Here is a 56,119-nt window from a genome sequence, read left to right as displayed (position 1 = left end):
CCCGCGGTCAGCGGGGCGAGCAGAACCACTCTCATCAGCTTGACCAGGACGGCCTCGCGCAGGGCGAGCGGACCGGCGGTCTGCGCGGTGGCCACCACCTGGCCGACATCGTGGACGCTGGCCCCCGCCCAGCGGCCGAACTGCACGGTGTCCATGCCGAGGGCGGTGTGCAGCACGGGCAGGACCGCGATCGCGAGCGTGCCGCAGAGCGTGACCAGTGCGACCGCGCCGGCGACGTCGTCCTCCTTGCTCCTGGTCACCTGGCCGACCGCGCCGATTGCGGAGGCGCCGCAGATCGCGTAACCAGCGGCCACGAGCAGCGGGACGTCGCCGGGCAGGTTCAACCGCCGGCCGAGCCAGTACGTGCCGGCGAAGGTGGCGAGGACGACGCAGAACACCATTCCCGCCGTGGCCAGGCCGAGCTCCGCCACGTCGGCAAGGTTGAGCTGGAGGCCGAGCAGGACCACGCCGACCCGCATCAGCCGCTTCGCCGCCATGGCCAGTCCAGCCCTCGCCGACTTCCGGACGAACACCCGGATTCCGGGCAGGTGAGCGGCTGCGACACCGAGCAGAACCGCGGCGGTGAGCGTGGGTACGGCGGGCAGCGCCTCGTGCAGCGCGGTCGCCAGCAGCACGCCGACCGCTGCCAGCGCCAGACCGGGCACGACGCGATGCCGGGACCACGACCTGAGCACGAGGGGAATGAGCGATCCGTCGTGGACTCTGTTCACGGCGTCAGTCACGCTCGCCGTCAGGGCGCTCGTACACGCGTCGCACACTGCTGCCCAGACGCACCACGTCGGCGCCGTAGACGTGAAGGGAGATCGCGGTGCCGGCCCCGGAGTTGCGCACCTCATGGATGTCGCCGGGCGGGGCGAAGCCGCAGACGGAGCCCACCGGGTTGGTCACCACCTCCGTGGCGACCAGGCGGGCGGGTTTGCCCTCGGGCACGAGGCGGTAGCGGTGTTCGGTCTCCGTCCCCTGGTGGACACCCGTCACGCACCAGGAGACGTGGTCGTGGACCGGGGTGCGCTGACCGGGCAGCCAGACGAGCGCCACCACCGAGAAGCTGCCGTCCGGTTCGGCGTGCAGCACATGTTGTGTGTAGCGCTCGCGTGAGCCAACGCACTGTTCGGCGGTGAGCAGTTCGGGATCCGCGAGGTAGCCACGCAGCGCCTCCGCGGCCAGGTCGGCGGAGCGTGCGGGGCTCAGGCCACGCGCCACTACGGCCCGGATGTCCGATGTCAGGGCTGCCGTTGTTCTGGTGATGTGCGCACTGTCGGACCCATGTGCGGTGGTTGCTCTCATGTGCAGCAGCTTCCGTGCCGGCAGACGCAGGCGTCCAAGCAGTGTTTCTTCGCTGCTCCCTACCGCTGCTTATGCAAGCCAGAGGAAGGCGGCGGGTGTCGCAGTGGGTCAGCAGCCGTTCCGGCTGGCGGCCGCCGAGCGTATGTGCTCCAGCACCAACTCGGTGGCCGACAGGTGCAAGTGCTCGCGCAGCGCGTAGGCGCTGACCCGGCGGACGACCCTCGGCTCGATCACCCGGCCGGTCACCTGACGGTGGTTGAGGAAGGAGAGCACCAATGAGGGGGCCACCGCGATGCCCACCCCGGCAGCCACCAGGCTCTGCAGCGCGAGATTGTCGTCGGTGGTGAAGACGACGTCCGGCTCGAACCCGTCCTCGGCACAGATCTGCAGCAGGTTCGCCCGGCACCGGGAGCAACCTGCCACCCAGCGTGCCTGGGCCAGCTCGGCGAGGCGCACGGCACGTCGGCGGACCAGTTGGTTGCCGGCCGGCAGCAGGACCACCAGCTGGTCCTCCAGGAGGTCGATCTCCGCCAGTTCGGGCGGAACCTCGGCGCGCAGCCCCGGGTAGCTGAAGGACAGTGCGATATCGCATTCGCCGGCCAGCAACCTGTGCAGGGACTCGGGTGGTTCGGCCTCCTGCAGTTCCACCCGTACGGCGGGGTGTTCCGCCAGCAGTGCGGCCACCGCATCCGGGATCAGCGTGGCGTTGGCGCTGGGGAAGGCGCAGACACGGACCCGGCCGGCACGCAGTCGCGCCAGCGCCTGGAGCTGCTGCTGGGCGTCACGCAGTTTGCCCAGGATCACCTCGGCGTGACGGGCCAGCATCTGCCCCGCCTCAGTGACGCACATCCGCCGGCCCTTGCGGGTGAAGAGGGGCACGCCCGCCTCCCGCTCGAGCGCCCGGATCTGCTGCGTGACAGCGGGCTGGGTGTAGCCGAGGGAGCGTGCGGCCGCGGTGAACGAACCGGTGGTGATCACCTCGTGGAAGGTGCGGAGGTGTCGGGACTCCAACATGTGCCGATCATAAGCAGAAGTATGAGAGCCGCGGGCATGGCCGAACCGGGGCCCCGGGACTCGTGTGAGCACACGCGCGTTGTCACACTTCGACCGAGACGGAAGGTGTTTTCCGGCGGCGCCTTCGCACTCTCCGTTCGTTCGAGTGAAATGTTTGCCGAATCGGTGCGGCACCGGCTGGTGGCGACCCGCCACTCCCGGCCGCGGTGGAGGACGCTGCGGTGCCGGGTGACGCCGTTGGGTCGACCGCTGCGGAGGAGGCCCACGTCGCCGCTCCGGCAGGGCCTCGAAGCGCGGTGTGCCGGGGACGCCTTGATCCTCCGGGGGCCGCCGGTGGAACAAAGCGGCCGCTGCCCGCGAAACAGTCGGCGCGGCTCCCGTCGGGCACGGCACAGAGGAGATCACCGTGCCGGGGGACCGATACACGTACAGCACGGGCCTGGCCCCGCTCCGGCGGTTGGGCGGAGCGGGGCGGACCGCGGCCCACCGGGTCAGTCGACCTGAGCGGTGGCCTGGTCGACGAGGCGCTGCGCGATCTCGCCCAGCCGGGCGGGGTCGCGTTGCAGTGCCCTGACACTCAGGAAGTCGATGAGGTCGAGGAACGTGTCGTCGCTCTCGATCTTCAGGTCCAGCAGCATCGCCAGGGATCCGGGCTCGTCGTACGGAAGTGTGCGGGCGAGTTGTCCCTTGGCGGCCGTCGGCGGGGTGCCGTCGGAGGGGGCGGTGGCCGTGCGCGGTTCGGCGATCGGCCGGGCGGGCTTCGGCGGCACCGTGGGTGACACGGTGGGGGATGCCTTGGGCGGTGCCGCTTCCCGGACCGCGTCCGCGGTGTCCGCCTGGGACGACTGCGCCTGGGGCGGCTGTGCCTGGATCGGTACCGTCGGAGGTTCGTTCCGCACCGTCGGCGCCGCGGCCCCGGTGGCCTGTTCGGCACCGGACCCGGCCGCCTCGCCGTCCTCGGCCGGGCCGGGGTCGGCCGCCGCCCGTTCGGGTTGGCGAGCGGCCTTGCGGGCCGCCTTCTCCGCCTCCTTGCGGGCGCGTTCGGCCTTGAGCGCTTCGAGTGCCGCCTGCTGTGTGTCGGCCGGCTTGTTGCCGACGGCCCGCAGCAGGTCGATGGGCTCCTGGCCGATCTGCGCCTGGAGTTCGGGGGTGAGTGTGAGCAGCGCCAGGCGCTGCGAGACCCAACCCTGGGAGCGGTGCAGCCGCTTGGCCAGGGCCGTCTGGCTGCCGTGGATGGCGAGCAGTCGTTGCAGGGCGCGGGCCTCGTCGAGTTCTTCGAGGTCCTGGCGGTGGATATTGGCGACCAGAGCGGATTCGAGCAGTTCCTCCGACGTGCTGCCCTGTTCGTCGCTGACCATGACCTTGACGGTGGTCAGGCCGGCTTCGCGGGCGGCGGCGAGGCGGCTGCTGCCGTCGATGACGACGTGGGTGGTGTTCGGCTCGAGGTCGCCCGCGCGATCCGGGTTGGCCGCGAGATAGGCATCGCGGTTCATGACCGTGATGGCCTGCTTCTGGCCGTGGGTCTGCAGGCTTCCCGCGAGGTCGGTGAGATTGCCCAGCTGCGAGCGGGGGTTGTCGGGGTTGGGGCTGATCTGGTCGACGGGCAGTTCGCTGGGCGGAGCCACGCCCTCGGTCGGCACGCCGGTCGCGGCGGCCACGGCCTGCCGGCGTGCGCTGACGGGCCGGGCGCCGCCGAAACGTCCCGCGCCCAGCTGGTCGGCCTTGCTCATGAGATCTCCCGGGCCAGTGCGCGCATTCCGATGGCCTGCTGCGACTTGGGTGCATAGGACAGCAAGGGCTGTTTCATGCGGACCGCTTCCTTCTGTTCCTTGAGGTCGCCGATCAGTCCCACCACCCTCGGATCCTTTATGTCGACCCAGCCCTGGAGCGAGGAGGTGGCGATGTAACCGCGGCGCGAGTCGTAGAGGTTGACGACGATACCGAGGTAGTCGATGTCGATCTGGAGGTCTTCGCGCAGGTCGTCGATCTGCGTGGTGAGCAGTTCGTAGGCGTCGGCCGAACTGTCCTCGGCCTGCACGACGATGAGCGCACCGGACTGACCGGGCTTCTCGCCGTCGCGGCGCCTGCCGTAGTAGGCGGCGGCGTCCATGCTGAGGCCGAGGCTGGGCGGGCAGTCGACGATGATGACGTCGTAGTCCGCCTCGAGCGGGGCGAGCGCCCGCTCCAGCGCGGCTTCGCGGGCCCGTACGGCGGACAGCCGCACATCGAGGAGGAAGGCGTCGTTGCAGGCGGGCAGCAGATGCAGACGGTCGCCGAAGGTCTCCTCGTCGATGGGCACGACGAGGTCGCGCAGGTCCCCCTTGGGGTCGCCCGCCATGTGGTTGGTGAGGCTGTCACCGTTCATCGGCAGGGGAGCGGCGCCGAGCTGGTTGGTGAGGTGGCACTGGGGGTCGAAGTCCACGAGCAGGACGCGCATGCCCAGGCCGGGCAGGTTCTCGATCTCCAGGGGCTCGTCCTCGGCCTCCTCGGTGTCGCCGTGGTCGTCGCTCGCACGCAGGGCCTTGGCGAGCGCCTTCGACACGCGGACGGCGTGCAGGGTGTTGGGGGACTCGGCGAGCGCCTCGCCGGCACCGGCCGTGATCGCGGTCTTGCCCACACCGCCCTTCTGGTTGCAGACGATGACGCGGCGGGTGACGGTGGGACGCTCGACGTCGGGCGCGGGGTTCGAGTCGAGCCACAACTTGACGGACTGGGCGAGTCCCTGGATGAGGGAGACGCTGCGGTCCGCCGAGACCTTCCGGAAGGTTTCCCACTGCCCGGGCGGGAGGAAGGTGGAGAAGGAGTCGGCGCCTGCGGTGTCGACGGGTTCGGTGGCCGAGGCGAGCGCACACCAGTCCCTGATGCCCTGTTCGACGGCAGCCTGGATCTCGATGCCGTGCTGGGCGGCTCTGACCTTCAGATCCTGCCGGAGCTGGCCCGGCAGCTTGGAGACGACCTTGTCGCGGTCGCCGGAGGTGGCTGGAGAACTCATGGGGGTACCTTACTAACGCTCGTGATCGTTTGTGGCATTGACGCGTTAGTTACGCCGACTGACGTGTCGTGATGCGCGTGACCAGCGTGGGGCGCGCGACTGTCGTGGACGGCCGGCGGCGCCCTCCGGCGCACCGGCGTTCCCCGCTCGGAGCTGATGGGCGAGGGTGTGTCCCAGCCGGTGCATGTCCACGGTGAGCACGGTCCAGGGATTGCGCTGACCGAGTCGTCCTCGGGCGGACCCGTGAAGGAACCGTCGGGGGAGGGGACTCGTACAAGTCGAGCGAATGGTTGTGCAGTTTCCTGGCGAATGGTGCAAAGCTGTACCTAGTGGAGGAGGGAGGGAAGGGCGGCGGTGGGCCGTGGATCTGAAGAACGTCGTCGAGGAGCTGTACACGCTGCATCCGACCCAGTTCGTCGGGGCACGCACCGCACGCGTGGACGAGGCCCTAGCCGCCGGAAGAGCCACCCTGGCCGCCCAGATCGCCGCGCTGCGCCGCCCCGCGCTGTCGGCCTGGGCCAGCAACCTGCTGGTCCACTCCGAGCCCGAACAGGTCGCCCGCCTGCTCCGCCTCGGCGAAGGCCTCCGACAGGCTCACCGGAAACTTGCCCGCACCCAGCTGAGACGTCTCGGCCAGCAGCAGCGCACCCTCGTCGGCGCCCTCTCCCAGCAGGCCCGCACCCTGGCAGCCGAGGCCGGACATCCCCTCGGGGAAGGCGCGCAGCGCAAGGTCGAACAGACCCTGCATGCGGCTCTGGCAGATCCGGCGGCAGCGGAGAAATGGGCCTCCGGCCGGCTCGTCAGAGCCCTCGTTCCTCCCGTCGGCTTCACCGCGGACGCCGAGAGACCTGTCCGCCCGGTCGCCGCATCTCACCGGACGCACGAAGGCACACCACCGCCGAAACCAGAACACCCCGCCGCCACCCCCGCCACCCCGGCCAAGTCCGCCCGCAGGCAACGCCGCGCGGCGCAAGCGGACAGAAAACCGGCACAGGCCCGGCGCAAGGCGGAAGCGGCCGAGCAGCGGGCCCGGCACTGCGAGAAGGAGCACGACCAGGCGCAGGCGAAGGCCGAGCAGGCCGAAGCCGCACTGCGTGAACTCGAAGAGCGCGCTACCGAACTGGCCCAGCAGCTCCACGCCACCGTGGAACTACGGCGCCGGATGCGAGACGACCTGGACCGCGCACGCGACCAGGCCGCACAGAAAGACCGCGCTGCACGGCAGGCACGCCATGCCGCTGAGACGGCGCGAGCCCATGCCGAGCACTTGACGACGTGACCGTTCCTGGAGACTGAGCGGGAGCGACGCCCGAGTCGGTGACACGGCGGCGGACCTGGGCTCCGAACGGGGGCAGTACGAGTACGTCACCGACGTCGGATCCCGCAGCCGGACAGCAACTGTGGGACCTCCAAGCCGAGTTCCGGTCACGCTGCTCCGCGCGCGGTTCTCAGATCCAGGTGTCGAGCCACATCCTGGCCTGCCAGTCGGCGTACGGAATCGTCTGCGCGGTGTAGACCGGGAAAAGGTAGATGAAGTTCCAGGCGATGAGCAGGACCAGCACGCCGGCGGCCACCGCACCTCGTATGCGGCGCTTGTCGTCCGCTCCCGGCGGACCCAGCAGGGCTCCCAGCATCATCGTCACGGCCAGGCACAGGTACGGCACGAAGACGACCGCGTAGAAGGAGAAGATCGTGCGGTCCTGGTACAGGAACCAGGGCAGATAACCGGCACCCACCGCACACAGGACGGCGCCGGCGCGCCAGTCGCGGCGCAGCGCCCATCGGTAGAGCAGGTACACGAGTGCGCAGCATGCCGACCACCACAGAAGCGGTGTTCCCAGGGCGAGGATCGTCTGTGAACAACCGCCCGCCGTGTGGCAGCCTTCCTGCCCCGGTTTCGGCGACTCATAGGCGAACAGCACAGGGCGGCCGAGGACCAGCCAGCTCCAGGGGTTCGACTCATACGTGTGGGGAGCGTGCAGCCCCACATTGAACCGGTACACCCCGTACTCGTAGTGCCACAGGCTGCGCAGCGGGGCCGGAATCCACGACCAGGTGCCGCCGCGGCCGTCCGCCCAGTGGCGTCCGTAGCCGTTGTCGGACCGGAACCAGCCTGTCCACGTCGCCAGATACGTCACGACAGCGACTGGAACGAGGGACAGCACCGACCAGCCGAGGTCCTTGCGCAGCACCGCGCGGTAGGGGCGGAACGCCCCGGCCACGCGGCGGGAGCCGACGTCCCACAACAGAGTGAGGATCACGAAGAAGGCGAGGAAGTACAGGCCGTTCCATTTGGTCGACGCCGCCAGTCCCAGGAAGAGGCCGGCTGCGAGCCGCCAGGGACGCACTCCCGTCCCGGCACGGTCGCCGGTGTGTCCGTCGGGGCGTACCCGGCCGTCCTCGTCGACCGGCAGGGCTGCCGCGAGCCGGGCCCGTGCGTTGTCCCGGTCGATGAGCAGGCATCCGAACGCCGCCAGTACGAAGAACATGACGACGATGTCGAGCAGAGCGGCGCGGCTCATCACGAAGTGCAGACCGTCCACCGCCATCAGCGCTCCGGCCAGGCAGCCCAGCAGAGTCGAACGGAACAGGCGGCGTCCTGTTCGGCACAGCATCAGCACCGACAGCGTGCCGAGGACCGCCGTCATGAAGCGCCAGCCGAACGGGTTGAGGCCGAACATCCACTCGCCGAGGGCGATCACCCACTTGCCCGCCGGTGGATGGGCGAGGAAGGCGCCGGTGTCGGAGAGCGGGATCACCTGGGGGTGGGCGAGTATCTGCGGGTCGGAGATCTTACGGTCCGGCCAGGTGCCCTCGTAGCCGAACTGCAGCAAGGACCAGGCGTCCTTGGCGTAGTACGTCTCGTCGAACACGACCGCCCGCGGGCTGCCCAGACGCCAAAAGCGCGGCAGCCCGGCAAGGAGCGCCACCAGCAGCGGCCCGCCCCATCCCGACCAGCGCGCCAGCCGGCCCGCCGCCGCCGGGGACAGCCCGAGCATGCGCCACGGCCGGGAACCGGGTTCGGGAAACGGCACGACCAGGCGGTCGCGTACGGACATGCGCGGGCGCTCGACGTGCCCGAAGCGGCGCAGCCGCTGCTCCCAGGAGGTCGGCCGACGACTCGCCAGCACCTCCGGCTGGTCGACAGACGCGGGCGCGTTCTCATGGATCACGTGGTGAGGTTCCAGTCGTGGAGAGTTGGACCAGCGGGGATGACGAGTGGGGATGACCAGCAGGGCAGCTGTGCGGCGGTCGGTGGCAGTTAACGCCGGCTCAGTCGGCGGGCCTCACTGATCGGGACCGCTTGAACCCGGCCAGGTCGCTACCCGGGCGGTCGAGGTCCGCGGCGGCAGCGGCGCCCCCTGGGCAGTGGAGCCGGGGCGGGCCGTCGACGGCGTCGGGACCGACTCGGCAGAGGTGACGGGGCGGGGCTGAGGACCAGTGGGCCCGCCCTGAGCGAAAGAGCTCGCCAGGACCACCAGTCCGACTCCGAGTCCGGCAATGGTCAGCACGGATCCGGTGGCCATCCAGGCCTTCCGGGCCCGCTGCCGGGCGCGAACGCCGGCTTGCAGACGGTATTGGTGCCGGTCCTCGTAGGGCGTGTCCTCTTGGCTGTCCCGCATCATGCGGGCCAGCTCTTGCTCGAAGTGATCCATGGCTCCTTCTTCACTCGACCGGCTTGACTGCGTCGGCCAGAAGCTGCCGCAACCGTGCGACGCCGCGAGCCGTGAGTGAACGGGCGGTACCCACCGGACACCCCAGCACTTCCGCGACGTGCTGCTCGGGCAGGTCCTGGTAGTAGCGCAGCACCACCGCGGCCCGCTGTCGCGCCGGCAGCAACGCCAGCGTGGCCTCCAACCGGGTCCGTTCGTCCACGACGGCCGTCTCGTCTCCCACCTCGGGCGGGTCGGGCAGCTGGTCCACGGGATGCTCGCCCCACCAGCGACGCCGTGCCGAGCGAGCCGCGGCGCGGGCCAGGACCTTGCGCACATATGCCTCGGGTGCCTGCTCGGCCACCTTCGGCCAGGCGAACCACAGCTTCACGAGCGCCTCCTGCAGCAGATCCTCGGCCCGGTGCCGGTCTCCACCCGTGAGCAACCGCGCCAGGTGAAGCAACGCAGACCACCGAGCCGCCACGAACCGGTCGAACTCATCGGCCCGCAACTGCCCCATCAGCGTCGACCCCTTGCCTCCCTGCCGAGCACGCCGGCCTCCACCGCAGCCTCATGGGGTCGCAGGGCAACGCACGTGTCATCGACCACGCACGCCGCCGCACGACCGCGGACACGTCCCTACGCCTTAATAAAGACACTGGCCCCTACCCCGCTATGCACCCACGCCATGTGGTGTGGATCACACATGCCACCCTGGGGGTCATCGCGACCAACCCCCGCCCCGTCGTCTTCCACTGCACCGCGGGCAAGGGCCGGGACCGCACCGGTGGGACCAACACCGTACTGCTCACCCTGCTGGGTGTGCCGCGGGCTGCCGCCGTCGAGGCCGCCTTCCTGGCCGGCAAACCTGCACCGGCGACCCCTGGGTGAGATGTCGACGCCGATGACACCCCTTGATGGGCACTCACAGCTGGTACCTCGATGGGCTGCTATGACGCGATCTCCTGCCGTTGCCAGGCCAAGTGGTACGCGCGCCGGCTCCCCTCGGTCGACAGCAACCCCATCGCCGTGTTGATGCGTAATACGCATGCCGTATGCTGTTTGATTGGTAGCATCTGCGTCATGGGCATGAATCTCGAAGAGCGAGTCCGGTCCGCCGTGGCCGCACTTCTGTACGCGACCGGCGAGTCGCAGACCGAGCTCGCCCTTGCCCTGGGGGTGAGCCAGGCCCAGGTGAGCCGTCGTCAGGCCGGCAGCGCTGCCTGGAGCCTGGCCGACTGCGACGCGGTTGCCGCGCACTACGGCATCGACGCGATCGACCTCCTCACGGGCCCCACCCGGGCCACCGAGTCACTGCCCACAGAACGCCGCCGAGCTCCCGGCCGGCGCGCCGACACCGCGCGCTCCGCCGCAACGGTGCAGGACGGGGAAACCCGATGACGGACTTCGACGCGATCGATGCCCTGCTCGCCGGAGCCAAGCAGGAGGCTCCGCTGCCACGGGCCGAGGAGCGGCGCGCGCTGCGCGAAGATCTGAACCTCTCGCGCGCACAGCTCGCACGGGCCCTGAACGTCAGCCCCTCCACCGTCGGGGGCTGGGAGTCCGGCCGGGACCCGAGCGGCGAAGTGCGGGAGAAGTACGCGTACTTCCTCGAGGGAGCACGGACCAGGCTGGCCGCCTCCGCGACTGAGAGCGCACCGGCCGAGGAGCCCGTGGACGACGGCCCGCCAGAAGCCGAACAGAACCTCGGCCCGGACGACGTCGAAGTCCTCGCCTCCGCTCGGCCCTGTGTGCTGTGCGGGCAGCCGGCCCGTCACCAGGTCGCAGGATTTCCGCAACACCTGGACCCCGCCGAATGCGCGACAACCGAGCACCCACGGATGGCGGAACCCGCCCGGCCGGAGCAGCCTGCCCAGCAGAGGGAACCCCGCCCGCCGGCCTCCGCCGGCCGGCCGGGCCAGGCGGCCCACGGGGTCAAGGTCGTGCCCGTCGGCCGCCGTATGCAGACCGCCGACACCCCGGACCTGATCGCCGCCGCCGTCACAGCCGCCCTCGCCCAGCACTCCGGCGATGTCGAAGCGGCAACCAACGCACTGGTGAAGCGGGCGATCCCGGACGCGATGGCACTGCTGGACGAGAGCCGCAAGGGCGGACGGTACGACGTCGTCGCCCATCCGTGGCTGCCCGACATCCTGCGCAAGCAGACAGCGCGCGGCGCCGACCAGATCTGGGAAGCCCGCCCCAAGTGGAGCAGGACCGAACTGCCGCCCGGCGTCCACGAGGTGACCGCGCTCGACGTCAACGGCGCCTACCTGTCCGCGCTCAAGACGCACCTGCCGCTCGGCCAGCTGGAGCACTCCACCGGCAACGACCATGACCGGCGCCGCTCCGGCGTCCACCTCATCACCCCGCCGCACTGGGAACACGACGCCTACCTGCCCAACCCACTGGGCAACCGGGACGAGCCGGGCCCGCTCTGGGTGACCGAGCCGACCCTGCGCCTGCTGCTGCGTCTCGCCGGCCCGAAGTACGGACTGTGCGACCCGCCGCAGATCCACGAGTCCTGGACGTCCGGCGCCACCGAGGGCCTGCTGGAGAAGTTCCGCGTCGCTCTGAAGGACGCCAGGGACCGGGCGATCGCCGAGGACGACGACGTGACACTGGAATACGTCAAGGCGATGTACTCGAAGTTCGTCTCCACGCTGGGGGAGTCGAACTACAACCGGGAGCTGTACCGCACCGACTGGATGCACCTGATCCGCGCCCAGGCGTTCGCGAACCTGTGGTGGAAGGCGCACCGGGCCTACGACGAGGGCCTGATGGTCGTCCGGGCGATGGGCACCGACGAACTGCACGTCATCGGCGACTGGCGGGCGGTGTTCGCCGAAGGCCGTGGCGTCACCGAGGTCAAGGTCAAGGACGTCTACTCGGTCGGCGCCGAGCCGGAGCCCGCCTCCGGTGACGAACACGACGACTGAGCGAGAAGGGACAAGGCGACCGAACGTGCCGCCCGCGGACAACTCCGCTCGCGACCAGGAGCGCTCCCGCACTTGAGGTACCGTCAAGCAGGGGCAAGTGGAGGAGACGAAGGTGCCGGAGAGGAACATCGAGTTCGGCAAGTACGGGGCTCGCGGCATCAAGGGACATGAAGCCGTCGCCCGCCAGCTCGACGCGCTCGCCGGCTTCGTCACCACCCCGATCACGGCACGGCGTGGTCTGCTCGCACGACTCCACTACCTCACGCGTACCGATCACGCCCGCCAGGCGGCACGCGAGGCCGGCCTCACGGTCACGGACGACACCATCAACAAGTGGCTGCAGGGCAGGCGCAACCCGTCGAAGAGGAGCCTCCAGCAGATCGAGAGGGCCTACCGCACGGTGCGCCGCCACAACGTCGCCCGCTACCTGCTGGCGCGCCTCAACCGCGAAGGCCGCGGAACCCGCGTCGAGTTCCACCCGCTCAACCAGTCCCAGGTCAACCGGCCCCGCCAGCGTGCCGTCGAGTACCGCACCCTCAACGTCCGCCACTGGGACCGCATCATCGAGGCATGGGCCGCCGACGACTACGAAGCCCTCGACGACGCCTGGATCAGTGACGCGGTCGTCGACCTCGGCTCCCAGTGGGGCCAATACGAGTTCGTCACCAACATCGGATTCGCGGCCTGAGGCCATCGACTCATCCTGGGTATCGAGTGAAGCCCCCTTCCTCAGCCCTGGCCCCAGCAGATACCCGGTTCGGATCACCAATGCGCCTATCCGGGTGCCTTCCGGACATCCCGTGAGCGAGAGTCGTGCGGTGGGTGGTATGTCGTTTCGCGAGGTGACCTTGGGATCCGTGAGGAGATCAGCTATGTACGCAGTATTTCGTCGGTACGAAGGGGTCACGGATCCTGCCGAGGCGGGACGACGAGTGGACGAGGGATTCGTGCCCATCCTCCGCCAAGTCCCCGGATTCGTGGCCTACTACTGGGTTGACGCCGGGAATGGAGTGATGGTCTCCACCAGCGTCTTCGAAGACCAGGCCGGGGCCGAAGAGTCGATCACGAGGGCGGCTGACTTCGTACGGGACAGCCTCGCGTCCCTGCTCCCCAACCCTGCTCAGGTCACGGCCGGCCAAGTGGTGGCTGCTGGTTGACTTGCTCTCCCTCCTGAAGGGAGGGAGATTCTGGCCTGCTCGCCCGATGCCTGTACCGCTACGCGGCACAGGCATCGGGCAGGTTTCCTGGGCCGCAGTCTGTTCAACATCAAGACCTGCGCCCCTTCCGCGGCCCGGACGCCACCGAGGACGACGTCGAGGACCACGAGGACCGACGGCCGGCGCACACAGCCGTTGTGCCGTTCGCCGTACCCGGTGCAGGCCGGGCTTCGCATCGGCCTCGCATCGGCGCCCCGGAGGGCGACGCGGGAACGCGAGCATGAGCACGATCGACCCGGACGAGCTGAACGCCGAACTGAACGCCGTTCCGGGTAGGCGCCGGGGCTGAGCTGCGGTGTCGGTCAGGTATCGGAAGGCCGTCGGTCGGGTGTCGGCGGCTCGTCGGCGGGGTCGGGCACCTTTCCAGAAACGGCCGACCGGGCCCACCGGGCGGCCCGATCTCGAGGAGCCATCATGCACACCCCAGTCACGATCATCGGCGCCGGACTCGGCGGACTCACACTGGCCCGTGTCCTGCACGTCAACGGCATCCCGGCCACGGTCTACGAGGCCGATCCCTCCCCGTCGGCGCGCACGCAGGGCGGGATGCTCGACATTCACGACTACAACGGGCAGCTCGCCCTCGAGGCGGCCGGCCTGATGGACGAATTCCACGCCATAGTCCTGGAGGGCCGCCAGGCGATGCGGGTCCTCGACCTGGACGGGACCGTCATGTTCGAAGAGGCCGACGACGGCACGGGCGGTCGCCCCGAAGCGCTACGCGGCGACCTGCGACGGATCCTGCTCGACTCGCTCCCGGCCGGCACCGTCCGGTGGGGCCACAAGGTCAGCAGCACCCGTGCCCTCGGCGAGGGTCGCTACGAGGTGACGTTCGACGACGGCGGCACCGTCGTCGCCGACCTGCTGGTCGGCGCGGACGGCGCGTGGTCACGGGTGCGGCCGCTGCTCTCCACCGCCATACCTGAGTACGCCGGCACGTCGTTCGTCGAGACCTACCTGTTCGACGCCGACACCCGGCACCCCGCCGCCGCCAAAGCGGTCGGTGGCGGGTCGATGATGGCGCCCTCGCCCGGCAAGGAGATCTTCGCCCACCGGGAGAGCGGCGACACCCTGCACACCTACGTGGCGCTCACCAAGCCGCTGGACTGGTTCGCCGCCATCGATTTCACCGATGCTGCGGCGGCGACCGCGCGGATCGCGGCAGAGTTCGACGGCTGGGCACCGGAGCTCACCTCGCTGATCACCGACGGCGACACCGCGCCGGTCCTGCGCACTCACTACGCCCTGCCGACCGGGCACCGGTGGGACCGGGTACCAGGGGTGACCCTGCTCGGCGACGCCGCCCACCTCGCGGCCCCGAACGGCGAAGGCGCCAACCTGGCCATGCTCGACGGCGCCGAACTCGGCAAGGCCCTGGCCGCGCACCCCGACGACATCGAGGCCGCCCTCACCGAGTACGAGCAGGCCATGTTCCCCCGCAGCGCCGAGGTCGCCACTTTTGAAGGTGTCGAGGTCCACCGGATCGACTCCGACGACAACACAGCCCACGGCCTGATCAACATGTTCACCGAGAAGGGCCGATGAGCCACTCAAGCCCCGAACCGGGGCTCTCCTTACCACCCTTGCTCAACTCCCACCTCCCAGGCGCTTTCGCTCCGCCGGCCGCGGAAACCATCCGCGTCACCCTCCGGGCCGCCGCCCGCGCCGCCTGAGCGCCTGAGCGCCTGCCAGATCTTCAAAATCTTCGTTTTTCTGAAGATCGCCCTGCGGGGCCGCCCGGACCTCATGCGGTGAGCCCACGCCCGAGGGCCTGACGGCTGGGGCCTCCCAGCACGGCCGTCAAGCCGGAGGGCGTGTCATCACATACGTGTTCCCGATATCGGGATCCCCGTAGAAGAAGAACAGCTCCAACGCTTCACGCGGATCGCGGCGAACGTAAAAGTGCCATGTGTATGTCGCGGGCGGCGGGGCGGAAGCCGAAGCGTCGGCCGCGGTGGCGGCGTCGCGCGTCTCGAATCCGGTCCGGGTCGTCATGGCGAGGCGGATGTCCTGCCCGTCGGAGTCGTCGGTCAGTTCCCAGGTCCCGGTGCCGGAGACGCGCCAGCCGTCGTCGAAGTCGAAGTCCTGGCCGTCGAGCCGCTGAAAGAGGGCCGTACCGTCCGGGCGGAGTGTCAGCCGCGTGTCCTCGACGTTTTCCCAGCTCCCTGCGGCCTCGGTCATCGTGGCGTCGTGCAGCCCGGTGCCCGCGAAGTACTGGTATGGGTTGGCGCACGCACTCAGCACGGTCAGCCCCGTCACCACGCTCCCAACCCATCCCCCCGGTCTGCCCTTCCTCATTGCCGCCCCCCTGAACACAGCCTGATCGGACCCGCCGCCCGACACTGCTGTCGGGACATGACGAGTACACGCTGTCAGAATAATTGAACACGTTCAGCTCGGGGACGGGCTGTGCCCGTCAGGCCTGGCCACCATTGGGGCCGGCCCCGACGACGGCGGTGCGGGGCGCGCGAAGCCGACGTCGGTGGCCGGGCCGCTGACGTACTCGGGATGCCGCGCCGCCACCTCCACGGCGACCGCCCCACCGAGGAAGGCCCCGGCCACCACGAGTTGCGCAGCGCCGGCGCCCGGGCCGCGGCCACGATCCGGTCGGCGACCGGCGCCGGACTGCCGGTCCGCCGTGCCCTCAGCCCTCCGCGTGAGGTCGGGCCCGGGCGGGCAGGAGCGGCAGGTCCAGGCGGCCCGCGAGGTCGTCGATGGTGGTGCCGAAGGTCTCCCGCACCGTGATGCCCTGCGAGGTGATGTCGAAGACGGCGAGGTCGGTGTAGACACGGTCGACGCAGCCCGGTCCGGTCAGCGGGTAGGTGCACTGCGGTACGAGCTTCGGCACACCGGTCTTGCTGAACAGCGTCATCATGACGAAGACCTTCTTGGCTCCGATCGCCAGGTCCATGGCTCCGCCGACGGCGGGGATGGCGTCCGGGGCGCCGGTGTGCCAGTTGGCGAGGTCACCTCCCGCGGAGACCTGGAAGGCTCCCAGGACGCAGATGTCCAGGTGTCCGCCGCGCATCATGGCGAAGGAGTCGGCGTGGTGGAAGTACGCCGCTCCGGGCAGCTCGGTCACGGGGATCTTGCCGGCGTTGGTGAGATCGGGGTCGATCGCGTCGCCGTGTGCGGCCGGGCCCATGTTGAGCATGCCGTTCTCGGTGTGGAGCACCACACCGGAATCGGCGGGCAGGTGGTCGGCGACGAGTGTCGGCTGGCCGATACCGAGGTTGACGAAGGACCCGTGGGGGATGTCCTGGGCTATGAGAGCGGCGATGTCGTGCTTGCCCAGGGGGCCGCGCTCGGCGCCCATGGAGGGTCGGTCTGGGTTCATGCGTTGGCCTCCTGCACCACACGGTCGACATAGACGCTCGGCGTCACCACGGATTCCGGGTCGATCACTCCGGTGTCGACGACTTCGCGGACCTGCGCGATCACGGTCGTGGCCGCGGTGGCCATGACGGGCCCGAAGTTGCGGGCGGTCTTGCGGTAGACGAGGTTGCCCATGCGGTCGGCCCGGTGGGCGCCGATCAACGCGACATCGCCCTTGATCGGGTACTCCAGCACGTAGGTGCGGCCGTCGATGACACGGGTCTCCTTGCCCTCGGCCAGCAGGGTCCCGGCTCCGGTGGGGCAGAAGAACGCTCCGATCCCGGCTCCCGCCGCCCGCATCCGTTCGGCGAGGTTGCCCTGCGGCACGACTTCCAGCTCGACCTTGCCGGCCCGGTACAGCTCGTCGAAGACGTAGGAGTCGGCCTGTCGGGGGAAGGAACAGACGACCTTGCGGACCCGTCCCTTGGCCAGCAGCGCGGCAAGGCCGGTGTCGCCGTTGCCGGCGTTGTTGGACACGACGGTCAGGTCCGTGGCGCCCTGGCGGATGAGCGCGTCGATCAGGTCGACGGGCATACCGGCCATCCCGAACCCGCCGACGAGCACGGTGGAGCCGTCCTGGATGCCGGCAACGGCCTCGTCGGCATGGGCACACAGCTTCATGGTCATCGCCTCGTCTCCATGACGTTCCCCGTGACGTTCTCCAGGACCACGGCCAGCGCCTGGCCGACTCCGATGCAGATCGCGGCGAGGCCCCAGCGCTCGCCGGACTCCCGCAGCCGGTGGGCCAGCGTGCCCAGCAGCCTGCCGCCCGATGCGCCCAGCGGGTGGCCGAGCGCGATCGCGCCGCCCTTGGCGTTGACGATCGACGGGTCGATCTTCCAGGCGTCCACACAGGCCAGGGCCTGCACGGCGAACGCCTCGTTGAGTTCGACCGCGGAGACGTCCGACCAGGCGATGCCCGCGTTCTTCAGCGCCCGGTTCGCCGCCTCCACCGGCGCGAAGCCGAACAGCTGCGGATCCAGCGCGAACACCCCGCGCCCGGCTATGCGGGACAGCGGGTCCGTCCCGATGCGTGCCGCAGCGGCCTGTGAGCCCAGGAGCACGGCCGAGGCGCCGTCGCTCAGCGGCGAGGCATTGCCTGCCGTGATCACACCGCCGGGGCGGAACGACGGCTTGAGCGCGGCGAGTCTGTCGACCGTGGAGTCCGGCCTGATGCCCTCGTCCCGCGTGAGCGTGGTCCCCTTGCCGTCCACCGCGACCGGCACCACCAGGTCGTCGTAGAAGCCGGCCGTCCAGGCCGCGTCCGCCAGGGTGTGGGACCGGACGGCGAACTCGTCCTGCCGCTCCCGCGGGACGGGGAACCGCTCAGCGAGCTGCTCATTGGCCTCTCCCAGGGAGACCGTCCACTCCTGCGGCATCCGCTCGTTGACCAGCCGCCACCCCAGCGTGGTGGAGACAGCGGTCATGTCCTTGGCGGGATAGGCCCGGTCGGGCTTGGGCAGCACCCACGGGGCTCGGCTCATCGACTCCACACCACCGGTCAGCACGATGTCCGCGTCGCCGGTCTCGATGGCCCGGGAGGCGATGATCGCCGCGTCCAGGGAAGACCCGCACAGCCGGTTCACGGTCGTGGCGGGAACCGAGGTGGGCAGTCCGGCCAGGAGGACGGCCATCCGGCCGACGTTGCGGTTGTCCTCGCCGGCACCGTTGGCGTTCCCCCAGACAACGTCGCCGATCTCGCCCGGGTCGAGCGCCGGCGTCTTCGCCAGGACGCCGCGCACGGCGAGCGCCGCGAGGTCGTCCGGCCGGATGCCGGCGAGGGCTCCGGAGAACCGCCCGAAGGGTGTTCTTGCTGCTGCATACACGTAACTGTCGGTCACGGCTTCACCGTAAGAGCGCACACCTCATCACGTCCAAGACTTAGTTCCGCACTATTAATAAGACCGTTTTATAAAATGGGGCCATGGAGCTCCGTCAGGTCCGTTACTTCCTCACGCTCGCGGAAGAGTGCCACTTCGGGCGCGCCGCCGCCCGGCTGAACGTCGCCCAACCCGCCCTGTCCCAGCAGATCAAACAGCTGGAGCGGGAGCTGGGGACTCCTCTGTTCGACCGGTCCACCCGGCACGTCGAGCTCACCGAGGCGGGCCGGCATCTGATCGGTTACGCCCGCACGCTGCTGTCCGAGGCGGAACGCGCACGGGTTCACATGACAGAGCTCGCCACCGGCCGCGCGGGCCATGTCTCCGTCGGTTTCATCGGCACCGCCACCTACGACGTCCTTCCACGCGTCGCCCGGACCGTGCGCGCCCGGCTGCCCCGCATCACCCTCGACCTGCGGGGCGAGCTGCTCACCCCGCAGCTCACGGACGGCCTGCTCGACGGCACCTACGACCTGGCGGTCTTCCGTTCCGGTGCCGACACTGAGGGAGTGAGCAGCACACCGCTGCGTACCGAGCCCCTGGTGGCCGTGCTGCCGGCCCACCATCCGCTGGCCTCCGCCGGGCAGATCTCGCTGGGTTCGCTGGCGGGCGAACCCTTCGTCATCCATCCCGCCCAGGCGCGGTCCGCCATGTACGACCGCGTCCTGTCCGCCTGCCGCCGGGCGGGCTTCCGGCCCCCGTCCCTCGTCGAAGTCAGTGAGACCGCCACCCTCGTCGTTCTCGTGGCCGCCGGACACGGCGTGGCGCTCGTGCCGGAGTCGGTGCAGAGCCTGCGGCTCGACGGCGCCACCTACGTGCCGCTCGCCGAGACGGAGACCATCGACCTGGTCCTGGGCCGCCGGGCACTTCGCAATTCACCCTCTGTCCAGCAGGTGGCCTCGGTCATCGAAGAATGTGTGAACGCTTACGTATCTCCGTCCCGCCACACATCGGATGGCGCTGGGGCGGTCGCGTTTCGCCCGCCCGTGGGGCACTCCCGTACGCCTCCGTGAGCCGTACCGGCGATCGAGCTGTGGCCTGGGCGGATGATTTATCGGTACCCGCAATCGCATTGGCCGTGGCGCTGCGCTGCTCGTGCCCAGGCGCGGGTATCCCTGTCAGGGAGAGATCTGCTGCGTAGGAGTTGCCATGACGGGAGACGGCATCACTTCCGAGGAGCTGCCCGCTGATCGTCCTTTCGAGGCGGCGGACATCGTCACGGCCACGACCGATGAGCAGGGCATGGTGACCGGCTGGAGCGAGGGGGCCCGGCGTCTGCTCGGTTACCGGGCTGAGGATGTCGTAGGGCGGCCGGTTGCCGAGCTTCTGGCTGAGGATGTCCAGGATGTCGAGGAGTCCCTCGTCGGGCGGCAGAGCTGGAGCGGACGGGTGGCGGTGCGGCACCGGGACGGTCGCCGTGTGGAGGGTGAGCTGCTCGCGCATCGTCGGGTGACGCAGCACGGGTGCGACTGGCTCCTGGTGTGGGGCACGGCCCGGGGGGCGCGCCTGCCGGGGGACGACATCCCGGTGCAGTGGTGCTTCGACCAGTCGCCGTGCATTTTGGCGATCTTCGACACGGATCTGCGGTACGTGCGGACGAACGCCGACGAGGAGCGCGCGGTCGCCCTCACCGGGGAACAGCTGCGCGGGATGCGCATGCCGGAGGCGGTACCGCACCCGGAGTGCGAGAGGATCGAGCACGCCATGCGCCGCGTGGTGGTAACGGGGGAGCGGCAGTTCCTGGAGGTCTACCTGCGCGTTGCGGGCGAGAGCCGTCAGCATGCGTGGGCGATCCACCTCGCCCCGCTGAACGACCCGGCCGGCCGCTTGTGCGGGGTGTCCTTCGCGGCGCAGGACACCACCGAGCAGTACGAGGCCCAGCAGCGGCTGTTGCTCCTCAACGAGGCGGGTAGCCGCATCGGCACCAGCCTGGACATGACCGTCTGTGCGCAGCAGCTGGCCGACCTGGTCGTTCCCCGGCTTGCGGATTTCGCCAGTGTCGATCTGCTGACCAGTATCGACGCCGGCGGCGAGCCGCCGCCTGGCCCGGTGACGGGCCCGGTCACCATGCGCCGTACGGCCCGGCAGTCCATCCTTCAGGGCGTGCCTGAGTCCGCGGTCGGGCTGGGAGAGACCATCACCCATGCCGCGTCCTCCCCTGTTGCCGAGTGGTTGGCTGCCCGGCCGGCGGTGTACCGGATGACCGATCCCGCCCTCGTTCGATGGGCCGATCACGAACCGGTCCAGGCCGCCCGGCTCCGCGACGTGGGGACCCATTCGGTGATGGTGGTGCCAGTGCGGGCCCGCGGTGCCACCCTGGGAACGGCCGTCTTCCTCCGCCACCGACGCCCGGAGCCCTTCGAACAGGACGACCTGCTGCTCGCGGAGGAGATCACCGCCCGAACCGCTGTCTGCATTGACAACGCCCGCCGCTACACCCGCGAGCGCACGACCGCCGTGACCCTCCAACAGAGCCTGTTGCCCCAGCGGCTGGCCGAGCAGACAGCACTCGAGGTCGCCTCCCGTTACCTGCCCGCCAGCGCTCACGCAGGGGTGGGCGGCGACTGGTTCGACCTCATCCCACTCTCCGGCGCCCGGGTCGCCCTGGTCATCGGGGACGTCGTCGGCCACGGCATCCAGGCGTCGGCCGCCATGGGCCGACTGCGCGCTGCGGTGCGCACCCTGTCCGACATCGATCTCCCACCCGACGAACTGCTCACCCACCTGGACGACCTCGTCATCCGCCTGTCCGCGGAAGCCCCCACCGACTCGGGTTCCCAGACCGACGGCGACGTCGGTGCCACCTGCCTCTACGCGGTCTACGATCCGGTCTCCCGCCGCTGCACCCTCGCCCGCGCCGGACATTTCCCACCCGCGGTGTCCGGCCCGGACGGCACCGTGGACTTCCTCGACCTCCCCGCCGGCCCGCCGCTCGGCTTGGGCGGCCTCCCCTTCGAAGCAGCCGAGGTCGAACTGCCCGAAGGCAGCACCCTGGCCCTCTTCACCAATGGTCTGATCGAGGGGCGCGACCGCGATGCCGGGGAAGGGCTCGACACCCTGCGCCACGTCCTCGCCCAGCCCGCCGCCTCTCTCCAGGCCACTTGCGACGCCATTCTCGACGCCGCCAAGATCCCCGGTCGCCGGGACGACGACATCGCACTGCTCCTGGCCCGCACCCGGGCCCTGCCGGCCGATCAGGTCGCCACCTGGGAGGTGCTGAGCGAGCCGGCGGCCGTCGCCCAGGTTCGCACGAACGCCCTCGACCAGCTGACCGCATGGGGGTTGGACGAACTCTCATTCGTCACCGAACTCGTGGTCAGCGAACTGGTCACCAACGCGATCCGCTACGGCCAGCCGCCCATCCAGCTGCGGTTGATCTACGACCGCAGCCTCATCTGCGAGGTCCGCGACCACAGCAGCACCGCGCCGCACCTCAGGCGCGCCCGGGAGTTCGACGAGGGCGGACGCGGCCTGCTCCTGGTCGCCCAGCTCACCCAGCGCTGGGGAACCCGGTACACCCGGCCCGGCAAGACCATCTGGGCCGAACAGGACCTTCCCGCCGGGCTCTGACAGAAGGCCGGATGGTTCTCTGACCCGGCGGCCGGACACACCACCTCACCCTGGACGGCACGGTGGTCCATACCGACACGCGTGGCGGGCGGCCGCCGGCCCTGGCGGCGCGGGCCTGCGGTGGTCCGGGGAACTACGGGTTCGTGCTCATCGCGGAGCGCGCAGCACGAACGCCTCGCACGGCCGGCACCTACTAGGTACCATCGGGTGCATGCCATCCCTGAACGTGTCGTTCACCGACGAGGAACTCGAAGGCGTTCGCGCGGCCGCGGCCGCCGAGGGCAAGAGTCTCAAGCAGTACCTGCACGACCTCGGTGTCCGCGAGATGCAGCGCAAGCAGTTCATCACGGGTGCGAGCGCCTGGGCCGACCGGCTGCGCGAGGAGTTCGACGACGCCTTCCCCGACGAAGTGCCCCCCTCCGAGCGCCCCGGCGGGGCCGCGGCCGCCTGATGCACCTGCACATCGACGTCTCCTGGCTCCTCGACGTTCAGGAAGCCGCCCTCGGCCACAACGAGGACATGTCGGTCGCGGACTACTCCGCCCTGGTCGCCGCGGTAGCCCGGCACAAGACCAAGCTGCCCACCCTTGAGGCCGCCGACCCGGACACCGCATGGCGTGCGGCCGCGCTCATGCACACCATCGTGCGTCTTGAGCCGCTTCCGTACCGCAACGGCCTGTATGCCGCGTTCGTCGCGGCCCAGTACATGGACCAGTCCGGCGAGGGCATCGATCCACCTTACGGTGCCCTGTCCGATCTCGTACGGAAGATCCGCGATACGCGCCTGCGCGTCCCCGAGGTCGCAGACCAACTGCGCTCCTGGAAGGTCTGACCGGTACACACACGCCGAGCCTTCATCGGCCCTGGTGGGCGGCTGACGGGGTGTCGGTTCCTGGACCGGTCTGAAGTCTTCCCACGGACAACACCCCAATATCTGCGTCAGGTTGATCCGTCACCTGCGGTGACGTTGTCCGGCAGCACCGCTGAGCCCGCGTTCCTCAATCCTTCTCGGTGGCAACGGCGGAGGCGGACACAAGCGTCGCAGCGGCAAGGCTGCCCCAGAGTGCGGCCGAGCCGCGGGAGGCGAGAGCGGTGATGACCGCCGGGGAGACGGCGAGGCCGAAGCCCGTGGAGAGCTGGAAGCGGGCGAGGGCGCGCCCCAGGACATGGGCCGGGGCGAGGGCGGTGACGAGCGCGGTGGTGCTGCCGGCATAGATGATCTCGCCGATGGTGCAGACCACGGACACCATGGCGACGGCCGGGGCACTCCAGCCGTGTCCCAGTGAGGTGGCCGCGAGGAACCCGAGGTAGGACGCGGCGAGTACCACGCCGGCCAGAGCCAGCACGGTCCGCCGGGGGAGGCGGGACATCAGAACGGTGACGGGCACCTGCAGGGTGACCACCAGCACGGTGTTGGCCACGAAGATGGCTGCCGACCACACCGGGGACGCGTGCAACTGCGTCACCAGGACCAGAGGGAGCGCGATTTCGGGGACGTTGAGGCAGAAGACGTAGACCACGTTGGCGGCCAGCAGCGCGCGCATCCGAGGTGCGGGCCCGTCGGCCCTGCCCTTGACCGGAGCGGCGGCCGGATGCGTGTGCAGGTGGACCGACCATGCCAAGGCTGCCGCCGCGAGATGGGCGAGCCCGGTGACGGCTGCCAGCGCCTGCAATGCGGCGGTGCCGCCCGCCAGGCATGCGGTGGCGAGGAGGGCGCCCGCGCCCAGGCCGGCGTTGCGCAGGGCGCGGCCTCCCGCGAGAGCGGCGTCGCGTTCGCGGCCGTGGGCGACCGTGGCCACGAGGGCCGCATGGGCGGCCGGCCATGCCTGGTTGCCGATGCCGAGGAAGAGCGCCGCCGTCGCGAACAGCCCGACGTGCCCTGCCGGGGTGGCCAGCAGCAGCGCCACGCCCAGCACCCGTACCAGCATCGACGCCGCCACGACCGTGCTGCGTGCTCCCCGGTCCAGCCATCGGCCGACCGCGGGCATGCACACCAGACCCACGACGACACCGACCGTCATGGCGATGCCGGTGGCCGACGCGGACAGCCTCAGCACCGTCACCCCGTAGAGCAGCAGAAAGGGCCGCAGCAAGCCGGTGCCGAGCGCGTCCACGGCCAGGGCGACGGCATAGCGGGGGCCTCCGGAGGCACGGACGAGGGCGCGCGGCTGGATCTTGGTGGTGGTTGCCATGGCGTCAACGGTGCGTTCGACCGCCGGGCCGACTACGTCGGTTGACGAACACAGTCAATCGACGCGGTCGTCGGCCATCCGACCAGCGATGATGAGGGGATGACGTTGAGGATCGACATCGGCGGCCTGCCGTCCGGTCGACTGCGGTTCGCTGCCTCCCCGCTGGCCGAACTGACCGCGATGCTGCACGTGCTGGCCGAACCCGGGCATCACCCGCAGCTCGCCGGCTGGGCCGCGGACGTCTGGGCCGGGCTGCGGCCGGAGCTGGCCGAGCGGCTCAGGGAGGCGGAGTTCCTCTGGCGTTCCTCACGAGCCGACTTCCTGGTCCCCGCCCGTCCCCGGTCCACCCTCGCCGAGGAGTTGGACGATGTGGACCGGATCGACGATGAAACCTATGTGACCGCCGCGCTCATCACCACGTGCGGCAGCAACCGGGTCCACTTCGCCGCGCCGTCGCCGCTCGTCGACGCGACGGCGCGCGAGCGGGCCCTGGACCTGGCCCAGGCCCGCGGCGCGCTCCAAGAGGCCTTCGCGGAACGGCTGCTCGCGGACCCGGCCGCCGTACGGGCGCGGGTGCGGGACACCCTCGAACAGTGCGCCGAGGCCTTCTTCGACGCCGCCTGGACGGGCGTCGCCGTGCAACTCGCCACCGACCTGCGCCTGAAGAACGACCTGCTGAAGCGCCAGGGCATCGGGGCGGCACTCGCATCGGTCTCCGGCGCCGTGACCCTGGCGCCGGACGGCGACTGCATCATCGTGGACAAGCTGCAGGACAACGCGACCGCCGCCCACGGCACCGGGGTCACCTTCCTCCCCAGCGTCTTCGGCCGCCCGCACCTGGTGGCGGTCTATGCGCCCGGGTGGCAGCCGGTGGTGCAGTACCCCGTGGCCGAGGCGAGTCCATCAGAGCCGGTATCGCTGGAAACGGTCACGCTACGGCTGGAGGCACTCGCGCATCCGGTACGGCTGCGGCTGCTGCGCACCCTGGCCCGCGGCCCGCACACCACCGGTGAGCTGGCCCACGCCTGGGAACTCTCGCCCCCGGAGGTTTCCCGCCACCTCGCTGTCCTGCGCCGCGCGGGCCTGCTCACGGCCCGGCGGCAGGGGCGTTACGTCCGTTACACCGTCAATCTGCCCGATCTCACGGCGCTGGGGACCGACCTGCTGGCGGCCGTACTGCGCTGAGTAGCTTCGGTCCGCCGGAACACGGGCGCCCGCCGCCTTCGCGGCATCGTCCGACTCGGCAGGCCGCCGAGCAGTACCAGGTGCCAGAGGCGTCCCCCTTGCTCGCGGGCCAGTAGGAGCGGGAGCTCGGCGTGCATCCCGAGGCCCTGCGTGGCTGGATCCGGCAGGCCGAGGCCGATGCCGATGCCGGCGAGCGTGACGACGATTGACCACCGACGAACGCGCCGAGCTCGCCACGCCGCGCAAGGAGAACGCACGACGGCTTCGGGGTGGCCGCGGCGTTTGACGATGCGCCGGTAGCGCACGCCGAGAAACGGGTGTTCTTCCTCGGCGCTCACGACGACCCCTGGTTTTCGGATCGCCGGCCCGGCTCGTTTGCGGCTGCCGTCACAGGGTCAGCAGCAGGTCCCGGACGACGGCGGGCCGGGACAGGAACGGGTGGTGGCCTGCGTCGAGTTCTACGACGCTGCCGGCCCGGCGGGCGAACTCGCGCTGCAGGCGCGGCGGGGTGCCGCGGTCCTGGGCGCAGATGAGGTACGTCGAGGGCACCTGCTGCCATGCGGCCGCTCCGACCGGCTGCCCGGTCACCCGCACGCTCTGCCGGGCGAGATGGTCCGCCGCCTGCGCTTGGACTTCGGGGTCGCAGTCCTGCAGGAATGTGTTTACGAGCAGCTCGGGGCGAACCCCGAAGGTGCCGGCGTCGGGGTCGACGTCGAGGAACGGGGCGGGGCTGCCGTCCCCGAACTCTGACAGGCTCTGACCGACCTCGGGCAGGTAGCTGGAGACCAGCACCAGATGGCGTACCGACCTGACGCCCGCGGCGGCTTCCGCGGTGATGATGCCGCCGTAGCTGTGGGCGACCACCACGGTCGGCTCGTCGCTGTCCAGCAGTGCCTGCCGCACCGCCGCGACGTCCTCGGACAGCCCCGGACCGCTGCCGCCTCCGGGCACGCCCGCCTCGCCGCAACTCGGCAGCGCCGGGGCCACGCTCAGCACCCCTCGCTCCTGCAGCAGCTCGGCGGTGCGGTGCCACCACCACGACCCGTCCCGCACGCACGCCCCGTGCACGAACACGACCCTCATCGCTACCTCCGCGTCTGCCTGACCGCCTTCACCCCGCACTCGCGCATCAACGCCCGGTGCGACATGCCCGAGCGGGCATCACGGCGTATCGCCGCATCCAGAACCACCTGGACTTCGGCGCCACCATCGCCCCCTCACCACACAGAGCACTCCGATGCTCCCACCGCAAGCCGTCAACTACCCGGGAGCGCTTCCGGTCGGCATGGACCGGGTGGCCGCAGCGGGGTGCGTTGCCGCGCGGGGTCAGCTGTCGAGGCGGCGCTTGCTGAGCCAGGCGACCATCTCGGGGTCGTGGTGGTCGAAGAACAGCGTCTCGTCGGTGTCCAGGGCGGCGATCCGGTCCATCTGGTCGTCGGTGAGCTGGAAGTCGAAGACGTCGATGTTCTGCGCCATACGCTCCGGGCGCACGCTCTTGGGGATGGTGACGATGTCGCGCTGGATGAGCCAGCGCAGCACGACCTGGGCCGCGGACTTGTCGTAGGCCTTGCCGATCTCGGTGAGGACGGGGTGGGTGAACAGGCCGTTCTTGCCTTCGGCGAAGCCGCCCCAGGACTGGTGCCGGACACCGTGCTCGCGCATGAGGTCGTGGTCGGCGGTGCGCTGGAAGAAGGGGTGAGTCTCGATCTGGTTGACCGCCGGGGTGATCTCGTTGTTGAGGATCAGGTCCAGGAGGCGGTCGGGGTAGAAGTTGGCCACACCGATCGCCCTGGCCAGGCCCTCGCGGTTGGCGGCCTCCATGGCGCGCCACTGGCCGTAGACGTCGCCGTAGGGCTGGTGCATCAGATAGAGGTCGACGTGGTCGAGGCCGAGCTTGGTCAGCGAGGTCTCCAGGGCGCGCCGGGTGTTGTCCTGGGCGGGGGCGTCCTGGACCCAGAGCTTGGTGGTGACGAACAGGTCCTCGCGGGGGAGAGCGCTGCTCTTGATGGCGCGGCCTACGGCTTCCTCGTTGCCGTAGGCGGCGGCGGTGTCCAGGAGTCGGTAGCCGGCCGCGAGGGCGTCGGTGACGGCCTGCTCGGTGTTCTCGGGCGGGATCTGGTAGACGCCGAAGCCGAGGATGGGCATCTTGACGCCGTTGTTGAGGGTGACGTTCTGCACGGATGGCTCCTCAAGGGGAAGGGTTTGGTGCCGCGCGGCGGGGTGGCCTGCGGTCAGTTGCCGGGCTCGTTGACGGTGGCCAGGACGGTGTGGGTGTTCATCGCGGCGGGCCGGCCCGCGCAGAACGCCAGGTGGGTGATCGCCTCGGCGAGTTCCTGGGCGGTCAGCCCGTTGTCGAGGGCGCGGCGCAGCTGGCCGGTCAGTTGGGCTTCGCGGCCGAGGGAGGCCAGGGCGGCGACGGGGACCGGGCTGCGGTCGCGGGGCGGCAGCTCTGGCCGCTGCCAGTTGTCGGCGAACAGGACGTCGTCGGTGAGGTCGGCGAGTTTGGGGACGTGGCGACGGATGAGATCCGGGGCGACGCGCGGGTTGTTCCCGGTCATGGGAGGACCCTTCCTTGCTCGGGCTGGATGGGCGACCGGTCGGCGTCAGCGCTCCATCATGCGCATCTGGGCTTCCAGGTGGGTGTCCCCGGCGGCCGGGGGCAGGCTGCTCAGCCGTGCCAGCTGTTCCTTGCTCAGGTGGACGGCGTCGGCGCCGGTGTTCTCCTCGACGCGGGCGACCCGGCGGGTGCCGGGGATGGGCGCGATGTCGTCGCCCTGGGCGAGCAGCCATGCGAGGGCGACCTGGGCCGGGGTGGCGCCGATCTCGGTGGCGATGGCGGCGACCTGGTCGGCCAGGCGGAGGTTGTGCGCGAAGTTCTCACCGCTGAAGCGGGGGTTGTCGGCGCGGAAGTCGGTCGCGTCGAACTGCTCGGTGGAGCGGATCTGGCCGGTCAGGAAGCCGCGCCCCAGGGGGGAGAACGGCACGAAGCCGATGTTCAGCTCTCGCAGCACCGGCAGCACGCGTGCTTCGGGATCGCGGGTGAACAGCGAGTACTCGGACTGCACCGCTGTGACCGGGTGGACGGCGTGGGCGCGGCGGATGGTGTCCGGGCCTGCCTCCGACAGGCCGATGTGCCGGATCTTGCCCTCGGCGACCAGCTCGGCGAGGGTGCCGACGGTGTCCTCGACGGGGGTGCCGGGGTCGACGCGGTGCTGGTAGTACAGGTCGATGCGGTCGGTGCCCAGGCGCTTGAGGGAGCCTTCGACGGCGGCGCGGATGTTGGCCGGGCTGCTGTCGGTGGGCCCGGGGCGGCCGGTGTGGGAGATGAGGCCGAACTTGCTGGCCAGCACCACCTGGTCCCGGCGGCCCTTGAGGGCGCGGCCGACGAGTTCCTCGTTGGTGTAGGGGCCGTAGACCTCGGCGGTGTCGAGGAAGGTGACGCCCAGTTCCAGGGCGCGGTGGATGGTGCGGATCGACTCGTCGTCGTCGGTGCCGGCGCCGGTGTAGCCGTGGGACATGCCCATGGCTCCCAGGCCGATGCGGGAGACGTCCAGGTCGCGCAGAGTGATGTGCTTCACGAGGTGTCCCGTTCGTTCGAGGTGTGTTTCGGCGCGCACGGCACGGGCGTCGGGCCCGCGAAGGGAGAGGGGTGCCGCAGCGCACGGTAGAAGAGTCGGGCGGCGGTGGCGGGCAGACCCGCCGGGCCGGTCAGGGGCGGACGGCGACCTTGAGGGCTTCGCGGTCGTTCATGAGCCGGTAGCCCTCCGCGACGTCTTCCAGCGGCACGGTGCGGTCGAAGACGCGGCCGGGGTGGATGGCGCCGCTGAGGATGTGCGGCATGAGGTCCTCGATGTAGGCGCGGGCCGGGGCGACGCCCCCGGTCAGGGTGACGTTGCGCAGGAACTCGGGAAAGCCGAGGGGAACCTCCGCGTACTGCGGGGCGCCGACCCGGCTGATGACGCCGCCGTCGCGGACGACGCCCGCGGACTGCACCAGCGCCTCCTTCAGGCCCACGCACTCCAGGACCCGAGCGGTACCGTGGCCGCCGGTCAGGTCCCGGACCGCGGCGATGCCTTCCTCGCCGCGCGCGGCGACGACATCGGTCGCGCCGAAGTCGCGGCCGAGGTCGGTGCGAGCGGTGTGCCGGCCCATCAGGATGATCTGCTCTGCCCCCAGCAGCTTCGCGGCGATGACGGCCGACAGGCCGACGGCTCCGTCGCCGATCACGGTGACGCGGTCCCCCGCCGCCACGCCGGCCGTGCGGGCGGCGTGGTAGCCGGTGCACAGAACGTCGGACAGCGTCAGCAGATCCGGCAGCAGCTCGGAGTTCTCGCCGACCGGGAGAACGACGAGCGTGCCGTCCGCGTGCGGCACGCGGGTGGCCTGTCCCTGGCCGCCGTCGACGCCGTTCACACCCCACTGACCGCCGTGCACACAGGACGTGTGCAGCCCCTCGCGGCAGAACTCGCACGTGCCGTCGCTGTAGGTGAACGGAGCGACGACCAGGTCCCCTGCCTTGACGGAGGTCACCTGGCTGCCGGTCTCCTCGACCACGCCGATGAACTCGTGTCCCATCTGGCGAGGCTGGTCGGTCAGCGGCTGGGCCTTGTAAGGCCACAGGTCACTGCCGCAGATGCACCCGATCACGATGCGCACGACGGCGTCCGTGGGCTGCTGGACCTTCGGTTCGGGCACGTCCTCGACACGGACGTCGCCTGCCTGGTGGAGGAGGGTTGCGCGCACGGTAGCGCCTTCCTTGCGATGGGGCATGGGGGACAGCGGGCTGGACGAACCGGTCACCTCACGGCATCGCCGAGCAGGCGGTCCGCGCCCGCTTCCACCACACTCCTCCACACTGACGACGCGCGGCAGGGCGAGATACTCCGGGGAATGCCAAGGGGGGTGTAGCAGGGCTCCCCTCGCTACCCGCGCCCGGTCATCCGGCGCTGGCAGACTGGACGACATGCCAGAGCAGCAGCCAGGCGGCGGAACGGAACTCGGACACTTCCTGCGGGCCCGGCGCACCCACATCACCCCCGCCGACGTCGGCCTCACCCCGGGAGCCGGAGTGCGCCGCACCCCGGGACTGCGCCGCGAAGAAGTCGCCGCCCTGGCCGGAGTGAGCATCGACTACTACACCCGCCTCGAACGCGGCAAGGAAACCCGGCCCAGTCTCGCGGTCGTCGAGGCCCTGGGCCGTGCCCTGAAACTCGACGAGGACGAACTCGGTCACCTCCACGACCTGGTCGTCCGCGCTGCCCGCCACGCGCCCGAGCCCCCGACCGCCCCCAGTCGGACCGTCAGCCCCCAGGTCAAGCAGATCCTGGAGAACCTACGGCCCAGCCCCGCCTACGTCACCAGCCGCACCCTCGATCTGCTCGCCCACAACACCGGCGCACTCAACTTGTACGCCGGCATCGAGGACTGGCCCGCCAAGCAGCGCAACCTCGCCCGTTTCCTCTTCCTCCACCCCGCGGCGCGTGACCTCTACGTCGACTGGGACACCCAGATCGCCGGATGCGTCGCCCGCCTGCGTGCCCTGGCCGGCACCGACCCGGACGCCCCCGACCTGGCCTCCCTCATCGGCGAACTCCTCCTCAAGAGCAAGGACTTCGCCAAGCTGTGGGAACGCTACGAGGTCACCCGCCGCACCCACACGAAGAAGCAGAAGACCTTCCACCACCCGCAGGTCGGTCAGATCACTCTGGCCTTCCAGGGCATGCAACTCGAAGGCACTCCCGGCCACCGCCTGGGCGTGTACACCGCCGCACCCGGTACCCCCGAGTACGACGCCGTGGTGCTGCTCGACATGATCGGCCCCCGCCCAGTAGAGCGCCCGGTGGAGACCGAACAGCCCCACCGGCGGACTTGAGCATCACGCACTGCGGAGGTGGCGTGGGTGTGTGGTGATGCGAACTGTGTCGAGGCGACGGTCAGCTGTGCGCGGGGCGTTCGATGGACACCTTGGGCAGCTTTCGGGCCAGCGGTGCAGGGAGCCACCAGGCCCACTTGCCGAGCATGTGCATGACGGCGGGGACGATCAGGCATCGGATGACCGCGGCGTCGAGAAGGATGGCGACGGCCAGGCCGAGCCCGAACTGCTGGAGCATGCGGTCGGAGCTGAGGACGAAGGCCCCGAAGACGAACATCATGATGGCCGCGGCGGCGGTGATGACCTTGCCGGTGGAAGCGAGCCCTTCGCGTACGGATCGCGAATGGTCTTGGGTGCGGGTCCATTCTTCGTGGATGCGGGAGATGAGGAAGACCTCGTAGTCCATGGAAAGCCCGAAGACGATCGCGAAGATCAGCGCGGGGATGAATGCTTCGATGGGGCCCGGTTGTGCTCCGAACCAGCCGTGCTGGAACACCAGGGTGATCACGCCGAGCGCGGCGGAGATGGACAGCAGGTTCAGGATGGCGGCCTTGACGGGGATCCAGATGGATCGGAAGACCAGCAGAAGCAGGAGTGAGGAGACGCCGACGACGACGGCGACGAACAGGGGCAGCCGGTCGGCGAGAGTCTCGGAGACGTCCTGGGAGGCGGCCGTGGCACCGCCGACCAGGACCTCGGCGCCGGTGGTCTGCTCCAGGGGCGGGGCCACGTCGTCACGCAAGTGGTGGACGAGGTCCACGGTCCCCTCGGCCTGTGGAGAGGTCGTCGGGTAGACGAAGACGGTGGACAGGGCGCCGTCCGCGGAGGGCATCGCCGGGCTGGCTTCGGCGACGCCGTCGGTGGCGGCGAGTTGTGCCCGGACGGTCTTGCCGGCTTCTTGGTCGCCCTTCACCAGGACGATGAGCGGACCGTTGAAGCCGGGGCCGAAACCCTCGGCGAGCAGGTCGTACGCGTGGCGGGAGGTGGTCTCCTCGGGGTCGTTGCCGGAGTCGGCGAACCCCAGGCGCATGCCCAGGGCCGGTGCGGACAGAGCCAGGAGCGCGATGACGCCGACCAGCAGGGTGGGGATCGGGCGTCGCTGCACGGCGCGTGCCATGGCGCGCCAGCGGTTGCCTTCGGTCCTGCCCTTCTTGGTGGCCTTGGCCTGCTGCTTGAGCACAAGGCGCTGGATGCGCTTGCCGAACAGTGCCAGCAGCGCGGGCAGCAGCACCAGGGAGGCGGCCATGGTGATCAGTACGGTGATGGCCACCGCGAGGGCGATGCCCTGCAGCGAGCCGAGCCCGAGGGCGACCAGGCCCAGCAGGGCGACGATGACTGTGCAGCCGGCGAAGAAGACGGTGCGGCCGGCGGAGTCGAGGGCCGTGTGGCCGGCCTGCGCGGGCTGGGCACCGGCCAGGAGTTCATGGCGGTAGCGGTAGAAGATCAGCAGGGCGTAGTCGACGCCGACGCCGAGGCCGACCAGCATCAGGATGGGCGGGGTGAAGTCGGCGACGGTGAAGAGGTGCGAGGCCAGGGCGATCAGGCCGATGGCGCCGCCGACGGCGAACAGCGCGGTGATCAGCGGCAGTGATGCCGCCAGCAGCGAGCCGAACAGCAGCACCAGGATGACCAGGGCGGCCACGATTCCGGCGAGTTCGGCGGTTGGTCCCGCCTTGTCCTCCGCGTTGCGCGCGGCCTCGCCGCCCACTTCGACCTGAAGGTGTTCGGTGGCGATGCTCTGCGCGGTGTCGATGATCTTGGCGACGTCCTCCTTGGGGACGTCCTCCGTCTTGCCGTCCAGCGTGACGGACGCGTAGGCGATCGTGCCGTCTTTGGACACCGCAGCGGCATCGGCGAAGGGGCTGCGCACGTCGGCGACACCCGCCATCTGCTTCACCTTGGCCAGCATCGGCTCGACGGCGGCCTTGGCGGTCTCGACGCCGGCGGTGTCCTTGAAGACGATCTCGACGCTGTCGCCTGCCTGGTCGCTGCCGTGCTTCTTGAACAGGTCGGTGGCCGCCTGGGAATCGGTGCCCGGCAGCGAGAAGTCGTTGTGGTACGCGGAGCCGGCAGCGGTTGAGCCCAGCGTGATGGCGGCCAGGACAGCCACCCAGAGCGCGATGGCGGCCCAGCGATGACGTTGCGCCCAGCCGGCCAGGGCACCGAAGCGTCCGACGGGCGCGGGCTTTTCGGCCTGTGGCGGGGGCGGGGCGAGGGGCGCGGCGGAGCCGCGGGGGGAAGACATGATGCCTACCTCGATTTCGAGCGAGTGCTGCCTGGAGTCACCGCCACGCCCACGACCATGCCGGCCAGGGCGGGTACGCCGAGCACCAGCCCGGCGAACGCACCACTGACCGTGATCGCGAACGATCCGGCAGCGGCGACCAGCAGAATTCCGGCAGCGGCACCCACGAGCGCGCCGACGAAGGCAGCACTGATCCGCGGGGGAGTGAGGGACGACGACATGCCATCGAGCGTGCCCGCGCGCCCCGGGCGCCGGCGTCGGCCCACGGCTGACAACCGGCCTACACCAGCGGCAGGAGGCGATGGCCGCGCCGTACACCAGCAGATGTACGTTCCGGCCGGCGCGTACCTCCCCAGCACGCACCCCTCGACGCACATGCGGACATAAAGCTCCAGGTGTGACCGTGCCGCAGGCAGAATGAAGCAATGCCGCACTTCGATGTCACCCGCCTCCGCCTGCCCAGAGGGCCGCGCGCCGACCTGGCCCTCGCCGGAGTCGTGCTGGTGCTGGCGGGGGTGGCCGAAGGGCAGCGGCTGGGCCCGGACTGGGACGCGACCACGTCCGTGATCGGCTCCTGGCTCCTGGCGACGGCGGTGTGCGCGGCGCTGCCGATGCGCCGCCGCCACCCGGTGGCGGTGGGCTGGTTCACGGTGCTCGGCACGGGCGTCTACTACCTGCTGAGCACGGTCGACGGTCCGCTCGTCGTGATCCCGATCGCCGCGCTGTACGCGCTGGCGGCCCAGGGGCGGCTCCAGGCGTCGGTCGCCATGGCCGCGGTGATGGTCATCGGTGTGGGCGCGGGGGTTCTGGCCGGCACCGGCGACGTCAACGGTACGGCGGTCTTCATGCTGACCGGCTGGCTGGTCGCCGTCGTGGCTCTGGGCGCGATGCGCCACGGCCGGGTCGCCTACGCCGAGGAGGAGGCCAGACTGCGAGCCACGCAGGAGCGGCTGCGCATCGCCCGTGAACTGCACGACGTGATCGGCCACAACATGTCGATGATCCACGTGCAGGCGTCTGCCGCCCTGCACCGGCTGCAGAAGGACCCCGGCCAGGCACAGGAAGCACTGGCCGCCATCAAACAGAGCAGCAAGGAGGGTCTGCAGGAACTGCGTACCACCCTCGGTGTACTGCGTCAGGTCGACGAAGAAGCCCCCACCACCCCCTCACCGGGGCTGTCCAGAATCGACGATCTGGTCGCTTCAGCAACTCGGGCGGGCCTGGACGTGCGCATCGAGCAGAGCGGAAACCACGCCGCGCTGCCGGCAGCGGTGGATCTCGCCGCCTATCGCATCGTGCAGGAATCACTGACCAACGCCGTCAAGCACAGTGGTGCCCGGCACGTCGTCATCCAGCTCCACCACGGCGACCGGGAACTGACGCTCAGTGTCCAGGACGACGGGCAAGGGGGCCGGTCCCCGGCCCTCGCCCGGCATGCAGTCGGCAGCGGGATCGCGGGCATGACGGAACGAGCGCGCGCGCTGGGCGGAACGCTGAGCGCCGAGCCCGCTCACGCGGGCGGGTTCATCGTTCGGGCCCGGCTACCGTTCTTCAGACCACCACGAGCCGATCGGCGGAGCCGTTGATGATCAGGATCCTGCTGGCGGACGACCAGCGCCTCGTGCGCGCAGGCATCCGCAGCATCCTCGACGACGAGGACGACTTTCACGTGGTCGCCGAGGCCGCCGACGGGCACGCCGCCCTCGCCGCCTGCCGCGAACTGCAGCCCGACGTGGTGCTGATGGACATCCGCATGCCCGGCATGGACGGATTGGAAGCCGCTCGTCGCATCGCCGCCGACGAGCAACTGGCGGCAGTGAAGGTGGTCATGCTGACGACTTTCGACCTGGACGAGTACGTGTACGGGGCCTTGCGGGCCGGCGCCACCGGCTTCCTCGTCAAGGACACCGAACCGGCGGAACTCCTGCACGCGGTGCGCGTCGCCGCGCGAGGCGACGCGCTCATCAGCCCCTCCATCACCCGCCGGCTCATCGCCGAATTGGCCAACCGCCCGGACAACACCCGCAAGCCCGACCACCGCCTTGACGCCCTGACCGGCCGCGAACGTGAAGTCATGCAGCTGATCGCGGCCGGACGCACCAACGACGAGATCGCCGCACGACTGGTGGTCTCCCCGCTGACGGCGAAGACCCATGTCAGCCGCATCATGGCCAAACTCGGCGCCCGGGACAGATCCCAAGTCGTGGTCATGGCCTATGAGTACCGCATGGTCAGCCCCGGTTGGCTCAGGGACTGAGGGATCTGCATCATCAACGCCCCTGGCTGTGGATTCCGAGACAACCGTTGTCGTGTCGCGAAGAGCTCCATCAGCCCCGGACGCCCTTTGGAGGGGTGTCCGGGGCCGTAGCGGCGAGTTGGCGCGTCAGCCGTTGCGGGCGGCCTCCGGGCCGGTGATGCGTTTGAGCAGGGGGAGAGTCGAGGCGATGATGCCCAGCGAGGCGACGAGGCCGAGGGCGACGAGCACGTAGTACGCCGCGCCCGGCGACACCAGGTCGTAGCGCATCTGCGATTTCAGGAACAGTGCGGAGGCGGCGAAGGCCGTACCGATCGAGATCGCGGCCACCGCCAGCAGCGGCAGTGTGCTCTCCAGGCCGATCACCCGCTGCAGCAACCGCAGCGGCGCGCCGGTGAGCCGCAGCAACGCGAACGGGCGTCGACGATCCGACAGACCCGCAACCACACTCACCGCCAGGCTGCAGCCTGCGATCGGCAGGGTGGTCAGCAGCACCACGTCGGCCAATTGCCGCCAACCGGCCAGCTCTTGCTGCAAGCCGGTGCCCCAGTCGTCCACCGTACGGGCCTGGTGGTGCGGGTAAGCGATGGTGAGCAGGGTCCGTACGCGTTCCATGGCGGCTGTCGACCCGTCGGTGGCCACGTAGACCAGTTGTACGGGCAGCTTGGCGACGGCCGCGGTGCTGATTGCGGCGGCGGGCCACGGCAGGTTCGGGTGCGACTGCAGGCTGTTGAAGGCATAGAAGTCGACGGCCGTGACGCCCGCCCCGGCCGGGCAGCGGCCCACCATGGGAGTCTGCGCCAGGTCGGAGCAGGTCACCAGGGCCGGCGCGTCCGGGCGGGGATCGGTCGGCTGATGAGGGTCAGCACCCGGGTGGACTCGCCGGTTCGCCACCGTGCCGACGCCGTCGGGGTTGGCGTGGACGACCGCCACACCCCGCACGCCCGGGACCGCCCGCACCTCGGTGAGCAGCCGTGTCGGGATGGCCCCGGCCAGCGGCGCCTCGCCGTCGCCGCCGGCCGCCACCACCGTCCGGCTCTGCCGGTCGCCGCCCAGTGTGCCGCGGTGGTCGTTGATGGTGCCGATGATGCTGACTGTCGCGGTGGTCACGAACAGGGCCAGGACGAGGCCGCTGACCGCGCGGAAGCCGGCCTTCGGGTCGGCGGCGAGCCGGCGCACCGCGATCAGGGCGGCCGGGCGTCGGGTGCGCCGGGCCACCGCCCGCGCGACGATCATGGTCAGCCACGGGCCGGCGATCACCAGGCCCAGCATCACCACCAGGAAGCCCGGGAGGTAGGCCGCCGTCTGGCCGTTCCCGGTCGCCGGGCGGCGGCCGACGAAGACGAAGTACGCCAGTTCGGCCAGGCCCGCCAGCAGCGGGATCAGCCGCCAGGCGCGCGGCGGGCGCGGGGTCACCCGGCGGGTCACGCCGAGCGGGGAGACAGCCACCCGGCGCAGCGCGAGGCGCGCCGCGATCGCCGCCGCCACCGGCACGCCGACGACGACGCCGAGGGTCTGCGGGGTGCTGAGCGTCAGATCCGAAAGGAAGAACCGCTGCTGCCCGGTGAGCGGAATCGTGGCCACCAGCGGGCGCAGCGCGGCGTAGAGCCCGAAGCCGACCACCGTCCCGGCGGCCGCCGCCAGCGCGGACTCCACCGCCGAGATCACCGACACCTGCCGGGGAGTGGCGCCGACCAGCCGCATCGCCGCGTACCGCTGTTCGCGCGTGGCGGCGGACAGGCGGGTCGCGGTGGCGATGAAGATCAGCACCGGGAAGATCAGTGCCCCGGCCACCACGGAGGAGATGAGCGTCAGCGCGTCGCCGCGTATGGCGTTGTCCCAGCACTCGTTGTCGCAGGTGGGTGGCTGGGTACTGGCGATGGTGGTGACCGCTCTCGCCCCTGGTGCGCCCTTGATCTGGGCGGGGGTACGGCCGATGACGGCGATCAGCGAGTCCGGGGAGGCCAGAGCGGCGTCGCCGATCGTGCCGGTGAGCCGCCCGGGGAAGCGGTCGCCCAGCCGGCCCGCCGGGGTGTCGCGGATCAGCTTGGCCAGCGCGGGAGAGGCGTAGTACTCGCCGGGCGCCGGCAGATGCGTCAGACCGGGCGGGACGGGCGAGGTCGGGCCGGTCGCGGCGACGTCGACCTCGGTGAGGGACTTGCCGTCGTAGTAGTCGCCGTGCGGCCACCACCACAGCGGGTCCACCGACGCCCGCTCGGTACGGCTCGCGGCGCCGGTGTCGAGCCACACCTGCCGCTGGTTCGTCCGCTCGACGGCGTTCATGCTGGCGAAGGTCGACAACAGCAGCCCGACCCCGATGGCCACCGCGGCGGCGATCATGACCAGCCGGGCGACCGCCTCCCGGCCGCCGCTGACCGCGAGGCGGAGCGCGAAGGCGATCACGAGGCGATCCGTCCGGTCGTGAGCAGGCTGGCCCTGCCGTCCCGGACGATGGCCTCCCGGTCGGCGTGCGCGGCGACCCGGGGCTCGTGGGTCACCAGGACGACGGTGGTGCCCTCCTCGTGGGCCGCGTCCACCATCAGGTCCATCACCTGCTCGCCGGTCAGCGAGTCCAGCGCCCCGGTCGGCTCGTCGGCGAACAGCACCCTGGGCCGGGCCACCAGACCGCGGGCCAGCGCCACCCGCTGCGCCTGACCGCCCGACAACTCCCCGGAGCGGCGCCGCTCCAGGCCGTCCAGGCCCAGCCGGGCGAACCAGGGCCGGGCCTCGGCGAGCGCGGCCGCCCGGCGCACGCCGGAGAACAGCAGCGGCAGGGCGACGTTCTCCTCGGCGGTCAACTCGGGGACGAGCTGGCCGAACTGGAAGACGAAGCCGAAGGTGTCGCGGCGCAGGGCGCTGCGCTCGGCCTCGTTCATGGTGTCGATGCGGTGTCCGTCGAAGTGGACCTCGCCCGAGTCGGGGGTGAGGATGCCGGCCAGGCAGTGCAGCAGGGTGGACTTGCCCGAGCCGCTCGGGCCCATCACGGCGAACACCTCGCCGGCCTCGATGGCCAGGCCGGCGCCGCGCAGGGCGGGGGTCTCGCCGAAGGAGAGGGTGAGGTCGCGGGCCTCGATCAGGGCGGTCATGTGCGCACCGCCGCCGCGAGCGTGTCCATCCGGGCCGTGGTCAGCTCGATCCATCGCAGGTCGGCCTCCAGGTGGAACAGGCCGTGGTCGGCGAGCAGGGCGTCGACGATCGGGCCGGTGCGGCGCAGCCGGGTCAGCTCGTGCATCCGCTGCAGGTGGGCGGCCCGCTGGGTGTCGAGATACTGGTGGGCGTCGCGGCCGAGCATCAGGGCCAGGACGACTTTGGTGAACAGCACGGTCTGCAGGTTGGGCTCGGGGGCCACCGGCTCGGTGAGCCAGGTCTCGAACTCCGTCGCCCCCGCCTCGGTGATCACGTAGCGCTTGCGCTCGGGGCCGACTCCGGGCTCCGCCTCGCCGGCGATGACCTTCCCGTCCCGCGCCAACCGGCCAAGAGTTGTGTAGACCTGCCCGTACGGCAGCGGTTTACCGCGGTTGAAGAAGGCGTCGTAGTCGCGTTTGAGGTCGTAGCCGTGGCTCGGCTCCCGCTCCAACAGCCCTAACAGGGTAAGAGGAACACTCATGTCGAGGACCATACACCGCGGATATACTCTGAGTATATATCTGCTGAGAGTGCGTTCTGGCCTCGGGGCCTCGCATACGGTTGCGAGCCCGTCACCGGCGACCGGCGAGTCGCCCTGAGCCAACTGTCAACGACGCTGGTTCAGGGCTTTGGTCGGCTCCCCGTTGACAGCTCGAGCGGCGGCGAGTTCGGCATCGCGTTCCCGCCGAGCGGAGAGCTCGAGGGACGCGCACCACCACAGCAGCTTGACTCGGTCGTAAAGACTCCGCCGACTGCGCTCGCAGGTGCGGGGTGCATGATGACGCAGTGGAGTCAGCTTCCGATCAAGCGCAGACAACGGGGGAATCGTGGTCTACCAACTCAGCTTCTTTTGCCGCTCCGGAGAAGACAGAGGCGACGAGGCGCTTGATCGCCTGCTGGACCACCTCCTGGAGAGCGGCGACCGTCTGGTGGGCGAGTGGTTGGGACCGTTCGAGGATTCGGTGGCCGCGTTCAGGCTCGGTACGGGTGGCAGCGACAGCGACAGCCCAGTCGCGGACTTGCTGACGCTGGAAATACACGTGGGCGTAGCCGAGATCGCAGAGTCTGTGATCGCTGCATCGCCCAATGACGAGCGGGGCATCTGGGGATGCGACCTGCTGGCCACCGTCACCCTCAGCGGGGACAACCCCGACTGGGCTCTGGTGCACCGCATTTGGGCCGCCGTGGTGAGCCTGTGGGGGGCAGTTCCGTGGGACGAGTCCTCCGGCTTCGAGATCGCTGCCAGTACGCCGCAGCTCTGAGCTCTTACCAAGCACCCGGCCAGTTGCGGCGCAGGTCAGCAACGCCGCAGGCCAGACGCCGTCCGCGTACGCGATCTCCAGACTGATGCTGAAGCACTCGGCCGACGGCGCTTGCTCTTCCTTCAGGTTGGCGCTGTGCTTCCGACCGATGCGCGGTTCAGCTACCTGTTGCGTTGGGGGACTTGGCTGCACCCTTCGGACCCGTTGCGGGAGTGAGCAGGAGGTTCGGGTCGGAACCTGTCGAGTACGCGGCGCTCGGTATGTAGGCCACGCCTTGACGCACCGCGACTGAGGTCGGGTTCTGCAGTCCGTCGGCGCCGGTGAGCAGGGTCGAGAACGTGCCGTCACGCCGGATGCGTACCACCTCGTTGGGGCCGTCGAGCGCGGCAAGGATCTCGTCGCCCCGGCCGGTGAAGGCGAAGTCGTCGATACCGCCCAGGCCCGTCGCCCTGACCTCGACCGGTCCGGGCCGGTTTCCTGGACCGAGCGGGATGCGCAGTACGGTGCCCCGATCGAGGTTGGTCGCCCAGAGCGCACCTTGGCGGATCTTGAGGCCGTTGACGCCGAGGAAGCCGTTTGAGGCGAGTTCGGGAGCGGCGGACCAGGTGGTGGGGGTGCCACCCGAGGTCGGCACTGTGTAGATCTTGCCCAGCGCGGAGTCGGCTATGTAGAGCCTCCCGCTGTGGTCGTCCAGGGCCAGTCCGTTGGGCAGGCTTTGGGCGGGAAGGGCGGCGATGCGATGGGGAACGCCTCCCTTGCGTAGCCGCCACAGGCCGGTCAGGTCTTTGCTGCCACTCGCGTAGAGGAAGTACAGGGTGCCGTCTTGTGCCCTGACGACGCCCGAGGTCAAGGCGAAGCCGAGCACCGGGGTGTTCACACCGCCGTCGGCCGGCGCGGGCAGGGTGGCGAGGATCCGGGTCGCGCCCGATGGGCTGACGGTAGCCACCTGGCGGGCGGCTGCGAAGGTCACAACGGCCGTGCCGTCAGGCTCCAGTGCGATGTTTTCCGGCGTCTGGCCCTGCAACAGGCTGAAGTGCGCAGCAATGCGCGGTGCGGCGGTCGATCCCGACGTCGCCGAGGCGGAGACCTGGGTGAGCGCTGTGACCGTGGCTGTCGCCGCAACCGTGAGGGCCCAGGCGAGTATGGACGGCTTGTTTCTCATGTCGTTCGCTTCCTTCGCGACGGTCTGGGACGCGCACGGCTTCACACGTGTGACGCCCTCCAACATATTCACCGTAACGACCATACACTGAATAGGTGAAGCATCCATCGAAAGTTGGCTATGATCGCCACATGGGGCAGCGCGCTTACACCTCTCGGCTCCGCGCCCACAGAGCGGAGCAAACCCGCGAGTCGATCGTCGCGACCGCACGCGATCTCTTCGCCGAGCGGGGGTACGCCCGGGTGAGCGTCGCCACGGTCGCCGCAGAGGCAGGCGTCGCGCTGAACACGGTGTACGCCAGCATTGGTGGCAAGCCCGCCCTCATCCTGGCGATGGCCGAAGAGAGTGCCGGCGACGAGCAGGCGGACCTCACCAGGCAGCAGGTCCTGGAAACTGACAACGGCCGCGAGATCCTGCGGCTGACAGCTGTCGGCACGGGTGTGGTGATCGAACGACACGCCAAGACGCTCAAGGTGCTGATGGACGCCCGCAACTCCGACGCCGACGTGGCCAAAGCCGCCGACTTCGCGATGGGGCACTACCGGGACGTCTTGAATGTCATCGCGGACCGGCTCGTCGAACTTGGTGAAGTACGTGCCGAACTGACCCGCGACCAGGCACGGGACATTCTCTGGTTCTATTTCGGTGCCTCCGCGTGGGCCAGTGTGCAAGAACTGGGTTGGACCTACGCCCATGCGGCGGCGTGGCTCGAAGCCCAGGCGGCAACAGCGCTCCTGGCTCAGCCCAGCCCGTCGGATGCCTGAACCGGGGCCGATGCCAGTCCCCGACGCATCGTGGGACGCCGGGTTCCGTGCGGGCTCCGCGTACTGCCGTCCGGATGCCGTTCTGCAGCGCCTGCGCGGCGTCATTCCGTCGCTGTCGCAGGGGCCTCAGGAGCCGTGCCAGAACCTCGGCGGTCACACACTGTCCCAGCGACATCCACCGCCCCGGCGACGACATCACCCGGGTGGACTTCGTGGCGATGGGGCCCAGGGCGCCGATCCTCAGTCGTCGGAGGCGCTCGGCAGTGTGTTGAGGGTCCCGTACCGGCCGCCCTTGATCCGCGATGGGTTGAACAGGGCCCCGAGCAGGGCGACGTCGTCAGCGCTCAGCGCGACCGAGGTGGCGGCGAGGTTCGCGCGTACGTAGGCCGGGCGCCTGGAGCCGGGGATGGGGACGATGTCGTGATGCTGGGCCAAGAGCCAGGCGAGAGCGATCTGACCGGCGCTGTTGCCGGTACCTGCGGCGAACTGCTCGAGTTCGTCGACCAGTCGGCGGTTGTGCTCGAAGTTCTCACCCTGGAACTTGGGGAGTGTGGAGCGGAAGTCGTCGCGGTCGAACGCGGCGGCCCGGCTGAAGGCCCCGGTGAGCATGCCGCGGCCCAGGGGGCTGTAGGGCACCAGCGTGATGCCGAGCCGGCGGCACTCCGGCAGAACCGCGGTCTCGACGCCGCGCTCCCACAAGGAATACTCGCTCTGCAGGGCGGCGACGGGGTGTACGGCGTGGGCCCGCCGCAGGATCTCCGGACCGACCTCGCTCAGGCCGATCGCCCGGACCTTGCCCTCAGCGACGAGTTCGGCCATGGCCCCGACGGTGTCCTCGACGGGAACGGCCGGGTCCAGCCGGTGGTAGTAGTACAGGTCGATTCGGTCTGTGCTCAGGCGCTTCAGGCTGGCCTCGCAGGCGGCTCTGACGTACTCAGGGCGGCCGTCGAAGAAGCTGCGGCCCTCAGGGGTTGGGCGGGCGGAGAATTTGGTCGCCACGACGGCCTGGTCTCGCCGGCCCCGCAATGCGCGCCCCAGCAGTTCTTCGTTGTGGCCGAAGCCGGCCACTGGCCGGCCAGGAGTGGCGCTGCTTGCACCGTAATAGTCCGAGGTGTCGAACAGCTCCACGCCTGCCTCGATCGCGTCCCGGATGGTGGCGACCGATGCTTCCGGGTCCGCCGCCCCGTAAAACTGCGACATCCCCATGAGCCCAAGGCCGACCGGCCGCACCGTGATTCCGGAACCGCCCAGTGGCGTGCGGGCCGCACCCGCAGTGTTGTTGTTCAAGGCCTTGACCACCTGTTCTTACAGAGTCCATTAAGAGGCCGTCGGAACTTTATATGGCCTCACGGTAAGGGTCCACTGGCCTCTTGTTCAACTCCGTAAGGATGAGGGGGAGGAGCGCCCCACTCCGGTCCTGCCGGGAATGCGACGCCCCCCACGCCGGCCGTGCTTCGCCAGCGCGCCTGTCGACGGCAACAGGGGGCGTTCGCAGTCGTGAGTCGCCTGGAGGCGAGTACCGCCGACTCCCACGGCGCGCGAGTGTCCGGGGATGCCCAACGACGTTCGGCTCATGGCCGGCCGCCGCAAGTGGAACCGCCTGAGATCAGCTGGACGAACCGCCGGATGCGTGGTCCGCATGTCCGGTGGTGTGGGAGGAGGGCCGGGCGAACCGGTCTCCCTGCCCGATCTGTCGGTGGTGGTGCGAGCTCGATGGCTGCTCTGACCGAGCGCGGGGTCAGCCCACGCTCAGCAGCCCGACGACGGCGATGTGCAGGGTGTGGCTGAGGCGCTCCCCGAAGTCGACCTTGGTGTCGGCCAGTTCGGGGTCCTGCTGTGCTTCGGCGACCGCCGGCGAAGGGCAGGCGAACGGCCACAGTCCGGCCGTGTACACGACTGTCAGGGAGACCAGTTGACGGGCGGCGGTCGGAGTGAGCGCGGGGATGTACTGCAGCAGCAGGTCCGCGAGCGCGCCGAGCAACCTGCCGTGGGCGAGCTTGAACGTACGGGCCGACTCGGTGGAAATATTCCGTTCGAGTTCGGACCCCAGCGAGCTGAGCAGTTCGCAGAGCAGGACGCGGCGGGCCAGGGAACGGGACAGAGCGTCTGTCACAGCCTCAGCCGTGGTCGCGTCAGCGTCACTGGGCGGAAGCTCCGCGGGCAGTTCCTCGATCCACTGCGCCAGGGATTGGTTGAGAAGTTCGAAGTAGACCGCTTCCCTGGTCTCGAAGTAGCGAACGACGTTGGTCTTCGACAATCCGACCCGCCGGCTGAGCTCCCGCAGACTGATCTCGCTGAGGGGCATCTCCGTCAGAAGCTGCGTCGCGGCTTCGAGGATGACCTGCTTGCGAATCTCGCGCTGCTCGGCGCTGCGGGCGCGCTGGAAGGCCGCCGGCCTGTCGTCTGTCATCGTCGGTTCCCCAGGGATCTTCTTCACGGCCCGCACCCGGTGCCGCCGTCAGCAACCTTACGGTCTGTCGGTGCCGCCTCCGCGGACGGCACCGACAGGCTCCGGACCCGTGAGCCGGGACCGGTACCGCAGGTCACACAGACTCGCTCACATCGCGCCACTTGGCGTCTGAGGCGGCGAGGGTCTCGGCCACGAACTGAGCGACCTTGACTGCGTCCTTGCCGAGCAGCAGGTGCAGCGGCGGCTCCTCGGCCTCGGTGATGTCCAGCAGGATCCGTGCGACGCGCGCGGGATCTCCCGTCTGGTTGCCGTCCGACGCCCGCTGGCGGGCGATGGCGGGTTCAACGACGGCCCTGTAGGGCTCGCTGACCGGCGGGGTGGTCATCGAGGAGCCGGCCCAGTCGGTGCGCATCGCACCCGGTTCGGCGACGGTGACCTTGATGCCGAGATGGGCCACTTCCTTGGCCAGTACCTCGGAGAAGCCGCCGACCGCCCACTTGGCCGCCTGGTAGGCGCCCAGGCCGGGGCCGCCGACGCGTCCGCCGACGGAGGAGACCTGGATGATGTGCCCGGAGCCCTGCTCGCGCAGGACGGGGAGGGCGGCCCGGGTGACGTTGACGACGCCGTAGAGGTTGGCGTCGATCTGGTCGCGGAAGGCCTGGTCCGACATGTCCTCGATCGGGGCCATGTCGGCGTAACCAGCGTTGTTGACGACCACGTCCAGGCGGCCGAACGCCTCGACTGCGGTCTGCACGGCGCGCCGTGCGGCATCGGCGTCGGTCACGTCCAGGGTGGCCAGACGGACCTGGTTGCCGTACTTGTCGACCAGGTCGTTCAGGGACCCGGTGCGCCGGGCGGTAGCGACCAGGTTGTGGCCGTCGGCCAAGACGGCCTCGGCGATGGCCCGGCCCAGTCCACGGGAGCTTCCGGTGATCAGCCAAGTCTTACTCATGGTGTTGCCTCGGTTTTCTGTGCTCGTTGATGCAAGGAGATGCGGAAAGGAGAGGGAAAGGAGAGGGCGGGCGCCGGGAGGCTCCCGCGGCGAGGCCTTGCGGGGTCAGATGAGGAACCCGCCGTCAACCGCGAGGTGGGCGCCGGTGACGTAGGACGCTTCGTCAGAGAGCAGGAAGGCGGTGGCCTTTGCCACCTCCACTCCGGTGCCGAGCCGACGGGCCGGGATGCCCTCGGCGATCCTGGCGACCTCCTCGGGGTTGCCCTGCTGGCGGGGCACCGGGATCACACCGGGCTGGAGCTCGTTGATCCTGATGCCGTGCTTGGCCCACTCCGAGGCGGCGGTGCGGGTCAGTCCCCGTATGCCGTGCTTGCTCGCGCTGTAGGCGGCGCGTGCGGACAGTCCCCGGTCGGCGAAGACGCTGGAGATGTTGACGATGGCGCCGCCGCCGGCCTGTCGGATCGCCGGGATCTGGTACTTCATCCCGTGGAAGACGCCGGAGAGATTGATCCCGATGGTCTTGTCCCACTCCTCCTCGGGGAGGTCAGGGAGCTCATGGAAGACACTGGAAGTGCCCGCGTTGTTCACGGCCATGTGCAGGGCTCCGAAATGGCGCACGGTCTCGGCGACGGCGCGCTCGACGGCACGCGGATCGCTCACATCGACCGGCAGGACGAGTGCCCTGCCACCAGCAGTGGTGATCTCGTCTGCGACAGCCCGCAGCGGCGCCTCCTGGCGGCTCACCAGGGCCACGCCCGCCCCACGGGCTGCAAGCAGCCGGGCGATGTCAGAACCGATACCGCTGCCGGCCCCCGTGACGAAGGCGGTCTTGCCGGTGAACTGGTCGTCGAAGTTCATCACTCGTGTTCCTTTTGCTGGTTTCTGCTCTGAGTCAGTCGGGCCCCGAGGTGTCGGCGCCTCAGGCCTCGGTGTCGCTCATGGCCTGCCTGCGCTGCGCACGGAGTGGCCCAGCCGCTTAAGAGGCCACTGGAACCTTATGGCGTCCACTTTAAGAGGCCACCGGCCTCTTGTCCAATGACGAGTGGTCGAAGGGACGAGCGTCACTCTTCGGTCGCATCGGGAATACGAACGGCGGGATCACGGGCCGCGACCGGTCGACGTGCAGGGAAACGCCTACGAGCGTCCGCTTCGGCTCGTCGCGCGGGTTGGCGCGCCCACATCGGCGCGTACTGCTGCAGTCCAGAAGCCGTGGGCACTGTTTCGGCATGAATGAGGACACTCGGCATGAATGAGGAGACCCCGAACTGCGCTGCTCGCCGCCTGACCATCTAGGAGGGCGACCGCCCCCGCCCGTCGGCGTGCATCCGGCATCGATGGGCCGGGCCTCATCCAGTCACCCATGCCGTGGCCGCCCACCCCGGTGGGGGCGGCAGCACCGCCCGCACAAGCCAGTGGTCGGAGCGTCCCGGAGGACCGGGCGGCCGTTCCTCTCGAGCCATCAAGGGCAAGGGGAGGGCAGGCTGCTTCAGTTGGTCGGTCGGGGACGACGCCGGGCTGGATATCGAGGGGGCCCGAGGGGCTGAAACGGGTCGCGGGCTGCCCGGGCGGTTGAAGCCCGGGCAGCCCGCGAGAAGTGGTGTGGCTCAGGCTGCGCTGTTGCGCAGTTCCTTCAGGTTGGCGGTGGTCACAGGCGTCGGCGCGTGGCTGGTGTCGACGAGGACGACGGTGCATCGGGCCGCGTGGGTGAGCGCGGCGGTGAAGCTGCCGTCGGCGAACTGGGCGAGGGAGCCACGCGGGGAGCGGCCGATGGCGATGGTGCGGGCGCCGACGCTGTCGGCGTGCTGGGCCAGGGCCCGGCCGGCCGCGGCGTGGTCACCGACGCTGGTGAGGATCTGGCCGTGGGCGGTGGTGCCGCCCGCGGTGAGCCGGTCGAGGTGGGCGGTGACCGCTGCCCGCGCCTGGTCGAGGGTCTCGGTGTCGGTGGCCTGTTCCTCGACGACGGCCGTCTGCTGGACGTGGACCACTTCCAGCGGGCTGCCGGTGTCTCGGGCGAGACGGGCCGCGGCGTCCACGATGGCGGCGGCCTGGTCGTGCCCGCCGACGGCGACGATCACCCGGGGGGTGCCGGCCGGGGCCGGCGTGCCCACCACGGTGAGCGACGGTGCGACGGGCTCCTCGTCCACCGGACGGGCCTCGGCCTGGCGCAGCAGGCGGTGGCCGGTGGCCAGGACGGGAATGGCGAGAAGGAAGGACGCGGCACCGACGTAGAAGGGCAGGCTCAGGCCGGCGGCGTCGGCGAGCTTGCCGGCGACGTAGGGGGCGATGCCGCCACCGATGAAACGCAGGAAGCCGTAGGCGGAGGAGGCCACGGGGCGCTCGACGGGCGCCACCAGCATGACGGCCTGGGTGGTCAGGGTGTTGTTGATGCCGATGCAGGCGCCGCTGACGATGACGGCGACGATGACCACGGTGGGGGTCTCCACGCACGCGGCGATCACCGCCATGATGACGGCCAGGGCGGCGAGGTTGGCGTACAGCGTGGGGGCGGTGCCGAAGCGGGCCTGCAGACGCGGGGCGCCGAACACGCTGAAGACGGCGACGAGCAGACCCCAGCCGGTGAAGACCAGACCGAGCTGGAGGGCGTCGAGCTCCATCGGGTACGGGGCGTAGCCCAGCATGGTGAAGAAGCCCCAGTTGTACATCAGCGCGACGATGCCCATGGTCAGCAGGCTGCGGTGGCGCAGTGCCTTGAGCGGGGCGATCGGCGAGGTGGGCCGTGCGGGGCGTGGGGTGTCGGGGACCAGGACGACGGTCGCGATCAGCGCGATGGCCATGAGCGCGGCGACACCGAAGAACGGGCCGCGCCAGCTGACGTCACCGAGCAGGCCGCCCAGGAGCGGGCCGACGGCGATGCCGAGGCCGAGCGCGGTCTCGTAGAGGATGATCGCACCGGCGAATCCGCCGCTGGCGGAGGCGACGATCACGGCCAGGGAGGTCGCGATGAACATCGCGTTGCCCAGCCCCCAGCCCGCTCGGAAGCCGACGATGCCGTTGATCGAGCTGGTCGCACCGGCCAGGGCGGCGAAGACGACGATGACGGCCAGGCCGATGACCAGGGTGCGCTTGGCGCCGATCCGGCTGGATATCCAGCCGACGAAGATCATGGCGACGGCCGTGACGATCAGGTAGCTGCTGAACAGCAGGGACACCTGGCTCGGGGAGGCGTTCAGGCTGTCGGCGAGGGCAGGCAGGATCGGGTCCACCAGGCCGATGCCCATGAACGAGATCACACAGGCGAACGCCACGGCCCAGACGGCTTTCGGCTGCCGGAACGGGCTTGCAGCCTTCTCGTGCGGAGCACTCATTACCGCTCTTCTCCACTCGTGTTCCGAAGATGCAGGTCAGGTCAGGAAGCGGCTTCCGGTCCCTGGCCGGGTGACTGGTCTCGAATGGCCCGGGCCAGGGCCGGCAGTGCGACCCGCACGGCCTGCTGATCCGCCTCCGGCAGGCCCCCGACGAGCCGCTGCAGCGCACGGGCGCGTTCGGTCTGCCGCCGGCGGAAGACTTCCCGTCCGGTATCGGTGGCTTCCACCAGGACCCCGCGGCCGTCGCTCGCGTCGGCGGTGCGGCGCGCCAGTCCCGCCTTCTCCATACGGGTGATCAACTGGGTCATGTTCGGCTGCGAGACGTTCTCCGCCCGGGCCAGTTCCGAAAGCCGCAGGGGCCCTTCCCGCCCCAGCCGGTTCAGTGCGGAGGAGGCCGCCTGGCTCAGGCCGCCCGCCGTGGTGCCGCGACGCACGTACCGGACCAACTGCTCCACAGCACCCATCAGGTCCTCGGCGGACACCTCCGCCACTCCTGAATCCATAACCTGCTTATGCATAAGCTTATTATGCACTTACTTGTACTGTGCAGTAAAGTCTTCGGCGCGTTACGTTCGGGCACCTTCCGGCTCCGGTGCCGGCGGCTCGTACCCGGCACTTCGGGGAGCGACCGGCTTGCAGGCACGGACAGGGCCCCGACCACCCCTGATGCCGACCTAGTCTGAGAAAGGTGAGTACCGAGAGCGACATCCGCGCATTCCTGGCCTCCCGCCGCGCCAAGATCACCCCGCAGCGGGCGGGACTGCCCGCCTACGGCGGCAACCGGCGCGTGCCCGGCCTGCGCCGCGAGGAAGTCGCCCTGCTCGCCGGCGTCAGCATCGACTACTACATCCGGCTGGAGCGCGGCCACCTCGCCGGCGCCTCGGAGGAAGTCCTCGACGCCGTCGCCGACGCCCTCCAGCTCGACGACGCCGAACGCGCCCACCTGCATGACCTGGCCCGCGCCGCCGCCAAACGCCCCGTCCGCCGCACCCGGCCGCCCCGCGGGCCCTTGCCGGACAGCGTGCTGCGTGTCCTGCACGCGATGACCGACTCCCCGGCCTTCATCCGCAACGGCCGTCTGGACATCCTCGCCACCAACACCCTCGGCCGCGCCCTCTACGCGCCGGTGTTCCGCCCAGACGCGGTCCGCCCGGCCAACATCGCACGATTTCAGTTCCTCGACCCCACCAGCCGCGGGTTCTTCCCCGACTGGGAGGAGGCCGTGAACACCACCGTTTCGCTGCTGCGCACCGAGGCCGGCCGCGCCCCGCACGACTCGGAGTTGACCGGCCTCATCGGGCAACTGGTCACCCGCAGCGAAGAGTTCCGCACCGCCTGGGCCAGACACGACGTGCGCCTGCACCACGCCGGCCGCAAGTCCTTCCGTCATCCCGCTATCGGCGAGATCACTCTCGACTTCGACGCCATGGACCTCCCCGCGCAGCCCGGGCTGACCCTGACCGCCTACAGCGCAGCCCCCGACAGCCCTGAGCACGAGGCGCTGCGGCTGCTCGCCGCTTGGACAGCCACGGAACACTCCCAGCCCGCCGACCAGACCGACCGGGCGGACTGAACCGCCCGGCGCCTCGGCCTCGCCCCGGCCCGTTCGGGCAGGCGGGGCTGGAGACGTGCGCCGAGGTAGTCGCCGATCAGTCCGCCGGTGCCGCGGCGACGCCTCAGCCGCAGCCGCACCACCAAGTGGACGGCCTCCCGCTGACGGGGCGGCAGTCGGGGGATGTGTGCGGCTGCGGCGCGGTCCGTCAGCGCGCGGCAGCCTCAGTGACCGGTTCCGGGGCGGGGACGGCCGCCCGGGTGTCCCGGATACCCAGCCGCAGGTGTTCGACGTGGTAAAGGGCCTGGTCGAGGAGTTCGGCTACGTGGTTGTCGTAGAGGGCGTAGATGATCGAGCGGCCGTGGCGTTCGCCGGTGACCAGGCCGAGGTTGCGCAGGAGTCGCAACTGGTGGGAGCAGGCAGAGGCTTCCATGCCTACGGCGTCGGCGAGGTCGCTGACCGAGCAGGGCCCTTCCTGGAGGCGGGCCAGGATGTGCAGCCGTGAGGGCGTGGCGAGGGCCTGGAGGGTCGCGGCGACATCGGCGGTGCCGACGGCGTCAAGGCGCTCGCGGGTGGTGGCGCTGCTGGCGGTGTCGGATCCGTGGCCCATACGGCCATCATACCCATGACACCTGAAGACCTATTCAGGTGTTCCTGTATGGTGGGTGTCGTTGCCTCATCCGCCCGTGAAGGGTTGTTTTGTCATGTCTTCCGTTCTCGACCAGCGGCCTGCGCCGACCGCTGCCGGGCCGCGCCCGGCACCGCCTCGCCGGCGGACACGGGTGCTGGCGCTGCCGGAGGCCCGGTGGGCTTTGACCGCGCTGGTCCTGTTCCTGGCTGCCCTCCCGCTCAAGCTGTTCGACGCCCCGGTATGGACGTGGGCGCCGCTGTTCGCCGCCACCTACATCACAGGCGGCTGGGAGCCGGGATGGGAGGGACTGAAGGCCCTCAAGGACAAGACCTTGGACGTGGATCTCCTCATGGTCGTGGCGGCCCTCGGCGCCGCCGCCATCGGGCAGGTCCTGGACGGGGCGCTGCTGATCGTCATCTTCGCGACCTCCGGCGCCCTGGAGGCCGTTGCGACCGCCCGCACCGCGGACTCCGTACGCGGCCTGCTCGACCTCGCACCCTCCACCGCGACCCGGCTCCTGCCGGACGGCCGGGAGGAAACGGTCGCTGCCGAGGACCTGAAGATCGGGGACACCGTCCTGGTGCGGCCCGGCGAGCGGGTCGGTGCCGACGGCCAGGTCCTGGACGGCGCGAGCGCCGTCGACCAGGCCACCATCACCGGCGAGCCGCTGCCGGTCGCGAAGCAGTCCGGGGACGAGGTGTTCGCCGGCACCGTCAACGGCACCGGCGCCCTGCGCGTCCGCGTCGAGCGCGATCCGGCGGACTCGGTGATCGCGCGGATCGTGAAGATGGTCGAGGAAGCCTCCGAGACCAAGGCACCCACCCAGCTGTTCATCGAGAAGATCGAGCAGCTGTACTCGATCGGCATGGTCATCGCGACCCTCGCCGTCTTCGCGATCCCGCTCGCCTTCGGCTCCGCACTCCAGCCCGCCCTGCTCCGCGCGATGACCTTCATGATCGTCGCCTCACCGTGCGCGGTGGTGCTGTCCACGATGCCTCCGCTGCTGTCCGCCATCGCCAACGCCGGCCGCCACGGCGTCCTCGCGAAGTCCGCCGTCGTCATGGAGCGCCTGGGCCAGGTCGACGCGGTCGCCCTGGACAAGACCGGCACCCTGACCGAAGGCACACCCCGCGTCACCGACATCCGTACCCTGCCCGGTGCCGGGCTGGACGAGGACGGTCTGCTGGCCCTGGCGGCGGCGGCCGAACACCCCAGCGAGCACCCGATCGCCCGCGCCATCGTCCAGGCCGCCCGGGAACGCGGCCCAGCCGACGGCGAGGTGGTGGACTTCGCCTCCGTACCCGGTCAAGGTGTCACCGCCGTCATCGGCGGGCGTACCGTCCAGGTCGGTTCCCCGGCCCACCTCACCCACACCGGCGCCCCGGAGGCGGGCAGCGTGGTGCGGACCCTCGAAGACGAGGGCCGTACCGTGGTCGTCGTCCTGTGCGACGGCTTGCCGGTCGGGGTGCTGGGCATCTCCGACCGGCTCCGCCCCGACGCCAAGGCCACCGTGGCCGCGCTCACCGAGCTGACCGGCCGCACCCCGGTCCTGCTGACCGGCGACAACGAGCGCGCGGCCCGTCATCTGGCTGCGGAGGTCGGCATCACCGACGTCCGTGCCGGACTCCTGCCCCAAGACAAGGTGGCCGCCGTGCGAGCGTGGGAGGACCAGGGGCTCCGGGTGCTGGTGGTCGGCGACGGCGTCAACGACGCCCCCGCCCTGGCCGCCGCGCATACCGGCATCGCGATGGGCAAGGCGGGCTCTGACCTTGCCCTGGAGACCGCCGACGCCGTCGTCGTCCGCGACGAACTCGCCACGATCCCCGCCGTGGTGGCCCTCTCCCGCCAAGCCCGTCGCCTCGTCGTGCAGAACCTGGTCATCGCGGGGATCTTCATCACGGCGCTGGTGGCCTGGGACCTCATCGCCACTCTCCCGCTGCCGCTCGGCGTCGCCGGACACGAAGGGTCCACCGTCATCGTCGGCCTCAACGGCCTGCGTCTGCTGCGGGAAGCCGCCTGGCCTCGCCCTGCCAAGGACACGGCATGAGCAAGGGCACCCGCCGCGCCCGCACGGCTGCACCGACCGCGCCCGCACCGCTGCGCTGCACCGACCGGGGCGGCCGGCGCCCGCTGCACCGTCACCGTCTGCTGCGGATAGGTCGAGGCCGGGCGTGCGGGGCCGGAGGCCGGGGCCGCAGGCCCGGCGTGGCGCTGGTGCGGCACCCCGGCCAAGGTCCCCCGCCTCGACCACGAAGCCCAGCTCACCGACTTGCGCACCGCACTGGACGGGGTGGCGCTGGTGCGGCGGACCGACTGCCTGGACACGTGCGAGCGCGCGAACGATCGGGCTTCAGGGTGCGTGGGGTGGATGCCGGTTCCGTAGCCGGGAGGTATCACTGCGAGGGGCCGAGCACTCGGAAGCTCTTGTAGCACGGCGAGGCCGAGGGATGGCGGCACTGGGAGGAAGGGTGCCTCACCGCCGCTTGGCGAGCCACAGCCACTGCTTGACCGTCGTGTTGGCGGTGATCGTCTCCCTCGGCTGCCGAAGCGACCAGCGCAACGAGCAAGATCCCGATCCAGAGATGGAGTACTGAAGCATCGCTGAGCAGGCCCGGAGCGCGGTGCCGGGATCGCTCCCGGTCCGTTTCTCCGGACCTCTCGCCGAACCCGCCGTGCGGTTGGGTCTCAACGCAACGGGCTCTCCATGGTTTCTGCCGTCAGGCGTGGTTTGTTCCGGGTCCAGGGGTCGGGGATCCTCGACGCCTGGAGCGGTAACGGGTCACCGTCTGCCGCAAGTCCGCGCCATCCCGCACGGCCCGCAACCTGGAATTCAACGTGTTATTCCCAAGGTCGATAGGCATATCTGAAAGGGCCAGGACCCACGCGTTCAGGACTTGACGCCCGATTCACGCGGCATCTGGCAGAGGGCAGGCATAGCCAGCCAAGTCTTTAACTTGGATTTACAACCTTCATAGTCGATTCATGGCCAACTTCAAGCCCTGACTGGCTCGTTCTGATCCCTCGATATCGCCGACATGTCCACTCCGACTGGCGCCTTTACCGTTTCTTGAAAGAATCCCGCACAACCCTCTCGCCTGTGATCGCCATCACGTAAGGAGACGCGACAATGCGCCCCATTTGCGAAACTTTATTAAGTGGACAGGGTTGGTCCCGGTCGTGTTTCATTAGCGACTTCGATTTAATTTCCGGCATATAAGCGGGGGGGCTTGTTCTGAATGCCGGAGGCGCTCCCCGTTCGTATGCCCTGAGCCGAAAAGCGAGGATCGCCATGCAAACACGTGCTGTGGTGCGGAAAACGTCCCACCGGAAAAGACTCATAGGCACCGCTCTGGCGGCGGCTGCAGGTGCCCTGGCGTGGTTCGGGACCACGGGCGGCACCGTCGCCGCGGAGGGCACCGGGCCGGGGTCGGTCACGTCCGTGGCGAACGAGGTCCCCGGCTACGCGGTGGAGGACTTCAACTACCCGCAGGCCGACAAGATCCTCGCGGAGAAGAACATCGTCCTCAAGCGCGGTGACGGCCACATCACGCTCGCCGACTGCGTGAGCGGGACCGGGCAACTCGAGGTCTGGGCCCGGAGCAAGGACAAGATCTGCTTCCAGGTCACCGGCAACTCCGGCTGGCTGACCCTGGAGCTTCCCTCGGTCTACGGCATCAGGGGCAACGACTACGCGACCCAGGTCGACATGACCACCGGTACCGAGGAGAAGTCCTTCGACGTCACCAAGAACGCCTGGACCGCGGTCGGAGAGAGCGCGGACGAGCAGGGCCGCGAGTTCATGCTCGTCGAGATCAGGACCGCCAAGTAGTCAGGTCCGTCAAAGAGTCCGCCCTCCGCATCACCCATTGACCGGTCCGGGTCCGTCACTCCCGGGATCTCTCACGTCTTCGATCAAGGACCACGAATGAACCGTTCACGTCCCTTCGGTACCCGGCTCGCGCGGGCCGCGGCCGGAGCAGTCCTCATCGCAGCACCCTTGCTGGTGACCGTCGCACCAGCCGGTGCTGTGGTCGGCCCCGCCACGACCGACAGCAGTTACGCCTTCGCCGCCCGCATCGACATCGGTGACGGCGAACGGGCCTGCTCCGGCGCCCTGGTGGACCCGCGCTGGGTCGTCACCGCCGCCTCCTGCTTCGTCGACGACCCGCTCTCGGGCACCGTCCCGGCGGACGGCAAGCCGGCCAAGAAGACGACCGTCACCGTCGGCCGTACCGACCTTGCCGGCAGCGCCGGCCTCGTCACCGAGGTCACAGAAATCGACGCCTACCAGGGACGCGACCTGGTCATGGCCCGCCTGGCACAGCCCGCCACCGGGATCACCCCCATCTCCTTCGCCACCACACCGCCCGCCGCGGGCGAGACCCTCAAGGTCGCCGGCTTCGGCCGCACCAAGAGCGAGTGGTCCCCCCTCGCCCTGCACACCGGCACCTTCACCGTGGACGCCGCCCAGGACGGCCAAGTGGCGATCACTGGGCAGGACGGTGCGGCGGTGTGCGCGGGTGACGCCGGCGGTCCGCTGTTCCGCGAGCAGGACGGCAAGGTGGCACTCGTCGGCGTCAACAGCCGCTCGTGGCAGGGCGGCTGCTGGGGCACCGACGCCACTGAGACCCGCACCGGGGCGCTGTCCGTGCGCGTCGACGACAGCGCGGCGCAGCAGTGGGTCAAGGGAACGCGGGAGCGTCTGCGGGAGATCATCCACACGGCCGACATCAACGGCGACGGGCTAAGCGACCTGGTGATCCAGGGAGTGGACGGGAACATCACGGTCCGCACCGCCAAGGCGCAGGTCTTCGCCCCGATTGGCGAGCCCGTCTACCGCTTCAACGCCGGCGTCCACTGGAGCGCCGGCTGGGCCAACTTCACCGGTGAGCCCGGCAAGGGCAGGCTGTACTTCGCCGACATCAACGGTGACGGCAAGGCCGACCTCATCGTCCACGGCACCGACGGCAACATCGCCGTGCGTACCAACAAGGGCACCTACTTCGACGGCGGCACCCAGTGGAGCGCCGGCTGGGCCAACTTCCTCGGCCACGAGGGTCAAGGCCGTCTCTACTTCGCTGACATCGGCGGCGACGGCAAGGCCGACCTCATCGTCCACGGTACGGACGGCAACATCGCCGTCCGTACCAACAAGGGCACCTACTTCGACGGCGGCACCCAGTGGAGCGCCGGCTGGGCCAACTTCCTCGGCCACGAGGGTCAAGGCCGTCTCTACTTC

The 56,119-nt window shown here is 70.0% G+C and carries 51 protein-coding genes (1 of these 51 running past the window's edge); 21 read left to right on the top strand and 30 right to left on the bottom strand.

The features are described from left to right. From ACFY16_RS33895 to ACFY16_RS33875, 5 genes are all read right to left on the bottom strand, one after another. On the bottom strand, positions 1-695 hold the 5' portion of the coding sequence (locus ACFY16_RS33895) for a YeiH family protein (protein WP_390651078.1). It extends 322 nt beyond the left edge of the window; the window shows 695 of its 1,017 coding nt (coding positions 1-695); its start codon is at positions 693-695; its stop codon lies off the left edge, out of view. A gap of 40 nt (positions 696-735) precedes the next feature. After that, positions 736-1,308, bottom strand: coding sequence for a cysteine dioxygenase (locus ACFY16_RS33890; protein ID WP_390651051.1), 573 nt, complete (start codon positions 1,306-1,308; stop codon positions 736-738). Positions 1,309-1,416: 108 nt separating this feature from the next. Continuing rightward, positions 1,417-2,322 (bottom strand): LysR family transcriptional regulator, encoded by a 906-nt coding sequence (locus ACFY16_RS33885; RefSeq protein WP_390651050.1) that lies wholly within the window; start codon positions 2,320-2,322, stop codon positions 1,417-1,419. Between the two features lie 491 nt (positions 2,323-2,813). Beyond that, complete coding sequence (locus tag ACFY16_RS33880; RefSeq protein ID WP_390651049.1) at positions 2,814-4,052, bottom strand: ParB/RepB/Spo0J family partition protein; 1,239 nt, start codon at positions 4,050-4,052, stop codon at positions 2,814-2,816. Beyond that, entirely contained in the window at positions 4,049-5,314 is a 1,266-nt protein-coding gene (locus tag ACFY16_RS33875) for a ParA family protein (protein ID WP_390651048.1), read from the bottom strand. The genes ACFY16_RS33880 and ACFY16_RS33875 overlap by 4 nt, the downstream gene beginning before the upstream one ends. A 361-nt stretch (positions 5,315-5,675) precedes the next feature. Here ACFY16_RS33875 and ACFY16_RS33870 point away from each other — a divergent pair, with 361 nt between their 5' ends. Further along, positions 5,676-6,593 carry a hypothetical protein gene (locus ACFY16_RS33870; RefSeq protein WP_390651047.1) on the top strand — a complete coding sequence of 306 codons (918 nt, stop codon included), beginning with the start codon at positions 5,676-5,678 and terminating at the stop codon, positions 6,591-6,593. Between the two features lie 169 nt (positions 6,594-6,762). Here the strand turns inward: ACFY16_RS33870 and ACFY16_RS33865 are convergent, their stop codons facing one another. After that, positions 6,763-8,373, bottom strand: coding sequence for a dolichyl-phosphate-mannose--protein mannosyltransferase (locus ACFY16_RS33865; protein WP_390651077.1), 1,611 nt, complete (start codon positions 8,371-8,373; stop codon positions 6,763-6,765). 607 nt (positions 8,374-8,980) lie between these two features. Next, positions 8,981-9,487, bottom strand: a complete 507-nt coding sequence (locus tag ACFY16_RS33860) for a SigE family RNA polymerase sigma factor (RefSeq protein ID WP_390651046.1) — start codon at positions 9,485-9,487, stop codon at positions 8,981-8,983. A 155-nt stretch (positions 9,488-9,642) separates the two neighbouring features. On the opposite strand from ACFY16_RS33860, the gene ACFY16_RS33855 reads away from it, so the two are divergent. From ACFY16_RS33855 to ACFY16_RS33830, 6 genes are all read left to right on the top strand, one after another. Then, on the top strand, positions 9,643-9,858 hold the full coding sequence (locus ACFY16_RS33855) for a tyrosine-protein phosphatase (protein WP_390651045.1): 216 nt from the start codon (positions 9,643-9,645) through the stop codon (positions 9,856-9,858). A gap of 192 nt (positions 9,859-10,050) precedes the next feature. After that, positions 10,051-10,368, top strand: coding sequence for a helix-turn-helix domain-containing protein (locus tag ACFY16_RS33850; protein ID WP_390651044.1), 318 nt, complete (start codon positions 10,051-10,053; stop codon positions 10,366-10,368). Next, a complete protein-coding gene (locus ACFY16_RS33845) occupies positions 10,365-11,906 on the top strand; it encodes a helix-turn-helix domain-containing protein (RefSeq protein WP_390651043.1) in 1,542 nt (513 codons plus the stop codon). The genes ACFY16_RS33850 and ACFY16_RS33845 overlap by 4 nt, the downstream gene beginning before the upstream one ends. 112 nt (positions 11,907-12,018) lie before the next feature. Beyond that, on the top strand, positions 12,019-12,594 hold the full coding sequence (locus ACFY16_RS33840) for a helix-turn-helix domain-containing protein (RefSeq protein WP_390651076.1): 576 nt from the start codon (positions 12,019-12,021) through the stop codon (positions 12,592-12,594). Between the two features lie 184 nt (positions 12,595-12,778). Further along, positions 12,779-13,063 carry a hypothetical protein gene (locus ACFY16_RS33835; RefSeq protein WP_390651042.1) on the top strand — a complete coding sequence of 95 codons (285 nt, stop codon included), beginning with the start codon at positions 12,779-12,781 and terminating at the stop codon, positions 13,061-13,063. A 474-nt stretch (positions 13,064-13,537) separates the two neighbouring features. Further along, positions 13,538-14,668, top strand: coding sequence for an FAD-dependent oxidoreductase (locus ACFY16_RS33830; protein ID WP_390651041.1), 1,131 nt, complete (start codon positions 13,538-13,540; stop codon positions 14,666-14,668). Between the two features lie 255 nt (positions 14,669-14,923). Here the strand turns inward: ACFY16_RS33830 and ACFY16_RS33825 are convergent, their stop codons facing one another. The 4 genes from ACFY16_RS33825 to ACFY16_RS33810 form a co-directional block, all read right to left on the bottom strand. Continuing rightward, positions 14,924-15,304: a hypothetical protein gene (locus ACFY16_RS33825; RefSeq protein WP_390651040.1), complete on the bottom strand. Its 381-nt coding sequence runs from the start codon at positions 15,302-15,304 to the stop codon at positions 14,924-14,926. A gap of 463 nt (positions 15,305-15,767) precedes the next feature. Then, a complete protein-coding gene (locus tag ACFY16_RS33820) occupies positions 15,768-16,460 on the bottom strand; it encodes a 3-oxoacid CoA-transferase subunit B (RefSeq protein ID WP_390651039.1) in 693 nt (230 codons plus the stop codon). Further along, positions 16,457-17,125, bottom strand: a complete 669-nt coding sequence (locus ACFY16_RS33815) for a 3-oxoacid CoA-transferase subunit A (protein ID WP_390651038.1) — start codon at positions 17,123-17,125, stop codon at positions 16,457-16,459. Before ACFY16_RS33815 ends, ACFY16_RS33820 begins: the two co-directional genes overlap by 4 nt. Continuing rightward, positions 17,122-18,339, bottom strand: coding sequence for a thiolase family protein (locus tag ACFY16_RS33810; protein WP_390651037.1), 1,218 nt, complete (start codon positions 18,337-18,339; stop codon positions 17,122-17,124). The genes ACFY16_RS33815 and ACFY16_RS33810 overlap by 4 nt, the downstream gene beginning before the upstream one ends. An 83-nt stretch (positions 18,340-18,422) precedes the next feature. On the opposite strand from ACFY16_RS33810, the gene ACFY16_RS33805 reads away from it, so the two are divergent. From ACFY16_RS33805 to ACFY16_RS33790, 4 genes are all read left to right on the top strand, one after another. After that, the gene (locus ACFY16_RS33805; RefSeq protein WP_390651036.1) at positions 18,423-19,391 is read left to right on the top strand and encodes a LysR substrate-binding domain-containing protein; all 969 of its coding nucleotides are present in this window, start codon (positions 18,423-18,425) and stop codon (positions 19,389-19,391) included. A 136-nt stretch (positions 19,392-19,527) separates the two neighbouring features. After that, on the top strand, positions 19,528-21,948 hold the full coding sequence (locus ACFY16_RS33800; protein WP_390651035.1) for a SpoIIE family protein phosphatase: 2,421 nt from the start codon (positions 19,528-19,530) through the stop codon (positions 21,946-21,948). A gap of 211 nt (positions 21,949-22,159) precedes the next feature. Further along, positions 22,160-22,399: a hypothetical protein gene (locus ACFY16_RS33795; protein WP_186286700.1), complete on the top strand. Its 240-nt coding sequence runs from the start codon at positions 22,160-22,162 to the stop codon at positions 22,397-22,399. Then, positions 22,399-22,779, top strand: coding sequence for a toxin Doc (locus tag ACFY16_RS33790; RefSeq protein ID WP_390651034.1), 381 nt, complete (start codon positions 22,399-22,401; stop codon positions 22,777-22,779). The genes ACFY16_RS33795 and ACFY16_RS33790 overlap by 1 nt, the downstream gene beginning before the upstream one ends. Positions 22,780-22,945: 166 nt before the next feature. Here the strand turns inward: ACFY16_RS33790 and ACFY16_RS33785 are convergent, their stop codons facing one another. Then, positions 22,946-24,139, bottom strand: a complete 1,194-nt coding sequence (locus ACFY16_RS33785) for an MFS transporter (RefSeq protein WP_390651033.1) — start codon at positions 24,137-24,139, stop codon at positions 22,946-22,948. A gap of 99 nt (positions 24,140-24,238) precedes the next feature. On the opposite strand from ACFY16_RS33785, the gene ACFY16_RS33780 reads away from it, so the two are divergent. Further along, the gene (locus tag ACFY16_RS33780; RefSeq protein ID WP_390651032.1) at positions 24,239-25,324 is read left to right on the top strand and encodes a DUF5937 family protein; all 1,086 of its coding nucleotides are present in this window, start codon (positions 24,239-24,241) and stop codon (positions 25,322-25,324) included. A gap of 387 nt (positions 25,325-25,711) precedes the next feature. Here ACFY16_RS33780 and ACFY16_RS33775 read toward each other — a convergent pair whose 3' ends face one another. The 5 genes from ACFY16_RS33775 to ACFY16_RS33755 all read right to left on the bottom strand — a co-directional run bounded on the left by ACFY16_RS33775 (position 25,712) and on the right by ACFY16_RS33755 (position 30,067). After that, the gene (locus ACFY16_RS33775) at positions 25,712-26,407 is read right to left on the bottom strand and encodes an alpha/beta fold hydrolase (RefSeq protein ID WP_390651031.1); all 696 of its coding nucleotides are present in this window, start codon (positions 26,405-26,407) and stop codon (positions 25,712-25,714) included. 243 nt (positions 26,408-26,650) lie between these two features. After that, positions 26,651-27,502: an aldo/keto reductase gene (locus ACFY16_RS33770; protein WP_390651030.1), complete on the bottom strand. Its 852-nt coding sequence runs from the start codon at positions 27,500-27,502 to the stop codon at positions 26,651-26,653. Between the two features lie 53 nt (positions 27,503-27,555). Then, entirely contained in the window at positions 27,556-27,882 is a 327-nt protein-coding gene (locus ACFY16_RS33765) for a carboxymuconolactone decarboxylase family protein (protein WP_390651029.1), read from the bottom strand. 45 nt (positions 27,883-27,927) lie between these two features. Next, entirely contained in the window at positions 27,928-28,902 is a 975-nt protein-coding gene (locus ACFY16_RS33760) for an aldo/keto reductase (RefSeq protein WP_390651028.1), read from the bottom strand. Positions 28,903-29,032: 130 nt separating this feature from the next. Next, the gene (locus tag ACFY16_RS33755) at positions 29,033-30,067 is read right to left on the bottom strand and encodes an alcohol dehydrogenase catalytic domain-containing protein (protein ID WP_390651027.1); all 1,035 of its coding nucleotides are present in this window, start codon (positions 30,065-30,067) and stop codon (positions 29,033-29,035) included. Positions 30,068-30,287: 220 nt separating this feature from the next. Between ACFY16_RS33755 and ACFY16_RS33750 the strand changes: the two genes are divergently transcribed. Beyond that, positions 30,288-31,196, top strand: a complete 909-nt coding sequence (locus ACFY16_RS33750) for a helix-turn-helix transcriptional regulator (protein ID WP_390651026.1) — start codon at positions 30,288-30,290, stop codon at positions 31,194-31,196. A 61-nt stretch (positions 31,197-31,257) separates the two neighbouring features. Here the strand turns inward: ACFY16_RS33750 and ACFY16_RS33745 are convergent, their stop codons facing one another. Continuing rightward, positions 31,258-33,441, bottom strand: a complete 2,184-nt coding sequence (locus tag ACFY16_RS33745) for an MMPL family transporter (RefSeq protein WP_390651024.1) — start codon at positions 33,439-33,441, stop codon at positions 31,258-31,260. Positions 33,442-33,446: 5 nt separating this feature from the next. Then, a complete protein-coding gene (locus tag ACFY16_RS33740; protein WP_390651023.1) occupies positions 33,447-33,662 on the bottom strand; it encodes a hypothetical protein in 216 nt (71 codons plus the stop codon). 204 nt (positions 33,663-33,866) lie between these two features. On the opposite strand from ACFY16_RS33740, the gene ACFY16_RS33735 reads away from it, so the two are divergent. Then, positions 33,867-35,027, top strand: coding sequence for a sensor histidine kinase (locus ACFY16_RS33735; RefSeq protein ID WP_390651022.1), 1,161 nt, complete (start codon positions 33,867-33,869; stop codon positions 35,025-35,027). Beyond that, a complete protein-coding gene (locus tag ACFY16_RS33730; protein WP_390651021.1) occupies positions 35,027-35,698 on the top strand; it encodes a response regulator in 672 nt (223 codons plus the stop codon). The genes ACFY16_RS33735 and ACFY16_RS33730 overlap by 1 nt, the downstream gene beginning before the upstream one ends. 126 nt (positions 35,699-35,824) lie before the next feature. Here the strand turns inward: ACFY16_RS33730 and ACFY16_RS33725 are convergent, their stop codons facing one another. From ACFY16_RS33725 to ACFY16_RS33715, 3 genes are read right to left on the bottom strand one after another with little or no spacing between them, the layout of a single operon-like run. Continuing rightward, positions 35,825-38,098: an FtsX-like permease family protein gene (locus tag ACFY16_RS33725; RefSeq protein ID WP_390651020.1), complete on the bottom strand. Its 2,274-nt coding sequence runs from the start codon at positions 38,096-38,098 to the stop codon at positions 35,825-35,827. Then, on the bottom strand, positions 38,095-38,781 hold the full coding sequence (locus tag ACFY16_RS33720; RefSeq protein WP_390651019.1) for an ABC transporter ATP-binding protein: 687 nt from the start codon (positions 38,779-38,781) through the stop codon (positions 38,095-38,097). The genes ACFY16_RS33725 and ACFY16_RS33720 overlap by 4 nt, the downstream gene beginning before the upstream one ends. After that, positions 38,778-39,302 (bottom strand): PadR family transcriptional regulator, encoded by a 525-nt coding sequence (locus ACFY16_RS33715; RefSeq protein ID WP_390651018.1) that lies wholly within the window; start codon positions 39,300-39,302, stop codon positions 38,778-38,780. Before ACFY16_RS33715 ends, ACFY16_RS33720 begins: the two co-directional genes overlap by 4 nt. A gap of 346 nt (positions 39,303-39,648) precedes the next feature. Here ACFY16_RS33715 and ACFY16_RS33710 point away from each other — a divergent pair, with 346 nt between their 5' ends. Further along, positions 39,649-40,083 carry a hypothetical protein gene (locus ACFY16_RS33710; protein ID WP_390651017.1) on the top strand — a complete coding sequence of 145 codons (435 nt, stop codon included), beginning with the start codon at positions 39,649-39,651 and terminating at the stop codon, positions 40,081-40,083. 157 nt (positions 40,084-40,240) lie between these two features. Here the strand turns inward: ACFY16_RS33710 and ACFY16_RS33705 are convergent, their stop codons facing one another. Then, the gene (locus ACFY16_RS33705) at positions 40,241-41,329 is read right to left on the bottom strand and encodes a hypothetical protein (protein WP_390651016.1); all 1,089 of its coding nucleotides are present in this window, start codon (positions 41,327-41,329) and stop codon (positions 40,241-40,243) included. A gap of 11 nt (positions 41,330-41,340) precedes the next feature. On the opposite strand from ACFY16_RS33705, the gene ACFY16_RS33700 reads away from it, so the two are divergent. After that, positions 41,341-42,009, top strand: coding sequence for a TetR/AcrR family transcriptional regulator (locus ACFY16_RS33700; protein WP_390651015.1), 669 nt, complete (start codon positions 41,341-41,343; stop codon positions 42,007-42,009). A 240-nt stretch (positions 42,010-42,249) separates the two neighbouring features. Here the strand turns inward: ACFY16_RS33700 and ACFY16_RS33695 are convergent, their stop codons facing one another. From ACFY16_RS33695 to ACFY16_RS33670, 6 genes are all read right to left on the bottom strand, one after another. Continuing rightward, the gene (locus ACFY16_RS33695; RefSeq protein ID WP_390651014.1) at positions 42,250-43,296 is read right to left on the bottom strand and encodes an aldo/keto reductase; all 1,047 of its coding nucleotides are present in this window, start codon (positions 43,294-43,296) and stop codon (positions 42,250-42,252) included. Between the two features lie 451 nt (positions 43,297-43,747). Beyond that, positions 43,748-44,419, bottom strand: a complete 672-nt coding sequence (locus tag ACFY16_RS33690; RefSeq protein ID WP_390651013.1) for a TetR/AcrR family transcriptional regulator — start codon at positions 44,417-44,419, stop codon at positions 43,748-43,750. Between the two features lie 133 nt (positions 44,420-44,552). Further along, positions 44,553-45,371, bottom strand: coding sequence for an SDR family NAD(P)-dependent oxidoreductase (locus ACFY16_RS33685; RefSeq protein ID WP_390651012.1), 819 nt, complete (start codon positions 45,369-45,371; stop codon positions 44,553-44,555). A 105-nt stretch (positions 45,372-45,476) separates the two neighbouring features. Next, positions 45,477-46,229, bottom strand: coding sequence for an SDR family NAD(P)-dependent oxidoreductase (locus tag ACFY16_RS33680; RefSeq protein ID WP_390651011.1), 753 nt, complete (start codon positions 46,227-46,229; stop codon positions 45,477-45,479). Between the two features lie 746 nt (positions 46,230-46,975). After that, complete coding sequence (locus tag ACFY16_RS33675; protein ID WP_390651010.1) at positions 46,976-48,697, bottom strand: MFS transporter; 1,722 nt, start codon at positions 48,695-48,697, stop codon at positions 46,976-46,978. A 41-nt stretch (positions 48,698-48,738) separates the two neighbouring features. Further along, entirely contained in the window at positions 48,739-49,215 is a 477-nt protein-coding gene (locus ACFY16_RS33670; protein WP_390651009.1) for a MarR family winged helix-turn-helix transcriptional regulator, read from the bottom strand. A gap of 170 nt (positions 49,216-49,385) precedes the next feature. Here ACFY16_RS33670 and ACFY16_RS33665 point away from each other — a divergent pair, with 170 nt between their 5' ends. Next, positions 49,386-50,270 (top strand): helix-turn-helix transcriptional regulator, encoded by an 885-nt coding sequence (locus ACFY16_RS33665; protein ID WP_390651008.1) that lies wholly within the window; start codon positions 49,386-49,388, stop codon positions 50,268-50,270. 187 nt (positions 50,271-50,457) lie between these two features. Here ACFY16_RS33665 and ACFY16_RS33660 read toward each other — a convergent pair whose 3' ends face one another. Then, positions 50,458-50,859 (bottom strand): ArsR/SmtB family transcription factor, encoded by a 402-nt coding sequence (locus tag ACFY16_RS33660; protein ID WP_390651007.1) that lies wholly within the window; start codon positions 50,857-50,859, stop codon positions 50,458-50,460. A gap of 94 nt (positions 50,860-50,953) precedes the next feature. Between ACFY16_RS33660 and ACFY16_RS33655 the strand changes: the two genes are divergently transcribed. The 3 genes from ACFY16_RS33655 to ACFY16_RS33645 all read left to right on the top strand — a co-directional run. Then, positions 50,954-52,927, top strand: a complete 1,974-nt coding sequence (locus tag ACFY16_RS33655) for a heavy metal translocating P-type ATPase (protein WP_390651006.1) — start codon at positions 50,954-50,956, stop codon at positions 52,925-52,927. A 1,242-nt stretch (positions 52,928-54,169) separates the two neighbouring features. Continuing rightward, positions 54,170-54,709, top strand: coding sequence for a hypothetical protein (locus ACFY16_RS33650; protein ID WP_390651005.1), 540 nt, complete (start codon positions 54,170-54,172; stop codon positions 54,707-54,709). A gap of 96 nt (positions 54,710-54,805) precedes the next feature. Continuing rightward, on the top strand, positions 54,806-56,119 hold a 1,314-nt coding region (locus tag ACFY16_RS33645; protein ID WP_390651004.1), incomplete at its 3' end, for a trypsin-like serine protease.

The organism is Streptomyces sp. NPDC001315 (genome assembly GCF_042896175.1).
Lineage (GTDB): Bacteria > Actinomycetota > Actinomycetes > Streptomycetales > Streptomycetaceae > Streptomyces.
The sequence above is the reverse complement of the archived record's forward strand: the minus strand, read 5'-3'. Positions and strand labels throughout refer to the sequence as shown.

What these genes read in the sequence shown, in the direction of transcription:
- ACFY16_RS33890 (WP_390651051.1), bottom strand. Translation starts at nt 1,308, where the DNA reads ATGAGAGCAACCACCGCACATGGGTCCGACAGTGCGCACATCACCAGA.
- ACFY16_RS33885 (WP_390651050.1), bottom strand. Translation starts at nt 2,322, where the DNA reads ATGTTGGAGTCCCGACACCTCCGCACCTTCCACGAGGTGATCACCACC.
- ACFY16_RS33880 (WP_390651049.1), bottom strand. Translation starts at nt 4,052, where the DNA reads ATGAGCAAGGCCGACCAGCTGGGCGCGGGACGTTTCGGCGGCGCCCGG.
- ACFY16_RS33875 (WP_390651048.1), bottom strand. Translation starts at nt 5,314, where the DNA reads ATGAGTTCTCCAGCCACCTCCGGCGACCGCGACAAGGTCGTCTCCAAG.
- ACFY16_RS33865 (WP_390651077.1), bottom strand. Translation starts at nt 8,373, where the DNA reads ATGTCCGTACGCGACCGCCTGGTCGTGCCGTTTCCCGAACCCGGTTCC.
- ACFY16_RS33860 (WP_390651046.1), bottom strand. Translation starts at nt 9,487, where the DNA reads ATGGGGCAGTTGCGGGCCGATGAGTTCGACCGGTTCGTGGCGGCTCGG.
- ACFY16_RS33855 (WP_390651045.1), top strand. Translation starts at nt 9,643, where the DNA reads ATGCACCCACGCCATGTGGTGTGGATCACACATGCCACCCTGGGGGTC.
- ACFY16_RS33850 (WP_390651044.1), top strand. Translation starts at nt 10,051, where the DNA reads ATGGGCATGAATCTCGAAGAGCGAGTCCGGTCCGCCGTGGCCGCACTT.
- ACFY16_RS33845 (WP_390651043.1), top strand. Translation starts at nt 10,365, where the DNA reads ATGACGGACTTCGACGCGATCGATGCCCTGCTCGCCGGAGCCAAGCAG.
- ACFY16_RS33835 (WP_390651042.1), top strand. Translation starts at nt 12,779, where the DNA reads ATGTACGCAGTATTTCGTCGGTACGAAGGGGTCACGGATCCTGCCGAG.
- ACFY16_RS33830 (WP_390651041.1), top strand. Translation starts at nt 13,538, where the DNA reads ATGCACACCCCAGTCACGATCATCGGCGCCGGACTCGGCGGACTCACA.
- ACFY16_RS33825 (WP_390651040.1), bottom strand. Translation starts at nt 15,304, where the DNA reads ATGACCGAGGCCGCAGGGAGCTGGGAAAACGTCGAGGACACGCGGCTG.
- ACFY16_RS33820 (WP_390651039.1), bottom strand. Translation starts at nt 16,460, where the DNA reads ATGAACCCAGACCGACCCTCCATGGGCGCCGAGCGCGGCCCCCTGGGC.
- ACFY16_RS33815 (WP_390651038.1), bottom strand. Translation starts at nt 17,125, where the DNA reads ATGACCATGAAGCTGTGTGCCCATGCCGACGAGGCCGTTGCCGGCATC.
- ACFY16_RS33805 (WP_390651036.1), top strand. Translation starts at nt 18,423, where the DNA reads ATGGAGCTCCGTCAGGTCCGTTACTTCCTCACGCTCGCGGAAGAGTGC.
- ACFY16_RS33800 (WP_390651035.1), top strand. Translation starts at nt 19,528, where the DNA reads ATGACGGGAGACGGCATCACTTCCGAGGAGCTGCCCGCTGATCGTCCT.
- ACFY16_RS33795 (WP_186286700.1), top strand. Translation starts at nt 22,160, where the DNA reads ATGCCATCCCTGAACGTGTCGTTCACCGACGAGGAACTCGAAGGCGTT.
- ACFY16_RS33790 (WP_390651034.1), top strand. Translation starts at nt 22,399, where the DNA reads ATGCACCTGCACATCGACGTCTCCTGGCTCCTCGACGTTCAGGAAGCC.
- ACFY16_RS33785 (WP_390651033.1), bottom strand. Translation starts at nt 24,139, where the DNA reads ATGGCAACCACCACCAAGATCCAGCCGCGCGCCCTCGTCCGTGCCTCC.
- ACFY16_RS33780 (WP_390651032.1), top strand. Translation starts at nt 24,239, where the DNA reads ATGACGTTGAGGATCGACATCGGCGGCCTGCCGTCCGGTCGACTGCGG.
- ACFY16_RS33775 (WP_390651031.1), bottom strand. Translation starts at nt 26,407, where the DNA reads ATGAGGGTCGTGTTCGTGCACGGGGCGTGCGTGCGGGACGGGTCGTGG.
- ACFY16_RS33765 (WP_390651029.1), bottom strand. Translation starts at nt 27,882, where the DNA reads ATGACCGGGAACAACCCGCGCGTCGCCCCGGATCTCATCCGTCGCCAC.
- ACFY16_RS33750 (WP_390651026.1), top strand. Translation starts at nt 30,288, where the DNA reads ATGCCAGAGCAGCAGCCAGGCGGCGGAACGGAACTCGGACACTTCCTG.
- ACFY16_RS33745 (WP_390651024.1), bottom strand. Translation starts at nt 33,441, where the DNA reads ATGTCTTCCCCCCGCGGCTCCGCCGCGCCCCTCGCCCCGCCCCCGCCA.
- ACFY16_RS33740 (WP_390651023.1), bottom strand. Translation starts at nt 33,662, where the DNA reads ATGTCGTCGTCCCTCACTCCCCCGCGGATCAGTGCTGCCTTCGTCGGC.
- ACFY16_RS33735 (WP_390651022.1), top strand. Translation starts at nt 33,867, where the DNA reads ATGCCGCACTTCGATGTCACCCGCCTCCGCCTGCCCAGAGGGCCGCGC.
- ACFY16_RS33730 (WP_390651021.1), top strand. Translation starts at nt 35,027, where the DNA reads ATGATCAGGATCCTGCTGGCGGACGACCAGCGCCTCGTGCGCGCAGGC.
- ACFY16_RS33720 (WP_390651019.1), bottom strand. Translation starts at nt 38,781, where the DNA reads ATGACCGCCCTGATCGAGGCCCGCGACCTCACCCTCTCCTTCGGCGAG.
- ACFY16_RS33715 (WP_390651018.1), bottom strand. Translation starts at nt 39,302, where the DNA reads ATGAGTGTTCCTCTTACCCTGTTAGGGCTGTTGGAGCGGGAGCCGAGC.
- ACFY16_RS33705 (WP_390651016.1), bottom strand. Translation starts at nt 41,329, where the DNA reads ATGGTCGTTACGGTGAATATGTTGGAGGGCGTCACACGTGTGAAGCCG.
- ACFY16_RS33690 (WP_390651013.1), bottom strand. Translation starts at nt 44,419, where the DNA reads ATGACAGACGACAGGCCGGCGGCCTTCCAGCGCGCCCGCAGCGCCGAG.
- ACFY16_RS33685 (WP_390651012.1), bottom strand. Translation starts at nt 45,371, where the DNA reads ATGAGTAAGACTTGGCTGATCACCGGAAGCTCCCGTGGACTGGGCCGG.
- ACFY16_RS33680 (WP_390651011.1), bottom strand. Translation starts at nt 46,229, where the DNA reads ATGAACTTCGACGACCAGTTCACCGGCAAGACCGCCTTCGTCACGGGG.
- ACFY16_RS33675 (WP_390651010.1), bottom strand. Translation starts at nt 48,697, where the DNA reads ATGAGTGCTCCGCACGAGAAGGCTGCAAGCCCGTTCCGGCAGCCGAAA.
- ACFY16_RS33670 (WP_390651009.1), bottom strand. Translation starts at nt 49,215, where the DNA reads ATGCATAAGCAGGTTATGGATTCAGGAGTGGCGGAGGTGTCCGCCGAG.
- ACFY16_RS33660 (WP_390651007.1), bottom strand. Translation starts at nt 50,859, where the DNA reads ATGGGCCACGGATCCGACACCGCCAGCAGCGCCACCACCCGCGAGCGC.
- ACFY16_RS33655 (WP_390651006.1), top strand. Translation starts at nt 50,954, where the DNA reads ATGTCTTCCGTTCTCGACCAGCGGCCTGCGCCGACCGCTGCCGGGCCG.
- ACFY16_RS33650 (WP_390651005.1), top strand. Translation starts at nt 54,170, where the DNA reads ATGCAAACACGTGCTGTGGTGCGGAAAACGTCCCACCGGAAAAGACTC.